General features: G+C 67.5%; 51 protein-coding genes and 1 other RNA gene (1 of these 52 only partly in view). 16 read left to right on the forward strand and 36 right to left on the reverse strand.

What is annotated here, in order from left to right; translation table 11 throughout:
• Positions 1-288 precede the first annotated feature (288 nt).
• Positions 289-912, forward strand: coding sequence for a DUF1566 domain-containing protein (locus PMI14_RS07950; RefSeq protein WP_007852475.1), 624 nt, complete (start codon positions 289-291; stop codon positions 910-912).
• Positions 913-974: 62 nt separating this feature from the next.
• Positions 975-1,673 (forward strand): two-component system response regulator KdpE, encoded by a 699-nt coding sequence (gene kdpE / locus PMI14_RS07955; RefSeq protein WP_007852476.1) that lies wholly within the window; start codon positions 975-977, stop codon positions 1,671-1,673.
• Between the two features lie 6 nt (positions 1,674-1,679).
• Here kdpE and PMI14_RS07960 read toward each other — a convergent pair whose 3' ends face one another.
• The 4 genes from PMI14_RS07960 to PMI14_RS07975 all read right to left on the reverse strand — a co-directional run bounded on the left by PMI14_RS07960 (position 1,680) and on the right by PMI14_RS07975 (position 5,114).
• Complete coding sequence (locus tag PMI14_RS07960; RefSeq protein ID WP_007852478.1) at positions 1,680-2,960, reverse strand: TRAP transporter large permease; 1,281 nt, start codon at positions 2,958-2,960, stop codon at positions 1,680-1,682.
• Positions 2,957-3,532: a TRAP transporter small permease gene (locus PMI14_RS07965; protein WP_007852480.1), complete on the reverse strand. Its 576-nt coding sequence runs from the start codon at positions 3,530-3,532 to the stop codon at positions 2,957-2,959. The genes PMI14_RS07960 and PMI14_RS07965 overlap by 4 nt, the downstream gene beginning before the upstream one ends.
• Positions 3,533-3,567: 35 nt before the next feature.
• On the reverse strand, positions 3,568-4,017 hold the full coding sequence (locus PMI14_RS07970; RefSeq protein ID WP_007852481.1) for a type II 3-dehydroquinate dehydratase: 450 nt from the start codon (positions 4,015-4,017) through the stop codon (positions 3,568-3,570).
• A gap of 140 nt (positions 4,018-4,157) precedes the next feature.
• Positions 4,158-5,114 (reverse strand): TRAP transporter substrate-binding protein, encoded by a 957-nt coding sequence (locus PMI14_RS07975; protein WP_085947275.1) that lies wholly within the window; start codon positions 5,112-5,114, stop codon positions 4,158-4,160.
• Positions 5,115-5,358: 244 nt separating this feature from the next.
• Here PMI14_RS07975 and PMI14_RS07980 point away from each other — a divergent pair, with 244 nt between their 5' ends.
• Entirely contained in the window at positions 5,359-6,141 is a 783-nt protein-coding gene (locus tag PMI14_RS07980) for an IclR family transcriptional regulator (RefSeq protein WP_007852485.1), read from the forward strand.
• Here the strand turns inward: PMI14_RS07980 and PMI14_RS07985 are convergent.
• From PMI14_RS07985 to PMI14_RS08075, 19 genes are all read right to left on the reverse strand, one after another.
• Positions 6,138-6,716, reverse strand: a complete 579-nt coding sequence (locus PMI14_RS07985) for a methylated-DNA--[protein]-cysteine S-methyltransferase (protein ID WP_007852488.1) — start codon at positions 6,714-6,716, stop codon at positions 6,138-6,140. The two genes, PMI14_RS07980 and PMI14_RS07985, sit on opposite strands and share 4 nt — an antisense overlap.
• On the reverse strand, positions 6,706-7,611 hold the full coding sequence (locus tag PMI14_RS07990; protein WP_007852491.1) for an SDR family oxidoreductase: 906 nt from the start codon (positions 7,609-7,611) through the stop codon (positions 6,706-6,708). Before PMI14_RS07990 ends, PMI14_RS07985 begins: the two co-directional genes overlap by 11 nt.
• Complete coding sequence (locus PMI14_RS07995; protein ID WP_007852493.1) at positions 7,608-8,552, reverse strand: glutathione S-transferase family protein; 945 nt, start codon at positions 8,550-8,552, stop codon at positions 7,608-7,610. Before PMI14_RS07995 ends, PMI14_RS07990 begins: the two co-directional genes overlap by 4 nt.
• A 40-nt stretch (positions 8,553-8,592) precedes the next feature.
• Positions 8,593-10,278 (reverse strand): isovaleryl-CoA dehydrogenase, encoded by a 1,686-nt coding sequence (locus tag PMI14_RS08000; RefSeq protein ID WP_007852496.1) that lies wholly within the window; start codon positions 10,276-10,278, stop codon positions 8,593-8,595.
• On the reverse strand, positions 10,275-10,733 hold the full coding sequence (locus PMI14_RS08005) for a GNAT family N-acetyltransferase (protein ID WP_007852500.1): 459 nt from the start codon (positions 10,731-10,733) through the stop codon (positions 10,275-10,277). The genes PMI14_RS08000 and PMI14_RS08005 overlap by 4 nt, the downstream gene beginning before the upstream one ends.
• A 16-nt stretch (positions 10,734-10,749) precedes the next feature.
• The gene (locus PMI14_RS08010) at positions 10,750-11,766 is read right to left on the reverse strand and encodes an NADP-dependent oxidoreductase (RefSeq protein ID WP_007852502.1); all 1,017 of its coding nucleotides are present in this window, start codon (positions 11,764-11,766) and stop codon (positions 10,750-10,752) included.
• A 61-nt stretch (positions 11,767-11,827) separates the two neighbouring features.
• Positions 11,828-12,256: a PaaI family thioesterase gene (locus PMI14_RS08015; protein WP_007852505.1), complete on the reverse strand. Its 429-nt coding sequence runs from the start codon at positions 12,254-12,256 to the stop codon at positions 11,828-11,830.
• Between the two features lie 101 nt (positions 12,257-12,357).
• A complete protein-coding gene (locus PMI14_RS08020; RefSeq protein WP_007852506.1) occupies positions 12,358-13,152 on the reverse strand; it encodes an SDR family oxidoreductase in 795 nt (264 codons plus the stop codon).
• A gap of 124 nt (positions 13,153-13,276) precedes the next feature.
• Entirely contained in the window at positions 13,277-13,480 is a 204-nt protein-coding gene (locus tag PMI14_RS08025) for a hypothetical protein (RefSeq protein ID WP_007852509.1), read from the reverse strand.
• Positions 13,480-15,342: an acyl-CoA dehydrogenase gene (locus PMI14_RS08030; RefSeq protein WP_007852512.1), complete on the reverse strand. Its 1,863-nt coding sequence runs from the start codon at positions 15,340-15,342 to the stop codon at positions 13,480-13,482. The genes PMI14_RS08025 and PMI14_RS08030 overlap by 1 nt, the downstream gene beginning before the upstream one ends.
• 97 nt (positions 15,343-15,439) lie before the next feature.
• A complete protein-coding gene (locus PMI14_RS08035; protein ID WP_007852513.1) occupies positions 15,440-15,916 on the reverse strand; it encodes a hypothetical protein in 477 nt (158 codons plus the stop codon).
• A 176-nt stretch (positions 15,917-16,092) separates the two neighbouring features.
• Positions 16,093-17,268, reverse strand: a complete 1,176-nt coding sequence (locus tag PMI14_RS08040; RefSeq protein WP_007852514.1) for an acetyl-CoA C-acyltransferase — start codon at positions 17,266-17,268, stop codon at positions 16,093-16,095.
• 93 nt (positions 17,269-17,361) lie between these two features.
• Positions 17,362-19,461: a 3-hydroxyacyl-CoA dehydrogenase NAD-binding domain-containing protein gene (locus tag PMI14_RS08045; RefSeq protein ID WP_007852515.1), complete on the reverse strand. Its 2,100-nt coding sequence runs from the start codon at positions 19,459-19,461 to the stop codon at positions 17,362-17,364.
• A gap of 186 nt (positions 19,462-19,647) precedes the next feature.
• Positions 19,648-20,343: an ABC transporter ATP-binding protein gene (locus PMI14_RS08050; RefSeq protein ID WP_007852516.1), complete on the reverse strand. Its 696-nt coding sequence runs from the start codon at positions 20,341-20,343 to the stop codon at positions 19,648-19,650.
• Positions 20,344-20,346: 3 nt separating this feature from the next.
• Positions 20,347-21,138 (reverse strand): ABC transporter ATP-binding protein, encoded by a 792-nt coding sequence (locus tag PMI14_RS08055; RefSeq protein ID WP_007852517.1) that lies wholly within the window; start codon positions 21,136-21,138, stop codon positions 20,347-20,349.
• 8 nt (positions 21,139-21,146) lie between these two features.
• The gene (locus PMI14_RS08060; protein ID WP_007852520.1) at positions 21,147-22,505 is read right to left on the reverse strand and encodes a branched-chain amino acid ABC transporter permease; all 1,359 of its coding nucleotides are present in this window, start codon (positions 22,503-22,505) and stop codon (positions 21,147-21,149) included.
• Between the two features lie 4 nt (positions 22,506-22,509).
• Positions 22,510-23,463 carry a branched-chain amino acid ABC transporter permease gene (locus PMI14_RS08065; RefSeq protein ID WP_007852522.1) on the reverse strand — a complete coding sequence of 318 codons (954 nt, stop codon included), beginning with the start codon at positions 23,461-23,463 and terminating at the stop codon, positions 22,510-22,512.
• Between the two features lie 184 nt (positions 23,464-23,647).
• Entirely contained in the window at positions 23,648-24,880 is a 1,233-nt protein-coding gene (locus tag PMI14_RS08070) for a branched-chain amino acid ABC transporter substrate-binding protein (protein ID WP_007852524.1), read from the reverse strand.
• A gap of 131 nt (positions 24,881-25,011) precedes the next feature.
• Complete coding sequence (locus PMI14_RS08075; RefSeq protein ID WP_007852526.1) at positions 25,012-26,655, reverse strand: 3-(methylthio)propionyl-CoA ligase; 1,644 nt, start codon at positions 26,653-26,655, stop codon at positions 25,012-25,014.
• Positions 26,656-26,871: 216 nt separating this feature from the next.
• Between PMI14_RS08075 and PMI14_RS08080 the strand changes: the two genes are divergently transcribed.
• Positions 26,872-27,558, forward strand: coding sequence for a Crp/Fnr family transcriptional regulator (locus tag PMI14_RS08080; RefSeq protein WP_007852527.1), 687 nt, complete (start codon positions 26,872-26,874; stop codon positions 27,556-27,558).
• Positions 27,559-27,592: 34 nt separating this feature from the next.
• Here the strand turns inward: PMI14_RS08080 and PMI14_RS08085 are convergent, their stop codons facing one another.
• A complete protein-coding gene (locus PMI14_RS08085; protein ID WP_007852529.1) occupies positions 27,593-29,299 on the reverse strand; it encodes a carboxylesterase/lipase family protein in 1,707 nt (568 codons plus the stop codon).
• Positions 29,300-29,493: 194 nt separating this feature from the next.
• Between PMI14_RS08085 and PMI14_RS08090 the strand changes: the two genes are divergently transcribed.
• Positions 29,494-30,513, forward strand: a complete 1,020-nt coding sequence (locus PMI14_RS08090) for an AraC family transcriptional regulator (protein ID WP_007852539.1) — start codon at positions 29,494-29,496, stop codon at positions 30,511-30,513.
• 29 nt (positions 30,514-30,542) lie between these two features.
• Here PMI14_RS08090 and PMI14_RS08095 read toward each other — a convergent pair whose 3' ends face one another.
• From PMI14_RS08095 to PMI14_RS33440, 7 genes are all read right to left on the reverse strand, one after another.
• Positions 30,543-31,010, reverse strand: coding sequence for a hypothetical protein (locus PMI14_RS08095; protein WP_007852541.1), 468 nt, complete (start codon positions 31,008-31,010; stop codon positions 30,543-30,545).
• 125 nt (positions 31,011-31,135) lie between these two features.
• On the reverse strand, positions 31,136-31,414 hold the full coding sequence (locus PMI14_RS08100) for a hypothetical protein (protein ID WP_007852544.1): 279 nt from the start codon (positions 31,412-31,414) through the stop codon (positions 31,136-31,138).
• 23 nt (positions 31,415-31,437) lie between these two features.
• On the reverse strand, positions 31,438-31,743 hold the full coding sequence (locus PMI14_RS08105) for a hypothetical protein (protein WP_007852546.1): 306 nt from the start codon (positions 31,741-31,743) through the stop codon (positions 31,438-31,440).
• Positions 31,744-31,932: 189 nt separating this feature from the next.
• Positions 31,933-32,658, reverse strand: coding sequence for a GGDEF domain-containing protein (locus tag PMI14_RS08110; protein ID WP_007852549.1), 726 nt, complete (start codon positions 32,656-32,658; stop codon positions 31,933-31,935).
• Between the two features lie 9 nt (positions 32,659-32,667).
• Positions 32,668-33,057 carry a DUF1987 domain-containing protein gene (locus PMI14_RS08115; RefSeq protein ID WP_007852551.1) on the reverse strand — a complete coding sequence of 130 codons (390 nt, stop codon included), beginning with the start codon at positions 33,055-33,057 and terminating at the stop codon, positions 32,668-32,670.
• A gap of 30 nt (positions 33,058-33,087) precedes the next feature.
• Positions 33,088-34,320 (reverse strand): SpoIIE family protein phosphatase, encoded by a 1,233-nt coding sequence (locus tag PMI14_RS08120; RefSeq protein ID WP_007852553.1) that lies wholly within the window; start codon positions 34,318-34,320, stop codon positions 33,088-33,090.
• A gap of 91 nt (positions 34,321-34,411) precedes the next feature.
• Positions 34,412-36,739 (reverse strand): EAL domain-containing protein, encoded by a 2,328-nt coding sequence (locus PMI14_RS33440; protein WP_007852554.1) that lies wholly within the window; start codon positions 36,737-36,739, stop codon positions 34,412-34,414.
• A 229-nt stretch (positions 36,740-36,968) separates the two neighbouring features.
• Between PMI14_RS33440 and PMI14_RS08130 the strand changes: the two genes are divergently transcribed.
• On the forward strand, positions 36,969-39,089 hold the full coding sequence (locus PMI14_RS08130; protein WP_007852557.1) for a TonB-dependent receptor: 2,121 nt from the start codon (positions 36,969-36,971) through the stop codon (positions 39,087-39,089).
• A gap of 40 nt (positions 39,090-39,129) precedes the next feature.
• On the opposite strand, the gene PMI14_RS34785 is transcribed toward PMI14_RS08130, so the two are convergent.
• Entirely contained in the window at positions 39,130-39,336 is a 207-nt protein-coding gene (locus PMI14_RS34785) for a hypothetical protein (protein WP_007852558.1), read from the reverse strand.
• 315 nt (positions 39,337-39,651) lie between these two features.
• Here PMI14_RS34785 and PMI14_RS08135 point away from each other — a divergent pair, with 315 nt between their 5' ends.
• The 5 genes from PMI14_RS08135 to PMI14_RS08155 are packed head-to-tail and all read left to right on the forward strand — an operon-like array spanning position 39,652 to position 45,136.
• Complete coding sequence (locus tag PMI14_RS08135) at positions 39,652-40,428, forward strand: DUF3348 family protein (protein ID WP_035202842.1); 777 nt, start codon at positions 39,652-39,654, stop codon at positions 40,426-40,428.
• Positions 40,425-43,361, forward strand: a complete 2,937-nt coding sequence (locus PMI14_RS08140) for a DUF802 domain-containing protein (protein ID WP_007852562.1) — start codon at positions 40,425-40,427, stop codon at positions 43,359-43,361. Before PMI14_RS08135 ends, PMI14_RS08140 begins: the two co-directional genes overlap by 4 nt.
• On the forward strand, positions 43,358-44,014 hold the full coding sequence (locus PMI14_RS08145) for an OmpA family protein (protein ID WP_007852565.1): 657 nt from the start codon (positions 43,358-43,360) through the stop codon (positions 44,012-44,014). Before PMI14_RS08140 ends, PMI14_RS08145 begins: the two co-directional genes overlap by 4 nt.
• Positions 44,011-44,616: a DUF2894 domain-containing protein gene (locus tag PMI14_RS08150; RefSeq protein ID WP_007852568.1), complete on the forward strand. Its 606-nt coding sequence runs from the start codon at positions 44,011-44,013 to the stop codon at positions 44,614-44,616. The genes PMI14_RS08145 and PMI14_RS08150 overlap by 4 nt, the downstream gene beginning before the upstream one ends.
• 31 nt (positions 44,617-44,647) lie before the next feature.
• Positions 44,648-45,136 carry a DUF2127 domain-containing protein gene (locus PMI14_RS08155; RefSeq protein ID WP_108016595.1) on the forward strand — a complete coding sequence of 163 codons (489 nt, stop codon included), beginning with the start codon at positions 44,648-44,650 and terminating at the stop codon, positions 45,134-45,136.
• A gap of 86 nt (positions 45,137-45,222) precedes the next feature.
• Here the strand turns inward: PMI14_RS08155 and ssrA are convergent.
• From ssrA to ompA, 4 genes are all read right to left on the reverse strand, one after another.
• Positions 45,223-45,609, reverse strand: a transfer-messenger RNA (tmRNA) gene (gene ssrA, locus PMI14_RS34120).
• Positions 45,610-45,621: 12 nt separating this feature from the next.
• Complete coding sequence (gph, locus tag PMI14_RS08160) at positions 45,622-46,311, reverse strand: phosphoglycolate phosphatase (protein ID WP_007852573.1); 690 nt, start codon at positions 46,309-46,311, stop codon at positions 45,622-45,624.
• A gap of 23 nt (positions 46,312-46,334) precedes the next feature.
• Complete coding sequence (gene ubiG, locus PMI14_RS08165) at positions 46,335-47,063, reverse strand: bifunctional 2-polyprenyl-6-hydroxyphenol methylase/3-demethylubiquinol 3-O-methyltransferase UbiG (RefSeq protein WP_007852579.1); 729 nt, start codon at positions 47,061-47,063, stop codon at positions 46,335-46,337.
• 208 nt (positions 47,064-47,271) lie between these two features.
• Positions 47,272-47,919 (reverse strand): outer membrane protein OmpA, encoded by a 648-nt coding sequence (ompA, locus tag PMI14_RS35845; RefSeq protein WP_035202845.1) that lies wholly within the window; start codon positions 47,917-47,919, stop codon positions 47,272-47,274.
• 222 nt (positions 47,920-48,141) lie between these two features.
• Between ompA and gyrA the strand changes: the two genes are divergently transcribed.
• The 5 genes from gyrA to PMI14_RS08195 form a co-directional block, all read left to right on the forward strand.
• Positions 48,142-50,805, forward strand: a complete 2,664-nt coding sequence (gyrA, locus tag PMI14_RS08175) for a DNA gyrase subunit A (RefSeq protein ID WP_007852581.1) — start codon at positions 48,142-48,144, stop codon at positions 50,803-50,805.
• 143 nt (positions 50,806-50,948) lie between these two features.
• A complete protein-coding gene (gene serC / locus PMI14_RS08180) occupies positions 50,949-52,058 on the forward strand; it encodes a 3-phosphoserine/phosphohydroxythreonine transaminase (protein ID WP_007852583.1) in 1,110 nt (369 codons plus the stop codon).
• 55 nt (positions 52,059-52,113) lie between these two features.
• Entirely contained in the window at positions 52,114-53,211 is a 1,098-nt protein-coding gene (gene pheA, locus PMI14_RS08185) for a prephenate dehydratase (protein ID WP_007852588.1), read from the forward strand.
• A 72-nt stretch (positions 53,212-53,283) separates the two neighbouring features.
• Positions 53,284-54,168, forward strand: coding sequence for a prephenate dehydrogenase (locus PMI14_RS08190; RefSeq protein ID WP_007852590.1), 885 nt, complete (start codon positions 53,284-53,286; stop codon positions 54,166-54,168).
• Positions 54,168-56,199, forward strand: the 5' portion of a protein-coding gene (locus PMI14_RS08195; protein WP_007852593.1) for a bifunctional 3-phosphoshikimate 1-carboxyvinyltransferase/cytidylate kinase. 20 nt of this gene lie beyond the right edge of the window; only the first 2,032 of its 2,052 coding nucleotides appear in the window; the start codon lies at positions 54,168-54,170; its stop codon lies beyond the right edge, outside the window. The genes PMI14_RS08190 and PMI14_RS08195 overlap by 1 nt, the downstream gene beginning before the upstream one ends.

Genomic DNA, 56,199 nt, shown 5'->3' on the forward strand with positions numbered 1-56,199 from the left:
GGGAGCCGGTCGCTGCGGCTGGCGTAGCCGCTGAACTGGGTGCTCAGGCGCGCGATCAGGCGCTCATCGCGCGTGGAATACAGCGCGATGTAGTCGTCGAACAGCTGGCGGATGAGGGTCTGGCGATCCGGTCGCATCGGTGCGGGCTCCCCGTCAGGGGCATCCTGGGTGAAAGAAAAAGAGGCTGTGCGCACTGCCGCGCGCGCCAGCGCAGGGCGCGACGCACTGTAGCACCCCGGCACGAGGCGGCGTGCATGCCGTGCGCACTTCATGCGAACATCGGCCTGTATGACGCACTTTGCCCACAGCCCCTCTCCGCGCCGCACGCTGCTGGCCCTCGCCTGCCTCGGCGGCCTCGCCGCCCCGGTGGCCGCCCTGGCGCAATCGGCGGCCGAGCCCGGGCCCAGTCTGGCGCTCTCGGCCGATGGCAGCCTGGTGGTGGACACGCGCGCCAAGCTGGCCTGGCCGCGCTGCGTGGAAGGCATGCAATGGAACGGCCGCAGTTGCACCGGCACACCGCTGGAACTGGACTACGTCCAGGCCCAGGCCCATGCCCAGGCGCGCTGGAAGGCCGAGGGGGTGCCCTGGCGGCTGCCGCGTGCCGCAGAACTGCGCCGCCTGGTCGACAAATCGGCCAGCACGCCCGGGCTCGACGCCCGGCTGTTCCCCGCCGCACCCTCGGGCTGGTACTGGGCCTCCAATACCAATGTGCAAGGGGGCCTGGCGGGCAACCAGTACAACTACGGCAACGTGGAGCGGGCCCAGCGCCAGGTGCAAGGCGGCGAGAGCCTGGACTCCACCCGCGTGAACCAGCGCTTTGCCGTGGACCTGCAAACCGGCGACATCCGCTCGGACGCAGCGAAGTTCAGCAAGCTGCACTTTCGCCTGGTGCGTACCTATACCGATCAATGAAGGCATGGGCCACCGGGCGCCGATGCCCTCAGGCTTCCCCTCCCCCTGAAAGACGCCCCTGCATGGCCAGCCCAGCCCCCATCGCCGTCGTGATCGAAGACGAGCCCCAGATTCGCCGCTTCGTGCGCGGCGCGCTCGAAGCCGAAGGCTGGCAGGTGCACGAGGCCGACACCCTGCAGCGTGGCCTGACCGAGGCCGGCACACGCAAGCCCGACCTGCTGGTGCTGGACCTGGGCCTGCCCGACGGCGAAGGCCTCACTCTGATCCGTGACGTGCGCCAGTGGTCCAGCGTGGCCATCATCGTGCTCTCGGCGCGCATCGACGAGGCCGACAAGATCGCCGCGCTGGACGCCGGCGCCGACGACTACCTGACCAAGCCCTTCGGCGTGGGCGAGCTCATGGCGCGCGTGCGCGCCAACCTGCGCCGCCCGCGCGCCACGGGCGCATCGCAGGAGGAAGAGACGTCCTTCCGCTTCGGCGAGGTCACCGTCGACCGCCAGGCCCGCCTGGTGCAGCGCGGCGGCCAGGAGGTCCACCTCACGCCCCTGGAGTACCGGCTGCTGTCGGTGCTGGTCGCCAATGCCGGGCGCGTGCTCACGCACCGCCAGCTGCTGCGCGAGGTCTGGGGCCCCTCGCACAGCGAGCAGAGCCACTACCTGCGCATCTACATGGGCCACCTGCGCCAGAAGCTGGAGGCCGACCCGGCCCAGCCGCGGCACCTGCTGACGGAAACCGCGGTGGGCTATCGGCTGATGCCATGAGCCTCCTCATCCGTGGAAGAACTTGGCCGGCCAGGTCACCAGCCACGGGAAGACCACCATGAGGAACATGATGGCGAACTCCGCGATCATGAAGGGCACGACGCCCTTGGTGACGTCGTCCATCGACATCTTGCCCACCCCGGCCACCACGTTGAGCACCGTGCCCACCGGCGGGGTGACCAGGCCGATGGAGTTGTTGATGATGAACATCACGCCGAAGTAGACCGGATCAATGCCTGCCGCATTCACCACCGGCATCAGCACGGGCGTGAGGATCAGGATGGTGGGCGTCATGTCCATGGCAGTGCCCACGGCCATCACCAGCACCATGATGGCCGCCATGAGCAGGATCTTGTTGTCCATGAAGGGCTGCAGCAACCCCACCACCTTGGACGGCAGGTCGGCCACGGTGATGAGCCAGGCGCTGACCATGGCCGCAGCGATCAGGAACATCACGATGGCGCTGGTCTTGGCGGCGGCGACGAAGATGCCGTAGAGGTCGCGCCAGCTGATCTCGCGGTAGATCACCGCCGAGACGAAGAGTGCGTATACCGCCGCCACGACAGCCGCCTCGGTGGGCGTGAACACCCCCATGCGCAGACCGACGAGGATGATCACCGGCAGCATCAGTGCCCACAGGGCCTTGCGCAGGGCCGTGAGGATCTCCGCGGCGGACTTGCGCGGTGGCGGCACGATCTTCTCGCGCCGCACCAGGAAGGCCCAGGTGAGCCACAGCGCGGCACCGATCAGGATGCCCGGCACGATGGCCGCGAGGAACAGCTTGGAGATCGACACGTTGGCCGCCACCCCGAAGATCACCAGCCCGATGCTGGGAGGGATCACCGGGCCGATGACGCCGGTGGCCGCGATCAGCCCGCCGGCACGCGACTTGTCGTGCCCGGCCTTGACCATCATGGGCAGCAGCAACGCGGTGAGCGCGGCCGCATCGGCCACGGCCGAACCCGACAGGGCCGACAGCAGGCAGCCGGCCATGATGGTCACATAGCCCAGCCCGCCCTTCACATGGCCCACCAGCGCCAGCGCGAAGTCCACGATGCGGCGCGACAGGCCGCCCACGTTCATGATTTCGCCGGCCAGCATGAAGAAGGGCACCGCCAGCAGCGGAAAGCTGTCGGCCCCGCCGATCAGGTTCTGCGCGAGGATCTGCGCGTCGAACAAGTCCAGGTGCCACATCAGCGCCACGCCGCTGGCCAGGAGCGAGAAGGCGATCGGGATGCCCATGGCCATGGCCAGCAGCAGCGATCCGACAAAGACGAAGATGGTCATCGCGCGCCCTCCTTGCCGCGGGGCGCTTCGGTGCCTGCCGCGCCCAGGATCTGCTGCAACTGCACCGCCTCTTCGGACTCCTGCACCATCACCAGGTCCTCGTCGGCGATCTGGCCGCTGAGCAGCTTGTACAGGTCGATGGCCAGGATCAGCGCCGCGCAGACGGCGAACACCAGGCCCGCGCTGTAGACGATGGCCATGGACGCGCCCGTGGTCGGCGCCGTCACGTCCCAGTTGATGCGCGCCTGCGCCAGACTGCCCTGGAACAGCAGCCAGACGATGTAGAGCATGACCCCGTGCCCGAGGGCCAGGCAGGCCTTCTTGCCGGCCGCCGGCAGGCGCTGCACCACCATGTCCACCCCCAGGTGGCCATGCTCACGCAGCGCGACGATGGCCCCGAGGAAGGTCATCCAGATGAAAAGCCAGCGCGACACTTCTTCCGACACGGTGATGCCGGAATTGAAGCCGTAGCGCAGCACCACGTTGCCGAACACCAGCACCACCATCAGCGCCAGCATGGCGGCAATCACCGCCTCCAGCACACGGCAGGCGCGGTCCATCCATCGATTCATGTTGTCTTTTCCTGTGATCGTCTGGATGGCTGGCGTCAGGCCGCCTGGGAGGCTTCGCGCAGGCTTTCCACCAGCGAGCGCAGCGCCGCCAGGTAGGAATGCGGGCCGAAGCCCTGCACCGTGGCCTTGACGGCCGGCGAGATGATGGAGTGCGCGCGCCAGGCCTCGCGCGCGGCGATGTTGGACATGTGCACCTCGATCACCGGGAAGGGCATGGCCTTGATCGCGTCGTGCAGCGGCACGCCATGCTGCGTGAGGCCGGCAGGGTTCACCAGCGCGCCCTGCGCAGCGTCGATGTGCTCGTGCAGGAAGTCGATCAGCGCGCCTTCGTGGTTGGACTGCAGGATGCCGAGTTCCACGCCGAGCTCGGCGGCGAGCTTCTGCAGGCGCTCGTTGATCTGCGCCAGCGTGGTGGTGCCGTAGATATGGGGTTCGCGGCGCCCGAACAGGTTCAGGTTGGGGCCGTGGAGGACGAGGATTTTCATGGGGTGTTCAGGGTTGGGAGCGGCTGACAAAGCTCAGCGAAGCGGTTCTGGCTAGGCGCTACACGTCTGATTGATTGCAGGCAGTGCGCATAGCACGACAAGACGCAGCAACGACGCCAGAAGAGTTTTGCCAGGCGCTCTTACTTGCGGATGCGGGCCAGTTCGTCGTTGTAGAGCTTCACGATGGCCGGGTCGTAGGTGGCCGCGAACTTCTCGATCACCGGCTTGGCGATCTGCTGCATGCGTGCCAGCTCGGCGGGCGCGATCTCGTTGTAGGCCATGCCCTTGGCCTGCAGGTCGCCCACCGAGCGCTGCGCTGCGGCGCGGCTCACCTGGCGCTGGTAGCCACGCGCCTCGTTGGCGGCATCGTTCATCATCTTCTGTTCGACGGGCGAAAGCTGGTCCCAGAACTTCTTGCTCACCAGCACGATGTTGGCGGCGTACACATGGTTGGTGGCGCTCACGTACTTCTGCACCTCGAACATCTTGTTCGACAGGATCACCGCATAGGGGTTCTCCTGGCCGTCCACGGCCTTGGCTTCCAGCGCGCCGTAGAGTTCGGCGAACGGCATGGGCACGGGGTTGGCCTTGAAGGCCTTGAAGGTCTCGAGGAACACCGGATTCGGGATCACGCGCAGCTTGAGGCCGTCGAAGTCATCGGCCTTGGTGATGGCGCGCTTGCTGTTGGTCACATTGCGAAAGCCCAGGTCCCAGTAGCCCAGGGCCACCAGGCCCTTCTCGGGCAGCCTGGCGATCAGTGCCTGGCCCAGCGGACCATCGAGCAGCGCATCGGCCTGGGCGAAGTTGGCCACGGCGAACGGAAAGTCCACGAGGCCGAATTCCTTGACGATGCCGGCCAGCGAGGTGGTGGCCGGTGCCGACATCTGCTGCACGCCGCCCTGCAGCGCCGACTGCTGCTGCATCTCGTTGCCCAGCTGCGAGGCAGGGAACTCCATCACCTTCATCTTGCCGCCGCTCTTGGCGGCCAGCAGCTCGCCAAAGCGCTTGACCCCGAAGCTCACCGGGTGGTCGGCGTTGTTCAGGTGGCCGAAGCGGATCACGCGCTCCTGCTGGGCGGCGGCGGGCAGCGAAGCCATCAGCAGGGACAGGCCAGCGGCGGCCAGGAGGCAAGCAGTTTTTCTCACGGGACATCTCCATCAAAAGTCGGACCAGGGACATGCATCCGGAACACCGGTTGCGCCTTGGGATGAATCGTAGTTAAAAAGTGGAAACTCTTTCCATAGTAGAAACCCTTTAACAAATTTTGGTACATTGCCGCCATGTGGCTGGCCCCGGTAGGGCCTGTCCGCAGGAAGACGACCACCGAAAGAGACCCACGCCATGAGCAGCATCCTCGAGCGCAGCTTCAAAGTCCTGGAGCACCTGGCCCCGCACCCCGAGGGCAAGGCCCTGTCGAGCCTGGCCTCCGAGCTCGATATGCCCCTGAGCGCCACGCACCGCCTGCTGGCCGAGCTGGTGCGTTGCGGCTACGTGCGCCAGGACCACAGCCAGGGCAACTACATGCTGACCATCAAGCTGGTGTCGCTGGGCCTGGGCTTCCTGAGCGCCACAGGCGTGGTGGACATTGCCCAGCCCCTGCTGGACCGGCTGGCCGCCGAATCCGGTGAGCTGGTGCGCCTGGCCGTGGTCGATGGGGACGAGCTGACCTTCGTGGCCAAGGCCCAGGGCGCCGTGCGCGGCCTGCGCTACGACCCGGACATGGGCCTGTCGGTCAACCTGTCGTGCAGCTCGGCCGGCCATGCCTGGCTGTCCACCATGAGCGACGAGGAGGCCCTGGCCCTGGTATCACGCCAGGGCTTCGGCAAGCCCGAGGACTACGGCCCCAATGCCCCGACCACCGTCAAGGAGCTGCTGGCCTACCTGCGCACGGCGCGCCAGCTGGGCTTCAGCACCATCGTCGAGGTCTTCGCGCCGGCCATGACGGCCATGGCCGCGCCCATCCGCCGGGGCAACGGCACGGTGCTGGGGGTGGTGACGATCGCGGGGCCCCTGGTGCGCTTGACCCCTGAGCGCATGCAGGCCCTGGGCCCTGCCCTGCTGAACACCACGCACGACCTGGCACTGGCCAGCGGGGGGTCTGCCTTGTTGAAGAAACGCGGTTAGGACCTGGGCGCGAACAGCGCCAAGGTGTCGTGGGCGAAGGCGCCCTCGATCTCCAGCATGCGCATCTTGGTGGCCGCGCCGCCGCCAGCGGAAAACCCTCCCGTCTTGCCACCTGCGGCCAGGATGCGATGGCACGGCACCACCGGCGCAAACGGGTTGTGCCCCAGTGCCTGGCCCACGGCGCGCGCGGCCCCCGGCTCGCCCAGGGCGGCGGCCATCTCGCCATAGGTCATGGTCTTGCCGGGCGGGATGCGCCGGGCCAGCTCATAGACACGGGCATTGAAGGGCGGCACACCCTCGGTGGCCAGCGGCACATCGAGCAGGTCGTCGTGCGCGCCCGCGAGCAGGGCCACCACGCGCGCCGCCCAGGCGGCCACCTCGGGCGGCATGGGCGATTCGGGCGTGCCTGGAAAGCGCCACTGCATGCGTGCGCGGGTGTGCGCCTCTCCCTCGTCCTCGGGCAGCTGCACGCCGACCAGCAGGGGGCCATCCCAGGCCAGGCCGCAATGCCCCACCGCCGTAGCAAACAGCGCAAAGCCATGGGCTGCCGATGGCCCGCGCTTTTCAGTCTGCACGCAGGGCGGCCTTGAGTTGGGCACCGATCTCGGGCTTGCTCGCAAAGGGGTCGGTGGGGTTGCGCATGAGCATGATGTCTTCCATGCGCGTCTGCACCGAGGCAATCGCCTGCGGGTGGCTGTAGATGTAGAACTGGCGCTGCGCGACGGCATCGAAGACCTTCTGGGCCACCTCGGCCGCCGTCACCTTGCCGCTGCCCACGGCCTTGTCGGTCATGGCCTGGCCGATGAGCTGGCTGCGCGTGGGCTTGCCGGCCTGCAGCTCGCCGGGGCGGTTGCGGTGGCTCTGGCTGATGCCCGTGGGCACGAAGAAGGGGCACAGCACGCTGGCGCTGACCTGGTCGGTCACCAGGGCCAGATCCTGGTAGAGGGTTTCGGACAGGCTCACCACCGCGTGCTTGCTCACGTTGTAGACGCCCATGTTGGGCGCATCGACCAGGCCGGCCATGCTGGCCGTGTTGACGATGTGGCCGCGCCAGGCCGGGTCCTTCTTCGCGGCGGCGAGCATCATGGGGGTGAACAGGCGCACGCCGTGGATCACGCCCCAGAGGTTCACGCCCAGCACCCACTCCCAGTCCTTGGCGGTGTTTTCCCACACCAGGCCGCCCGCGCCCACGCCGGCATTGTTGAACACCAGGTGCGGTGCGCCGAAGCGCTGCTCCACGTCCACCGCAAGCTGTTCCATCTGCCCGGCGTCGGACACATCCACCTTGCGCGCCAGCACCTGCGCCCCCGCAGCCTGCGCCTCGGCGGCAGCCGCGTCGAGCGCGTCCTGCTGCACATCCACCAGCACCAGGTTCATCCCCAGGCGCGCACCGATGCGCGCGCATTCGAGGCCGAAGCCCGAACCCGCGCCCGTGAGAACGGCTGTCTTGCCCTTGAAGTCGTCGATCATGTTGTTTTCTCGGCCTTTCGCAATGTGTAGCCAATACGGGGGAAGTGCACGTGCAGCAGGCCCGCGCGCGGGTCGGTGCGGCGCAGGGTGTAGCGGGTGCGGGTGGCGGCGATCAGCTCGCCCTCCGTGGGCTCGGTGCCGAAGCTCTCGGCGGCAATCGTCACCAGGCTGCCCAGGGCAATGCCATGGTCGTCCTGGAAGACGTCGTCGGCCAGGGGCAGCGGGTCCAGGCCGGCGGCCACGGTGATGGCGTCTTCGGAACTGAGCTTGTCCATGCGGCCATGGCCCAGGGCCGCCACGCGGTCCATCCATTCGAGCACGGCGGGCGTGGCGCTGAAGATGTCGGCCATCACCGGAACGCACTGGCGCGTGAACCACAGCGGGTGGTAGGCGGCGAAGTCGGCCAGGCAGGGCTCGGCGCCGAACAGGAAGTCATGCTCCTCGGCCATGTGCGCGATGCGGCGCAGGTAGGAGCGGTAGGCCGCCGTGGCATCGGCCGAACGCAGGCGGTGCATGCCGGCGCTCATCTCGCGGCGGTCCTCGCCAAAGGCCTGGGCGGCACCCGGCGGCAGGTTGGCGAACATGACCGCCGCACCCTTGGGCTGCAGGTTGTAGGCCATGGCGGCCCAGAACAGAGTGGTGTCGGCCCACTGCGCGAACACGCGCGCCACGCCCTTCAAGTGCGGCGGGTAGAGCACGGGCTCGGGCTGCACATGCTCGAGCACGTCGCAGATCAGGGCCGAGTCGCAGTAGATGTCGGCGCCGATCTGCAGGAACGGCGTCTTGCGGTAGCCGCCCGTGAGGGCCACCACATCGGGCTTGGGAGCGATGCTGGGGATGATCACCGACTTCCAGGCCAGTTGCTTGTAGCCCAGTGCCAGGCGGATCTTTTCCGAGAACGGGGACGAGGGGTAATGGTGCAGGATCAGGGAGGTGGTCATCAGGTGCTCTCCGGCAAGACTGTGTTGGTGGGGGTGCCGCTCATGCAGGCAGTGCGCGGTCCAGCAAGGCGTCGAAATCCACGCCCGCGCCCAGCGTGCCGAAACTGTAGCCCCAGTCGCCGCCCAGGCGCGAGTCGCAGAAGGCGCCGAACACGCTGGCCGGTGCGCTCTTGTACAGCAGCGCGGCCTGCACGGCCAGGGCCACGTCCTGCGCCAGGCGCCGGGCCTCGGCCTCGGTGGTCATGGCGTCCACGCGCAGCGGCAGTGCGCTGGCCATGCGGTCCAGCGCCGCATGGGCACCGCGTGCCGGGGCCAGTTCGTCGGCCAGTGCGGCCGCGGTGTCGGCGCGGCGCACGGCGCGCAGCAGGTCCAGCGCCATGATGTTGCCCGCGCCTTCCCAGATGGAGTTGAGCGGCATCTCGCGGTAGATGCGGGCCATGGTGCCCTCGCCGCCCTCCTCCACATAGCCGTTGCCGCCCAGGCATTCCATGGCCTCCTGCGCGAACGCGCTGCCGCGCTTGCAGATCCAGAACTTGGCCACGGGCGTGAGCAGGCGCGCCATCACGGCCTCATGGGGGCTGCCGTCCTTGTTGTCGAAGGCGCTGGCCAGGCGGATGGCCAGGGCCGTGGCGGCCTCGCTCTCCAGCGCCAGGTCGGCCAGCACGTTGCGCATCAGCGGCTGCTCGATGAGCTTCTTGCCGAAGGCCATGCGCTGGCGCGTGTGCTGCAGCGCCAGCGACAGCGCCTGGCGCATGAGGCCGCTGGTGCCCAGCGCGCAGTCCAGGCGCGTCATGGTGCCCATCTCGAGGATCTGGGCCACGCCGCGCCCCTCCTCGCCCACGCGCCAGGCCAGGGCGTCGACGAACTCGACTTCGGAGCTCGCGTTGGCGTGGTTGCCCAGCTTGTCCTTCAGGCGCTGGATGCGGATGGCGTTGAGGCTGCCGTTGTCACCTTCCGATGGCAGCACGCGCGGCAGGAAGAAACAGGTGAGCCCGCCCGGCGCCTGGGCCAGCACCAGGAAGGCATCGCACATGGGGGCCGAGAAGAACCATTTGTGGCCCGTGAGCCGGTAGCGCGCGCCCCAGGCGTCGCTGCCATCAGCCACGGCCTGGGTGGTGTTGGCGCGCACGTCCGAGCCGCCCTGCTTCTCGGTCATGCCCATGCCCATGGTGAGCGCAGACTTCTGCGAGAACAGCGCCAGGCGCGGGTCGTAGCGGGTGCTGGCCAGGCCGGCGCTCCAGTCGGCCCACACGGCGGGGTTGCCGCGCAGCGCTGGCGTCACGGCATAGCTCATGGAGACGGGGCACAGCACCGAGGGCTCGGTCTCGGTGAAGAGCATGAAGCCGGCCGCGCGCTCCAGGTGCGCATGGGTCGCCCTCGCGTCCGTGCGCGACCAGGGCGTGGCATGCAGGCCGTGGCGCAGCGCGGCGCCGATCAGGGCGTGGTAGCTCGGGTGGAACTCCACCGCATCGGTGCGGCGGCCCACGCGGTCGTGCGTGTGCAGCTCGGGCTTGTGGGTGTTGGCCAGGCGCGCATGCTCCTGCATGGCGGCCGAGCCCATCTCGGCGCCCAGGGCCGTGAGGCCGCTCCTGTCCAGGCCCGGCGCATGCAGGGCCACGGCGTCCTGCAGCGGCCGGTTGCTGGTGAACAGGTTCACATCCGAGAGCGGCGCGCTCTGGTTGAAGACCGTGTGCGTGGCCGATACCGTCGAAGACAGAGAGGTCATGGGGAACTCCACAGCATTTCGATATGGGGGATGTCGTCCTCGAGGTACTCGTCCGACACCACCACGAAACCAAGGCTGCCATAAAAGCGCTGCAGGTGCGCCTGGGCGCTGATGCGCACACCGCAGCCCGGCCACACCTGGCGGCAGCGCGCCAGCCCTTCTTGCATCAACAGGCGCCCCGTGCCATCGCCACGCGCCTCCTTGGCGGTGACCACGCGGCCGATGGAGGGCTCGGGGTAGTTCACGCCCGGGTCCACCACGCGCAGGCAGGCCTGCAGCGCACCGGCACCATCGTAGCCCAGCAGGTGCCAGGATTGCTTGTCGGCCCCGTCCGGGTCCTGGTAGGGCCCCTGCTCCAGGATGAAGACCTTGCAGCGCAGCGCCAGCGTGTCGTGCAGGGCATGCACGCCGAGGTCATCGAAGCGGGCCCAGGTCCAGTGCAGGTTCAACGCCATGTGCGGGTGCGCTCCTTCAGATGAGTTTGACCAGTTGCTTGCCGAAATTCTTGCCCTTGAGCAGGCCGAGGAAGGCCTCGGGCGCGGCGGCGATGCCTTCTGCAACGGTCTCGCGCGGGCGCAGCTTGCCGGTGCCCACCAGGGTGCCCAGTTCCTTCAGCGCCTCGGGCCAGACTTCCATGTGCTCGCTGACGATGAAGCCTTCGATCTTCATGCGGTTGATCAGCATCAGCGCGGGGTTGGCCATGGGCAGGGGCTGGCCATCGTAGCCGGCGATCATGCCGCACAAGGCCACGCGGCTGAAGGCGTTCATGCGCAGCATCACGGCGTCCATGATCCAGCCGCCCACGTTCTCGAAGTAGCCGTCGATGCCCTTCGGGCAGGCTTCCTTCAAGGCCTTGGACATGGCCTTCACGTCGCTGTGCTCCTTGTAGTCGATGCAGGCGTCGAAGCCCAGTTCCTCGACCGCATAGCGGCACTTGTCGGCACCGCCGGCAATGCCCACGGCGCGGCAGCCGCGCGCCTTGGCCAGTGCAGCAAAGGCGCTGCCCACGGCGCCCGTGGCGGCGCTCACCACCACGGTGTCGCCTTCCTTGGGGGCGATGATCTTCACCAGGCCGTACCAGGCCGTAACGCCGGGCATGCCCACCGCGCCCAGGTAGTGCGACAGCGGCACATGCGTGGTGTCCACCTTGCGCAATGCACCGGGCGTGTTGGCGTCGACCACGCTGTACTCCTGCCAGCCACCCATGCCCACGACCTTGTCGCCGACGGCGTACTTGGGGTTCTGGCTCTCGGCCACCTCGCCCACGGTGCCGCCGATCATGACCTCACCGAGGCCTTGCGATGCCGCATAGCTCTTGCTCTCGTTCATGCGGCCGCGCATGTACGGGTCCAGGCTCAGGAAATGGTGGCGCACCAGCACCTGGCCGTCCTGCAGCGCGGGCGTGTCGCTGGCGACGAGCTTGAAGTTGCCGGCCACGGCCTCGCCCTGTGGGCGGTTGTCGAGCACGATCTGTTGGTTGCGGGCCATGGGGAACTCCTGGGAAAACAAGGGGGGTTGGTGGAGCGGCCATCGGGCCGTCCGGAAAAGCTCAGTCGCTGGAGATCGACTTCAGCGGCTGGCCGGTGGCCGGGTCTACCGCCCGGCGCACGTATTTGAAGGTGCCTGTCGCATGGCTGCACAGGCGGCCCTCGGCGTCATAGACCGAGGCCTCGGTGAAGGCCATCGAGGCCGTGCGGTGCAGCAGGCGGCCCTTGGCCACCAGCGGGCCGCGCGCGGCCTGCATGAAGCTGGTCTTCATCTCGATGGTGACCACGCCGTGGTCCGGCGTCTCGCTGCGCGCCGCGGTGGCCATGGTCACATCCAGCAAGGTCATGGTGGCGCCGCCATGCGTGACCTCGAAGGAATTGAGGTGCTCGGGCGCCGCCTCGTAGTGCAGCTCCGACTCGCCCTGCTGCATGCGGTGCAGCGTGAAGCCCAGGTGGCTGACAAAAGGAATGGGAACACCGAAATTCAGCACAGGCAACTCCAGAATACAAAGGGAAAGACTGCAAGCATAGACCCTGCCGCCCCCCTGAATGGCAGGCCCGCGCGCCATGGGCGCGCAGGCCTTGAACGGCCTCAGCCGCCCGTGACGATGCTGACGCCGCCGTCCACCGCCAGCCACTGGCCGGTGATGTGCTTGCCGGCGTCCGACGCGTACAGCGCGCACAGGCCCTTCAGGTCCTCGTCGTCGCCCAGGCGGCCCAGCGGCGCGTGGGCGGCCAGGGCCTCCTCGCCCATGGCCTTCAGGGTGCCCACCGTCATCTTGCTCGGGAAGAAGCCCGGGCAGATGGCGTTCACGCGGATGTTGTACTGGCCCCATTCGGCGGCCAGCGCACGCGTGAAGTTGATCACCGCGCCCTTGGAGGTGTTGTAAGCAATGGTGTTCATGCCCTTGGGGTTGCCGCCCAGGCCGGCGATGGACGCCACGTTGATGATGCTGCCGCTGCGCCGGCCGATCATGCTGTGCTTGGCGATGTGCTGCGACAGGATGAAGTAGCCGCGCACGTTGAGGTTCATGACCTTGTCCCAGGCTTCCACGGGGTGGTCTTCGGCGGGCGCGCCCCAGGCGGCGCCGGCGTTGTTGAGCAGGATGTCGACATGGCCCAGGCGCGCCAGGGCTTCCTCGCCCAGGCGGCGGATGTCGGCCTCGTTGGCGCAATCGGCGGCGATCCACTGGGCGTCGATGCCGGCAGCCTTCAATTCGGCGGCGGCCTCTTCCAGGTCGGACGCCTTGCGCGAGCTCAGCAGCACCTTGGCGCCGGCCTCGCCCAGCGCCTGTGCCAGTTGCAGGCCCAGGCCGCGCGAACCGCCGGTCACCAGGGCGGTCTTGCCGGACAGGTCGAACAGTTGTTGGATGGTGCGGGTGGTCATGTCGTCGTCTCCTTGAGTTTGTCGTCGGTGGGTGCGCAGGGCATGGTTGCCATGCGCTCTGAAAAACGGGGCAGCGCAGGAATTGTGCGGCGCAACCAAGGTGCGCCGTGTCGCCTGTGCGATTTCAGGCGCTGGACTTCAGGCGCGAGCGCACGCCGATCAGCACCACGCCCACGGCCGCCAGCACGCCGCCGGCAGCCGACAGCGCCCAGCCCAGCGCCTCGTCGGCACGGGCCGTGGCAAGGCCCAGCACCAGCGTGAGCAGGCCGCCGTAGATCAGCGCCCAGATGAGCTGGTGCATGCGCTCCAGTGTCTGCGGTGCGGCCATCAGAAGGCGTCCTCGGGGAATACTGCGCAGGTCGCGTCGCGGGTGCTGACGACCTGCAGCCAGGCGCCGATCTTGGGCAGCTCGTAGTGGAAGAAAAAGCGCATGGCCCCCATTCTGCCCACACCCGCGGGCTGCGCCAGCGCCGGGTCGGCCTGCAACGTGGCCAGGGCCACGTCCAGCCAGACCCAGGCCAGCACCGTGTGGCCGAAGGCCTGCATGTAGGGCACGGCGTTGGCCAGTGCATCGGTGGGCTGGCCCGTGGACCAGGCGGCTTTGGTGGCGGCTCCCACCTGCTGCAGTGCGCTGCCCAGGGCATTGGCATGCGCGGCCAGCGCAGGCACCTGGATGGCGCGTTCGATGGTGGCGTTGATGCGCGCCGCCAGCAGTTGCAGGCCGCGGCCGTTTTCCATCAGCACCTTGCGGCCCAGCAGGTCCATGGCCTGGATGCCGTGCGTGCCTTCGTGGATCATGTTCAGGCGGTTGTCGCGCCAGTACTGCTCCACCGGGAAGTCGCGCGTGTAGCCATAGCCACCGTGGATCTGGATGGCCAGGCTGTTGGCCTCCAGGCACCACTCGCTGGGCCAGCTCTTGGCGATGGGAGTGAGCACTTCCAGCAGCAGGCGCGCCTCGTCGGCCGCGGCGGAATCGCCCGTGGCCTGCTCGTCCACCAGGCGCGCGCAGAACAGGTTGAGCGCGAGCGCGCCCTCGCCGTAGGACTTTTGCGCCAGCAGCATGCGCTTGACGTCGGCATGCTCGATGATGCGCACCTGCGGCTGCGCCACGTCCTTGACCACGGCGGCAGCGGCGGCATCCTTGTCCTTGGGGTTCTGCACCGGGCGGCCCTGCGGGCGGTTCTTCGCGTAGTCGAGGCTCGCGTAGTAGCCCGCCAGGCCGAGCACGGTGGCCGCCATGCCGATGCCGATGCGCGCCTCGTTCATCATGTGGAACATGCAGTGCAGGCCCTTGCCGGCCTGGCCTACCAGGTAGCCCACGGCACCGGCCTCGCCATCGACCGGGTACTTGCCCTCGCCGAAGTTGAGCAAGGTGTTGGTCGTGCCGCGCCAGCCGAGCTTGTGGTTCAGGCCCGCCAGCGCCACGTCGTTGCGCACGCCGGTCAGGTTGCCATCGGTGTCCACCAGCTTCTTGGGCACGATGAACAGCGAGATGCCGCGGGTGCCGGGCACCAGCTTGCCATCGGGCCCGGGGATCTTGGCCAGCACCAGGTGGATGATGTTCTCGGTGAGCTCGTGCTCGCCGGCCGAGATCCACATCTTGTTGCCCTTGAGGCGGTAGCGCGGCCCCAGCGGGTCGCTCTCGAAACCTGCGCCATCGGGCACGGCGCGCGTGGCCACGTCGCTCAGGCTGGAGCCGGCCTGTGGCTCCGACAGGCACATGGTGCCCGAGAAGCGGCCCGAGAATTCGTTGAGCGCGAACACGGTCTTCTGCGCCTCGGTGCCATGCACCATGAGCAGGTTGGCATTGCCCACCGTGAGCAGGCCCGAGCCCATGCTGATGGACGCCAGGCCGAAGAAACTGTTGGCCGCAGCCTCCACCGTGTAGGGCAGTTGCATGCCGCCGATGTCGTAGTCCTGCGCGGCGCTGAGCATGCCCGAGGCCGCATAGGCCTTCTGCGCATCGTGCGTGCACTGGGGCAGCGTGACCTTCTCGCCGTCGAAATGCGGTTCCTGCGTGTCGACCGTGCGGTTGAACGGCGCGTACTTCTCTCGCGCGATGCGCTCGCAGGTGTCGAGCACGGCGTCGAAGGTGTCGCGCGAATGGTCGGCAAAGCGCTCGCGCTCGGGCAGGGCCTGGGCCTCGAGCCACTGGTAGAGAAGGAATTCGACGGTGGGGCGGTAGCTCATGTGTGAAAACCCTGGAGAAAACGCGCGCACAGCGCAGGGATGGGCCACCGGACCGCACCGCCGCCGCGCGGGGCGGCGGTCACATGCCTGGCGGCGACTATTTCTTGTGGTTCAGGACGACTTCGGAAAAGCACCAGTAGTCCATGTCGTCATTGGGGTTCTGCTGGCAGTTGTTCTCGCCGATCTGCAGGCGCCGCGCACCGGCCGGCAGGCTGGCGAACTGGACCTTCAGGGTCTTGCGCTTGCCGGGACGGATCTGGTCCATGCCGTTCTCGCACGACATCAGGCCCGTGCTGCTTTCCTGCTTCAGCACCTTGCCGCTGTCCAGGTCCTTGAGCATGAATGCTTCCGGCTTGTGGCTGGGCTGGGCGCAGGCCTCGACGATGTCCCGCTTGCTGCTGTTGCGCAGCACGATGGTCACCGTGGTGCGCTCGGGCGTGATGGCCACCTCCTGCAGGATGGTGTCGGGGTCATCGGCCAGCGGCTGGTTGAGCCGGTAGCTCTGCGCATGGGCGACAGTGCCCACAGTGGATACGACCAGGATGGCCAGGGCTGCGCAAACCTTCGTGAACATGGATGGATCTCTCTTGATGGAATGGTGATTGTTGTAGGCCTGGGGCAGCGCACAGCCATGGCCACACGCCGCCTGCAGACCGGCCGCTGAAACGGCCGGTCTGCATTGTCCCCAAACCCGGTGTGAGCAAACGTAAGCGCCGTAACGCCTGCGCGCCCACCCTCACCAGGCATCCATCAGAGCACTTCGAAGATGCCCGCAGCGCCCATGCCGCCGCCGATGCACATGGTCACCGCCACGCGCTTGGCGCCGCGGCGCTTGCCTTCGATCAGGGCGTGGCCGGTCAGGCGCTGGCCCGACACACCGTAGGGGTGGCCCACGGCGATGGCACCACCGTTGACGTTCAGGCGGTCGGCCGGAATGCCCAGCTTGTCGCGGCAATACAGCACCTGCACGGCGAAGGCTTCGTTCAGCTCCCACAGGTCGATGTCGTTGACCGTAAGGCCCAGCTTCTTGAGCACCTTGGGCACGGCGAACACCGGGCCGATGCCCATTTCGTCGGGCTCGCAGCCGGCCACGGCGAAACCGAGGAAGCGGCCCAGGGGCTTCAAGCCCTTCTTGCTGGCGTACTCTTCGCTCACCACCACGCAGGCACCGGCACCGTCGGAGAACTGGCTGGCATTGCCGGCCGAGATCAGGCCGCCGGGCAGTGCCGAGCGCAGGCCGCTGATGGACTCGACGGTCGTGCCTTCGCGCGTGCCTTCGTCCTTGCTCAGGGTGACCTGCTTGGTGATCAGGCCCAGGTTCTTGTCGGCCACGCCGGCCATCACGGTGATGGGGGCGATCTCGGCATCGAACAGGCCCGCGGCCTGCGCTGCGCAGGCCTTTTGCTGGCTGGCGGCGCCGTACTCGTCCATGGCTTCACGGCCGATGTTGTAGCGCTTGGCCACCTGCTCGGCGGTCTGCAGCATGCTCCAGTAGATCTCGGGCTTGACCTTGTCCAGGGCCAGGTCGCGCAGCATGTGGATGTTCATTTCCTGCTGCACGCAGGAGATGCTTTCCACGCCGCCGGCCACGTACACGTCGGCTTCGCCGGCAATGATGCGCTGGGCCGCCAGGGCAATGGTCTGCAGGCCCGAGGAGCAGAAACGGTTGACCGTGACGCCCGATGCCGTGACCGGCAGGCCGGCGGCCAGCGCGATCTGGCGCGCGATGTTGGCGCCGGTGGCGCCTTCGGGGTTGGCACAGCCCATGATGACGTCTTCGACGTCGGCGCCGTCGATGCCGGCGCGCTCGATGGCGTGCTTGACGGCATGGCCGCCCAGCGTGGCGCCATGGGTCATGTTGAGGGCACCCTTCCAGCTCTTGGCGAGCGGGGTACGGGCGGTGGAAACGATCACTGCGGAGGTCATGGGAAAAATCCTTTCAGGGGTGGAACGCACCGGTGGCCGCCAGGGGCGTGCGCATCATCCGGTGCGGCTTCACTGCATCAATCGGTGGTTCGCTCAGGCGAACGCCTTGCCTTCGGCTGCCAGCTTGGCCAACAGCGGCGCGGGCTTCCAGAACTGGGCATCGTCGTTGGGGTTCTTGGCAAAGCGGTCCATGGCCTGCACCACGTTGAACAGGCCGACTTCGCTGGCGTAGTGCATGGGGCCGCCACGGTAGATGGGGAAGCCGTAGCCCGTGAGGTAGACCATGTCGATGTCGCCGGACTTGCTGGCGATGCCGTCTTCCAGGATGTGCGCGCCTTCGTTGACCAGGGCGAACACCAGGCGCTCCACGATTTCCTCGTCGGAGATCTTGCGCGGCGTGATGCCCAGCTCCTTGCGGTGGTCTTCGATCATCTTGTTGACCAGATCGCTCGGGATCGCGTCGCGCTTGCCGGCCTGGTAGTCGTACCAGCCTGCGCCGGTCTTCTGGCCGAAGCGGCCCAGCTCGCACAGCTTGTCGGCCGTGCGGCTGTACTTCATGTCGGCGCGCTCGACGGCACGGCGCTTGCGGATCGCCCAGCCGATGTCGTTGCCGGCCAGGTCACCCATGCGGAACGGGCCCATGGCAAAGCCGAACTTCTCGACCGCGCGGTCCACCTGCTGGGGCGTGGCGCCTTCGTCCAGCAGGAAGCCGGCCTGGCGGCTGTACTGCTCGATCATGCGGTTGCCGATGAAGCCATCGCACACGCCCGAGACGACCGAGGTCTTCTTGATCTTCTTGCCAATGGCCATCACGGTGGCCAGCACGTCCTTGGACGTCTTGGCACCGCGCACCACTTCCAGCAGCTTCATCACGTTGGCGGGGCTGAAGAAGTGCATGCCCACCACGTCTTCGGGGCGCTTGGTGAAGGCGGCGATCTTGTCCACGTCCAGCGTGGAGGTGTTGGAGGCCAGGATCGCGCCGGGCTTCATCACGGCGTCGAGCTGCTTGAACACGGCTTCCTTGACGCCCAGCTCCTCGAACACGGCCTCGATCACGAGGTCGGCGTCCTTGAGGTCGGCATAGTCGAGCGTGGTCGTCAGCAGGGCCATGCGCTGCGCGTACTTGTCTTCCTTGAGCTTGCCCTTCTTGACCTGGGCTTCGTAGTTCTTCTTGATCGTGGCCACGCCGCGGTCCAGGGCTTCCTGCTTGGCCTCCAGGATCTTGACGGGGATGCCCGCGTTCAGGAAGTTCATGGAGATGCCGCCGCCCATGGTGCCGGCACCGATCACGGCAACCGACTTGATTTCGCGCTTGGGCGTGTCGGACGGCACGTCAGGGATCTTGGAGGCGGCACGCTCGGCCATGAACAGGTGGCGCAGGGCGCGCGACTCGGGCGTCCACATCAGGTTGATGAAGATCTCGCGCTCGAACAGCATGCCGTCGGCAAACTTGCGCTTGGTGGCAGCCTCGACCGCGTCCACGCACTTGGCAGGCGCGGGGTAGTTCTTGGCCATGCCCTTGACCATGTTGCGCGCGAACTGGAAGTAGGCGTCGCCTTCGGGGTGCTTGCAGGGCAGGTTGCGCACCAGCGGCAGGGGGCGCACCTCGGCCACGCTCTGGGCAAAGGCCAGGGCTTCGGCGGCCAGCGCCTCGGGCGAGGCCACGAGCTTGTCGAACAGCTTCTGGCCGGGCACGGAGCCGATCAGCTCGCTCTTGACGGGTTCGCCGCTCACGATCAGGTTCAGGGCGGCTTCGACGCCGATCACGCGCGGCAGGCGCTGCGTGCCGCCGGCGCCGGGGATCAGGCCGAGCTTGACTTCAGGCAGCGCAATGCTGCAGCCAGGGGCCGCCACGCGGTAGTGGCAGCCCAGGGCCAGTTCCAGCCCGCCGCCCATGGCGACGGTGTGCATGGCGGCCACGACCGGCTTGGCCGAGTTCTCGATGGCGGCGATCACCGACAGCAGGTTGGGTTCCTGCAGAGACTTGTCGGTGCCGAACTCCTTGATGTCGGCGCCGCCGGAAAACGCACCGCCAGCGCCGGTGATGACGATGGACGTGACCGCTGGATCGGCATTGGCGCGGCCGAGGCCGTCCACGATGCCTTGGCGGGTTGCCAGGCCCAGTCCGTTGACGGGGGGATTGGCCAGGGTGATCACGGCAACGGAGCCGTGGACTTTGTATTCAGCGGTCATGCTGTTGTTCCTTGGAGAGTGAAAAAGAACGATCGTGCGTTTTTATTGTAGAGACTTCGCGCGGCCCTGGCGTGTCAATTTGTCCCGGTGGGGACATGGCTCCTGGCCGCCAACCCGTCTCTTCGGGCAAAAAAAGAGGCGCCATGAGCTATCAGGCGCCTCTCTGTCATGCGTTGGCCGGAGTCGTCAGACCTCCAGCCACTCCTTGCGGATGTAGTTGTCGGCACGCAGGCTGTCGGGCGTGCCCTGGAAGACGATGGAGCCGTGGCCCATCACCAGCGCGCGGTCCGAGATCTTCATGGCGATGGTCAGCTTCTGCTCGATCAGCAGCACCGAGATGCCGCGCGCCTTGATGGTCTGCAGATACTGGCCCACCAGTTCGACGATCTTCGGTGCCAGGCCTTCGGTGGGCTCGTCGATGATGATCAGGTCGGGGTCGCCCATCAGCGTGCGGCACAGCGTGAGCATCTGCTGCTCGCCGCCGGACATCACGCCCGCCTCGGTGTGCTGGCGCTCCTTGAGGCGTGGGAACATCTCGTACATGTCGTCGAACGACCAGCGGCTGCCCTTGCCGTTGCCCTTCTGGCCGAGCAGCAGGTTCTGGTGCACGGTGAGGTTGGGGAACACGTCGCGGCTCTCGGGCACATAGCCCAGGCCCAGGTGGGCGACCTCGTAGGCCTTCTTGCCGTTGAGGTCCTGGCCCTTGAAGTTGACCGTGCCCTCCCAGTCCACCAGGCCCATGATGGCCTTGGCGGTGGTGGATCGGCCCGAGCCGTTGCGCCCCAGCAGCGCCACGATCTCTCCGGGCTGCACTTCGAAGCTCACGCCATGCAGCACATGGCTCTTGCCGTAGTAGGCGTGGAGGTTGTCAATTTTCAGCATAAATCAGTGTCCCGCGCCCTGCTCGTCGGCCACGGCCGAACCCAGGTAGGCCTCCTGCACGCGCGCATTGGCGCGCACCTTGTCGGGGGTGTCGAAGGCGATCACCTCGCCATAGACCACCACGGCGATCTTGTCGGCCAGGCCGAACACCACGCCCATGTCGTGCTCCACGGTCAGCAGGGTGCGGCCCTCGGTCACCTCCTTGATGAGGTGGATGAAGCGCGTGGTCTCGCTCTTGCTCATGCCGGCCGTGGGCTCGTCGAGCAGGATCACGTTGGCGCCACCGGCGATGGTGATACCGATCTCCAGGGCGCGCTGCTCGGCGTAGGTCAGGTTCATGGCCAGCGTGTCGCGCTTCTTGTCGAGCTTGATCATCTCCATGAGTTCCTTGGCACGCTGGTTGGCATCGTGCAGGTTCGACAGGAAGCGCAGGAAGGTGTAGCGGTATCCCATGCTCCACAGCACGCCGCAGCGCAGGTTCTCGAACACGCTCAGCTTGGGGAAGATGTTCGTGATCTGGAAGCTGCGCGACAGCCCCATGCGGTTGATCTCGTACGGGGCCAGGCCGTTGATGCGCTGACCGTTGAGGATCACGTCGCCGCTGGTGGGGGCGAAGCGCCCGCTGATGAGGTTGAACAGGGTGGACTTGCCGGCGCCGTTGGGGCCGATGATGGCCACGCGTTCGCCGGGTGCCACCACGAGATTGGCACCGCGGATGATCTCGGTCTTGCCGAAGCTCTTGCGCAGGTCACGCAGTTCGAGCGCACAGCCTGCGGACGATGGATTGGCGGTCATGGTAGTGCTCACAGCGCCTCTCCCCGCTTGATGGCATGTTCGATCTCTTCCTGGATGGTGCTCCACTGGCGCAGGAACTGGCGCCGGCACATCTCGAACAGCGCCAGCCCGGTGAGGAACACGAAGCCCGCACCGAACCAGGCCGTGAGGCCCTTGGCATCGACCATGGCGCCCAGGAACTTGAGCTCGGACCCGAGGGCCGCGTTGAGCTGCAGGTGGTAGGTCATCTCCACCATGCAGGCGGCGCCCAGCACGGCCACCAGGCCGGTGCCGGCCAGACCCAGGTAGGACACCCAGAGCTGGCGCAGCTTGCCGTACTTGGCGACACGCAGGTTCATCATGATCAGGCTGGCGATGCCGCCGGGCGCATACATCACCATGAACAGGAACACCAGGCCCAGGTACAGCAGCCAGGCCTTGGAGATCTCGGACAGCAGCACCGAGGCCAGCACCAGCAGCACGGCGCCGATGATGGGCCCGAAGAAGAACGTGGCCCCCCCCAGGAAGGTGAACAGCAGGTAGCCGCCCGAACGCAGCACGTTCACGCTGTCGGCACCGGTCACGATCTCGAAGTTGATGGTGGCCAGGCCGCCGCCGATGCCCGCGAAGAAGCCCGCGATGATGAACGCGAAGTAGCGCACGCGCTGCGTGTTGTAGCCGATGAACTCCACGCGCTCGGGGTTGTCGCGCACCGCGTTGAGGATGCGCCCGAGCGGCGTGCCCGTGAAGGCGAACATGGCCGCCGTGCAGACGAAGCAGTAGGCCGCGATCAGGTAATACACCTGCATGCCGGAGCCGAAGTTCAGCCCGAAGAAGGGCTTGCCGTAGACGCGGTCGGTGGTGATGCCGCCCTCGCCGCCGAAGAACTCGGGGAACATCAGCGCCATCGAGGCCACGAGCTCACCGATGCCCAGCGTGATCATGGCGAAGGTGGTGCCCGACTTCTTGGTCGTCACGAAGCCGAGCAGGATCGCGAAGAACATGCCGGCCAGCCCTCCGACCAGCGGGATGAGCACCAGCGGGATCGGCATCTCGCCCTTGCCCGCCATGTTCATGGCATGGATGGCGATGAACGAGCCCAGGCCGGTGTACACCGCATGCCCGAAGCTGAGCATGCCGCCCTGCCCCAGCAGGATGTTGTAGGACAGGCAGATGATGATCAGGTAGCCGATCTGCGAGAGCATGGTCAGCGCCAGGCTGCTGCGGAACACGTGCGGCGCCACGATCAGCATCGCGGCGAACAGCGACCAGATGACGAAGCGGCCCACGTTCCAGGGCTTGAAGCGGTAGTGCGCAGCCCCCTGCGAGGCAGCGGGTGGGTTGGCGTGCGGTGCGGCGCCGGAGACGGTAGTGGTGGATGAGGTCATGGCATCAGTCCTCGCGGGTGCCCAGAAGGCCCTTGGGACGGAAGATCAGGATGAGCACCAGGAACAGGTACGGAAGAATGGGCGCCACCTGGGAGATGGTGAGCTTGAGCAGGGGGTAGCCGAAGGTCTGGTCGGTCACGGCCACACCGAGCGGGCGCAGCACGTGGATCATCGAGTAGTCGAGCGCCACGGCGAAGGTCTGCACCACGCCGATGAGCAGCGAGGCCAGGAAGGCCCCGGCCAGCGAGCCCATGCCTCCGACCACCACCACCACGAAGATGATGGAGCCGACCGACGCCGCCATGGCGGGCTCGGTCACGTAGGTGTTGCCGCCAATCACGCCGGCCAGGCCGGCCAGGGCCGCACCGCCGCCGAACACCAGCATGAACACGCGCGGCACGTTGTGGCCCAGGGCCTCGACCATCTCGGGGTACTTGAGCGCCGCCTGGATCACCAGGCCGATGCGGGTGCGCGTGAGCAGCAGCCACACCGACAGCAGCATCAGGATGGCGATCAGCATCACGAACGAGCGCGACTTGGGGAACTGCGTGCCGTACAGGCTGAACAGGGGGCCCTGCAGTTGCTCGGGCAGGCCATAGGGCACCGTGGCACGGCCCCAGATCAGCTGCACCACTTCGAGGATCAGGTAGGACAGGCCGAAGGTCACGAGCAGCTCGGGCACATGGCCGAACTTGTGCACGCGGCGCAGGCAGTAGCGCTCGAACGCGGCGCCCAGCGCAAACACGATCAGCGGCGAAACCACCAGCGCCGGCCAGAAGCCGATGACGCCAGAAATGCTGTAGGCAAAGTAGGCCCCCAGCATGTAGAAGCTGGTGTGCGCAAAATTGAGCACACCCATCATGCTGAAAATCAGCGTGAGTCCCGAGCTCAGCATGAACAGCAGCAGCCCGTAGCTCACGCCGTTGAGCAGGGAGATCACGAAAAACTCAAGATTCATCGCAAATTTTCACAACAAGGGTAAAAAAAAGGCCCGAGCCAGGTCGGGCCTCCAGAAACAATGAAGAGCGGATCACAAAACCCAGCGAAGCGGTTCTGGCTAGGCGCTGCGTCGCAGGCAGTACGGTCAGTACGACAAGACGCGGCAACGACGCCAGAAGAGTTTTGTTAGCCGCTCAGAGGCCTTAGGGGCGCTTCATCTGGCACGAGGTGGGCGTGCTGGCCACGAAGGGCTCGTAGTACTTCACCGGCGTGAAGGTGTAGCCGGTGCTCTCCGAATCGAGCGGGAACTTGCCGCCGGCCTTCTCCCACTTGGAGATGAACAGGCCCTGCTGCAGCTGGTGGTCGGTCTTGCGCATCTCGACCTCGCCATTGAAGCTCTTGAACTTCATGCCTTCCAGGGCGGCGGCCACCTTCACGGGGTCGGTGGACTTGGTCTTCACGAAGGCCTCGGTGAGCATCGAGAAGGCGTGGTACACGGAGCCGGTGTACATGTCGTCGTTGAACTTCTTCTTGTAGTCCACCACGATCTTGTTGAGTTCGCCCGGCAGGTTGATGTGCGCATAGGCCACCATGTACACGCGGCCTGCAGCGGCGGCACCCATGGCCGTGGGGCTGCCGGTGACCGAGCCGTAGTAGGTGTAGAAGTTGACGTTGTTCAGGCCGGCGTCGTTGGCGGCCTTGATCAGCAGCGCCAGGTCGGAGCCCCAGTTGCCGGTGATCACGCTGTCGGCGCCCGACTGCTTGATCTTGGCGATGTAGGGCGAGAAGTCACGCACCTGGGCCAGGGGGTGCAGGTCGTCGCCGACGAACTGCACGTCAGGGCGCTTGCGGGCCATGATTTCCTTGGCGAACTTGGAGACCTGGTGGCCGTGCGAGTAATTCTGGTTGATCAGGTAGACCTTCTTGACCTCGGGAATGTCCTTCATGAAGGTGGTCAGCGCTTCCATCTTCATGGAGGTGTCCGCATCCAGGCGGAAGTGCCAGTAGCTGCACTTGCTGTTGGTCAGGTCCGGGTCCACGGCAGCGTAGTTCAGGAACACGACTTCCTTGCCGGGGTTGCGCGCGTTGTGCTTTTCCAGCGCGTCGATGATGGCCAGGGCCGGGCCCGAGCCGTTGCCCTGCACCACGTAGCGCGCGCCCTGGTCCATGGCCGAGCGCAGGGCGCTGGTGGTCTCCTGCGGGCTGAGCTTGTTGTCGATGCCGATGATCTCGAACTTCACTCCGGCAGCGTTCTTCTTGTTGAACTCTTCGGAGACGAACTGGAAGCTCTTGAGCTGGTTGGTTCCCACGGCCGCCATCAGGCCCGAAAGCGGGTCGAGCCAGGCGATCTTGACGGTCTCACCTTTTTGAGCGAACGCCGCGCCAGCGCTCGCCAACAGGACGGTGGCTGCTACAGCCTTCATAGCGAATTTCATGGTTCTGTCTCCTTGTAAATCGACACGACGCAGCGTACCGCGTTGCAACACGACGCCCCTCAGGGATTGCCCCTACCGGCGTCGCACACGTGACTGGCGCAGTGCTCCCCCGAGCACCGCACCAATCTGGATCACAGGCCCGGAAGCCTGTAGTCCTTCAGTTGCTCACGCAACTTTGTCTTGAGCATCTTGCCGGTGGCACCGAGGGGAATCGCCTCCACGAACACCACGTCATCGGGAATCTGCCACTTGGCGGTCTTGCCTTCGAAGAAGGCCAGCAACTCCTCGCGCGTGACCTCGGTGCCCGGGCGCTTGACCACGGCCACGATGGGGCGTTCGTCCCACTTGGGGTGCGGCATGCCCACGCACGCGGCCATGGCAATGGCCGGGTGGGCCATGGCGATGTTCTCGATGTCGATGGAGCTGATCCACTCGCCGCCGGACTTGATCACATCCTTGCTGCGGTCGGTGATCTGCATGAAGCCGTCGGCATCGATGGTCGCCACGTCGCCCGTGGGGAACCAGCCGCGCCCGTGCTTGTCCTTGACCAGCGGGTGGCCGCCCTCGCCCTTGAAGTAGCTGTCCACGATCCACGGGCCCTTGACCAGCAGGTCGCCATAGGTCTTGCCGTCCCAGGGCAGTTCCTCGCCATCGCCACCGACGATCTTCATGTCCACGCCATAGATCGCGCGGCCCTGCTTGAGCAGCACCTTCATCTGCTCTTCCTTGGGCAGCTCGAGGTGCTTGTTCTTGAGCGTGCACAGCGTGCCCAGCGGGCTCATTTCGGTCATGCCCCAGGCGTGCAGCACTTCGACGCCGTAGTCTTCCTTGAAGGCATGGATCATGGCCGGTGGGCAGGCCGAGCCGCCGATCACCGTGCGCCGGAGCGTGGAGAACTTCAGGCCCGCAGGCTTCATGTGGCCGAGCATCATCTGCCAGACGGTGGGCACGCCGGCGGCGTAGGTCACCTTCTCGGCTTCGATCAGTTCGTAGATCGACTTGCCATCCATGGCCGGGCCGGGGAACACCAGCTTGCAGCCGGTGAGCGCGGCCGAGTACGGAATGCCCCAGGCATTGACGTGGAACATGGGCACCACGGGCAGCACGGAATCGCGCGCCGAGAGGCACATCACGTCGGGCAGCGCCGCGGCATAGGCATGCAGCGTGGTCGAGCGGTGGCTGTACAGCGCTGCCTTGGGGTTGCCCGTGGTGCCGCTGGTGTAGCACATGCTCGACGCCGAGTTCTCGTCGAACTCGGGCCAGGCGTAGTCGGGCGAGTGCGCACCGATCCAGGCCTCGTAGCTCGTGAGGCCGGGGATGCCGGAGTCCGCGGGCAGTTTGTCGGCGTCGCACAGCGCCACCCATTTCTTCACCGTGGGGCACTTGGCGTGCACGGCCTGCACCAGGGGCAGGAAGGTCAGGTCGAAGCACAGCACCTGGTCTTCGGCGTGGTTGGCGATCCAGGCGATCTGCTCGGGGTGCAGGCGCGGGTTGATGGTGTGCAGCACGCGGCCCGAGCCGGAGACGCCGAAGTACATCTCCATGTGGCGGTAGCCATTCCAGGCCAGCGTGGCCACGCGGTCGCTGAACTCCAGGCCCAGGCCGTCCAGGGCATTGGCCAGGCGGCGTGCACGCTGGGCCAGGTCCTTGTAGGTGTAGCGGTGGATGTCGCCCTCCACGCGCCGCGAGACGATTTCGGCGTCGCCATGGTGGCGTTCGGCGAACTCGATCAGCGACGAGATCAACAGGGGTTGGCTCTGCATCAGGCCCAGCATGTGTGCTCCTTGGATTTTGTGGTGAAAGTGGCAATCATCGTAACGCGCGCAGGCCTGCTGCGGGGTCTCCGAAGCGCCCCTTTCGGCTGCGTGCCACGCGGCTTTGCTGGCTGCGCAGTGTGCAGCGCGGGGCCTGCCGCGCCAACACCTGTCGCCCACCCGACAAAGGCCAAGGGATTACCCTGAACGGCGGGGGCTGCAGCGACAATCCGCGGCATGCTCTGCACCGCCCCGCACGCCCAGCGCTTCATCACCGCCCAGCCCTGGTTTGCCGGGCTGCCGGCCGCCACGCAGGAGCGCGTGCGCGCCGGGGTGTTCGAGGAAAGCGGCGACAAGGGCGATGTCATGAAGCCCGCCGGCAGCGCGGTGCAGGGCTGGCATGCCGTGCTCTCGGGCCTGGTGATGCTGCAGAGCCCGGCCAGCCGCGGCCGCTCGTCGGCCTTCATCGGCGTGCCCGACGGCGAGTGGTTCGGCGAAGGCTCGGCCATGAAGCCCGAGCCGCGCAGATACCACGTGGTGGCATTGCGCCCTACCCGGCTCATGTGCCTGCCGCTGCCCGTGTTCGCCGAACTGCGCGAGACCAGCCTGGCGTTCAACCAGTTCCTGGTGCTGCACCTGAACATGCGGCTCGGCCAGGCCATGACCATCATCGAGGCCGGGCGCACGCAGTCCACCGAGCACCGCGTGGCGCTGTACCTGAGCCGCCTGTTCTGGCGCAGCACGCGCCGGCTCAACCTCACGCAGGACGAGCTGGGCCAGCTCGTGGGCCTGTCGCGCCAGACGGTCAACCGCGTGCTGCGCACGCTAGAAGGCATGGGCATCGTGTCGCTGGATTTCGGCAAGGTGGCCATCGTGGACGACGATGCGCTCAGCGCATACCTCGCCGCCACCGCAGCAGCATGAACGGACATGGGAAGCAGCATCAGGCCTTGTACCCTTACTGAACGCTCAGGCGCGTGGCCTTCAGGTCGGCATCGAAGATGAACTTGCGCGGCCAGGGCTGCCATTCCTGGCCCAGGCCGGCATGGTTGGGGTTGCCGGTGTGCACGAAGGCACGCACGCTGTCCATCATCACGCCCGAGAGCGCCAGCCGGCCCGGCTGGTTGGCCGTGCTGTTGGCCGCCTTGGCCAGCAGCGAGGGGCCGAAGTTGCCGAACACGAAGGGCAGGTCGAAACCATGGGCCGCACCGTACACGTCGTTCCAGGGCGCCGGCTGCTGGGCCCAGTTGAACTGGTAGCTCCAGACGTTGGACTGCTGGGTGCGCAGGGTGTTGAGCAGGCTGTCGCGGCTGGGCTCGATGAACACGCTGCCCAGGAGCTTCATGCGCGCGTTGTAGCCCGTGCCGGGTGCCGTGACCGGCAGGTAGGACGGATCGAAGATGTCCGCCGTGGTGAGCGTGGTGGCCGCGTCGGGATTGAAGGCCTGCGTCATCGCGAAGCGCTCGGCATCGCTGATCTTCATGCCCGGCTTGCCGCCCAGCAGCGCCAGGAAGGGCGCGAACAGCTTGGCTTCGTCGGCGGTGTAGCCCGAGAGCACCGGCACCTTGTGGTAGCGGCCGGCGGCCATCTCGGCGATCGGATCGGCGGGCAGCACCACGTTGTCGGGAATCGGGCCGGAGCCCGTGAGCCCCGCGCGCAGCACCGTCTGCAGCACCACGCGGCCATCCTTGCCGCGCAGGTAGCTGGCAGTCTGCGCAGGCGTCCAGCCGGCAACCACGGCCGCAGCGCCCATCGTGTCGGAAGCCAGGCCATCGGCCTGCACCAGGGCGGCGAGCAAGGCCGATGACTGGGCTGCGTACTTGGAAGCGGGGTTGAGCGTGGGGATGGAGCCGGCAGGCAGTTGCGTGGCCAGCGAGGTACCGCCACTGATCGGCAGGGCCTTGTGGAACAGGCCCGCGGCCTGGGGCGATGTGAGCAGCGCCAGCACGTTGCCGGCACCGGCCGACTGGCCCATCAGCGTGACGTTGCCCGCATTGCCACCGAAGTTGCCGATGTTGCGCTGGATGAAGGACAGCGCCTGCACGTTGTCGAGCAGCGCGTAGTTGCCGGTGTAGGCCTGCGTGCCGGTGTGCAGCTGCGGCATCTGGAAGAAGCCCAGCACGTCGAGCCGGTAGTTGGCCGTGACCACCACGGCATTGGCCGAGCGCGCCAGCGCCGCGCCGTCGTAGACCGGGTCGGCCGTGTAGCCCGAGATGGCGCTGCCGCCATGCAGGAACAACAGCACCGGCAGGTTGTCCTGCGTGGTCGCGGGGCGCCAGATGTTCAGCGTCAGGCAGTCCTCGTTGCCCACGGGCGTACCCAGGGTCTGGCCAATGCTGTCGTCGAAGCGGTTGTTGGCCCCGGGGCCGTACAGGCGGCCCATCTGCAGGCAGGCATTGCCAAAGCGCGTGGCATCGCGCTCGCCGCTCCAGGCCACGGGCGCCACCGGGGGCTGCCAGCGCAGCTCGCCCACGGGGGGCCGGGCGAAGGGGATGCCCTTCCACGCATAGGTGCCCGTGCCGGCGCTGGCATCCACGCCGCGCACCGTGCCGTACGCGGTCTCGCGCACCTCGGGCGGGGTGCTGGAACCACCGCCGCAGCCGGCGACCGCCAGCACGGAAAGAACTGCTCCCAGGCATTGGGCACGCCAGCGCACATCGACCATGTCTTGTCTCCTTCGGGGTTTTCTGGAATGGGTCGGGCCTCTGGCTCGGGTACAACCGGGAACAGGGCACAACCTCGACCGTGATTGTGGAAAGCAGCTGGCCATTCGTTACTATCGCAACCTTGCCAAAACACTGACTTCAGCGCACCACCGCGCGTAAACCCTGATCCCCTTCAGCCCCTGATTTCCACCCGATGAATCCCCGTACCAGTTCCGCCGCCTGGGTGCGCGGCACCACCGACATGATGGCCGCCGAGGGCCTGCCCGTGGCCGAGCTGTGCGCCGAGGCCGGCATCGACCTGGCGGCACTGCAGCAGCCGCATGCGCGCGTGGATGTGGACCGGATCAGCCAGCTGTGGGACCTGGCCGTGGCACGCTCCGGCAAGGTGGACCTGGGGCTGTGCCCGCAGCTCACCGCACGCTACGGCAACGTGGACGTGGTGGGCTATGCGCTGGCATCGGGGCCGAACCTGTTGGTGGGCTTTCAGCACCTCACGCGCCACATGGCCGTGATCTCCGACTGCACCGCATTCGCGCTGGAGCGCGAAGCGCGCGGCTACTGGTTCTCGATCGCGCACATCGGCGGCACGCGCCCGGTGCCGCGCCAGCGGGTCGAGTACGCGCTGCTCACCCTGTTCACGCTGTGCGGGTGGCTTACGCGCCGCGAGCTCACCCCCCTGGCCGTGGAACTGAGCACACCAGCGCCATCGCCCGGCAGCGAGGCCCGCTACGAGAAGGCTTTCGGCCTGCTGCCGCGCTTCGGCCAGCCGGCCAGCCGCATCCTGCTGGCCGAGGCCGACATGCTGGCCGACATCCCCACCCACAACCCGAGCCTGTGGGCCATGCACGAGCGGCTGGTGGAGACCGAGCTCGACCACCTGGGCCATTCGCTGGCGAGCACGCGCGTGCGCGCCGAGGTGGCGCGCATCCTGCACAAAGGGGAGCCGCGCCGCGACGACATCGCTGCGCGCCTGAACATGACCGACCGCACCCTGCAGCGCCGGCTGCAGGCCGAATCGGCCACCTACCAGCAGTTGCTCGACGACACGCGCCGCGAACTGGCGCGCCAGTACCTGGCCGACCCGCGCCGCAACCTCACCGAGGTGGCCGACCTGCTGGGCTTTGCCGACCAGAGCAACATGTTCCGCGCCTGCAAGCGCTGGTTCGGCATGCCGCCCGGGCAGTACCGGGCGCAGCTGCAGCATGGCGCCTGACAGCGCCCACCGGAGAGCGCTGCCAACGCTCAGGCGTCTTCGGGAATCAGCCCCTTGCTGTTGAACGCGATCTGGCCGTACATCAGCTCATAGACCAATTGCTTGATCTCGATCTGGTTGAACGGGTCGCCGTCCTTGAAGCTCACCTCCCACTCCCGCGTCCCCTCGTCGTTGAGCACCACGGAATCCGGACGCAGGCGCACGGCAAAAATGGGCAGCCGGGTGCCGGTGAGAGGATTGAGCGTGAGAAACATGACCCGGCCCCACACTGACTCGGCGCCATCGCTGCAGATCAGCAGGTAGGGCGACGACTCACCGGAGGGTGTGGTGATCACCACGTCCTGTCCCACATCGGCCACGAAGAAACCCACGTCCGGCAGGCCGCTGGCCTGCTTGAGCGAGGCAAGGAACCCCGTGTACGCCTGCCGGATTTCATGGCAGTCGCGCGCCCTGCGCAAGGCCGTCTGGCTGTTGGCGGGCATTTTTTCGGTGAACATGGGTCATCTCCAATAGGTCTGGAGACAGTGGCAGGTGCAGCCCGGAAGGTCAACACAATAACGACCATTGCGCATGGATCGCCTCACGCCACAGCCGAGCCCCCACCAAAGCCGAACCCCGAAGCTCAGCCCTTGTTTCCCGGCACCATCTGGATGGTGGCCAGCCCCACCTGCCGGCGCGGCACCAGCCAGTGCACCCACAGGCCGCGCAGCCAGGCCAGGGTGAAGGCCAGCGCGAGCACCAGCACACCCCAGTGCTGGGCCTGCCAGGCAATGTAGAACGCGAATGGCTGTGCCATCAGCCCGGCCAGGCAGGCCAGGCGGCGCGCCGGCTCATGGGCGGACTGGGACAGCCATGCGGCAACAGCGCCGCACAGTGCGATGGCGATCTGGTCGAGTGTCATGCCGGCATGCTCCGCGCAGCCGCTCAGGCCAGACGCACTTCGAAGTAGGCGCCATCGACCTCGCCCAGGCCCTGGTAGCCAGCCTCGCGGGCGGCGTTGGCGGCCTTGGTCCACTGGCCGGCCAGCGCCAGGTCCTCGGCGCTCACGTCGCTGCCGTCGGACTCCTGCAACTGCATCACGGCGCGCAGCGCGTCGGCCACCACGTCGGCGCCACCCAGCTTGCGCTCCAGCACCCGCAGGTACCGGCCCTCGGCCGCCATGCGCTCCCTGGGGGGCAGTTCAGGATAGTCGCGCAGGGCTACGGTACAGGTCGTTTCGATGGCTTCCATGCAAGGCTCCTTGTAGATACTGTAAAAATATACAGTATTTTCAAGAAAACCGCATGCGTCGTCGCTGTCGTGTGGCAAGCGCGCACTACCCACCCCCCGCCCGTTCAAGCAATTCTTGGCGCTGGGCGCCATCGCGCAGCAATGCGAGAGAGGGATGAAGGCGCGAAGCGCCTGCGGGGGTGCTTTACTTCAGGCCTCGACCATGGCCGCGCGGGCCACCTGGTTGCGCCCGGCCCGCTTGGCCTGGTACAGGGCCTCGTCGGCACTGCCATAGGCGGCATCGAAGCTGCTGCCCCGCTCCTGCCAGCTCACGCCGAAGCTGGCGGTCACGCGGCTGTGGTCCGGCAGCTGGAAATCATGGGCCGCAATGGCCCGGCGCATGCCCTCGGCCGCATGGGCCGCCGATTCGAGCGAGAGGCCGGGAAGCAGCGCAGTGAACTCCTCCCCGCCCACGCGCCCGATCTGGGCGATGGAAGGCGCCACGCCCTTGAGGCAGTCCACCACGCCGCAGATCACCGTGTCGCCGACCGGGTGGCCGAACGAATCGTTGACGCGTTTGAAGTGGTCGATGTCCAGGACGATCAGCGCCAGGCTGTCGCTGGCCAGGTAGCGGTTGGAGCGCTCGATGATGGCCGCGCGGTTGAGCACGCCCGTGAGCGGGTCGTGCGTGGCGCGGTACTCCAGCTGGCCGGTGAGGTCCTGCAGGCGCTGGTTGAGCTGGTTCATCTCCAGCTCGGCGCGGTCGCTGCGCCGCACCATGCGGCGCGTTTCGCGCAGCAGGCGCTCGTAGGAGGTCAGGAGTTCGCCCAGGGCGTGGCGGTGCGCGCTCGGCGGGCTGGCCGCGTCATCGAAGGCCAGGCGCGCCGCCTGCAAGGCGCGGCTTTCGGCATCGAACAGGTCAGGTGCGTCGGACATCGAAACCCGTCACGCCGATTTCACTGCGTGGTTGACGAACTGGATGGCCGTGAAGTCGTCCTTGAGCTCCTGGCCGAATTCGAAGATGGTGTCGTCCTCTTCGTCGTGGAACCAGTTGAGCACCACCTCGTTGCCCGCCTCGGCGGCATCGCTGAGCAGGCCGACCAGGTTGAACAGCATCTTCGTGCTGGAGCTGTTGAAGTACGCCAGGGCGATGCTGACGCTGATCTTCTTGTCGCTGCAGGCACCCAGGTAGGCCTCCAGCTGGCGCAGGATGTCGCCGTAGAACGCCGCAGCGTTCTCGGGGTACGACTCGCCACGCAGGCCGAGCGTGTTCTCGTCGAACTTGAAGTCCACTTCCGGCGAGCTGGGGGTGGGGGGAATGTAGAGGTTGTCCATCCGGGATTTCAGGGTGTGGGGCCAGGGGTTCTAGGCCCGAAAACAGAAGAAGGTCAGGTCGTCGCGGCGCTGGTGGCTGCCCTGCCAGGCCTGCAGCGCCTGCTGCATGGCGGCGTTCAGTTGCGCGGGGGTCTGCTCGCGCTGGGCCACGATCACCTCCTGGATGCGGCGCTTGCCGAAGGTGATGGCCTTGGGGCCGCCGACCTGGTCGATCAGGCCATCGGTGGTCACGAACACCAGGCTGCCGGGTGCCAGTGCCACGGTGCGTGTGGTCCAGGTGTAGTCGAACGCGCTGTCCACGTAGCCCACGCCCTTGCGCTCGCCGGCCACCACCTGCACGGCGTCGACACCGGGCTCCAGCACGAAGAGCGAGAGGTTGGCGCCGGCAAAGCGCAGCTCGCGCGTGGCGGGCTCGTACCAGAAGCAGGCGGCATCCATGCCGTCGTCCGACCCGGGGGTATCGTCCTGGCCGTCCATCTGGCCGAGCATCTGCTTGATGGAGCGGTTGACGCTGGACAGCAGCTGTGCCGGATCGCGCGGACCGAACTGCTCGATGGCCTTGCCCAGGGTGCTCGATGCGATCAGCGTCATGAAGGCGCCGGGCACGCCATGGCCGGTGCAGTCGGCCACGGTGGCGAACCAGCCGTCGGGCATGGCGGTGAACTGGTAGAAGTCGCCGCCCACCACGTCGCGCGGCTCCCAGACCAGGTCGGCATCGGCCTGTGCCTGCACCAGGGCATCGCGCGAAGCCCGCAGCATGGAGCGCTGGATCACGCTGGCGTACTCGATGCTGTGCATCACCTGGCGGTTGCGCGCGGCCTGCAGTTCGGCCACCACGCGCATCAGCTGCAGGCCGTGGCCGACGCCGACGAAAGATCCGTCGCGCGCAACGATGAAGCCGTCCGACAGCGCCTTCTCGCCATATTCCACGGTCTTGAAGGTCAGCTCCTCGATGCCCATGGCGGCATCGACGATCAGCGGCGCCTTGTCCATGAAGGCGATGCAGTTCTTGCGCCCGTAGATTTCCCAGCGGTAGGGCTTGCTCATCTCGGACATGAAGATGTCGCGGTTGATCAGCCCGATGGGGCGGCCCTTCTCGACGACCGGCAGGCTGATCAGGTCCTTGTGCTCGGAGAAGATCTCCATGACCTTTTCATTGGTCTCCTCGACCGCCATCCAGGGCACCTCGACACACATGTCCCCGGCGCTGGGCTGGCGAAATCGCGGACGGCAGTCTTGCAGATAGGCGGGGAGTTCGGACATGAGGAGGGCCGTCGCGGCAGGAAATGTCACCAGAGCTTACAAGTCACATATTGCGGTTGCGTGACAAATGGCCCCGCCAGGGACTGCCATGTCATTCACTGGGCGCCAGGCCCGGCACCAGGCGCCCATGCCCTGCCTGCCATCGCCCGGCCAGGGCCGGGGCGGGCGCCGCCTGCGCCGCCGTGCGCGGATCGCGGCGCACCAGTTGCTGCAGGTACTGCGTGAACGGCAGGGGCTTGGCAATGCCGAATCCCTGCACATAGTCCACGCCATAGGCGGCCAGCAGCGAGCGCTGGGCCGGCGTCTCGACGAATTCGGCGATGGTCGTGAGCCCCATCGTCCGCGCCACGTCGCAGATGGCCAGCACGACGCGCTGGTCGACCCGCGAGGACAGCACGTCGCGCACGAAGCTGCCATCGATCTTCACGAAATCGAGCGGCAGCGACTTGAGGTAGTCGAAGGTCGCCAGGCCGGTGCCGAAATCATCGAGCGAGGTGCGCGCCCCCATGGCGCGCAGGCTGGCCAGCAGGTCCACGGCGCGGCTGCGCTGCACGATGCCGGCGGTCTCCGTGACCTCGAAGCAGAACATCGCGGGGTCGAGCCCGCTGGCAGCCAGGCACTGGTCGATGTGGGCGAGCAGCCGCGGGTCCGACACCGACGAGCCCGACAGGTTGATCGCCACCTTGCCCAGGTCGCGGCGGGAGATGCCATGGGCCACGAGGGCCGCAAACACCTGCGTGATGACCCACCGGTCCACCTGCGGCATGAGGCCGTAGCGCTCGGCCAGCGGCAGGAATTCCCCCGGCAGGTGCGGCGATCCGCCGCCCGAGGACCAGCGCAGCAGCACCTCCACGCCCAGGTCGCCGTCGTGGTCGCCATGCGCCGACCGGATGGGCTGGCAGGCCAGCCACAGGCCGCTGGTCTCCGGGCTGCCGGCGGGCAGGCGCAGGGCGTCCTTGAGCGCCTCGATCTGGGACAGCTGGCCCCGGCGGATGCGCATCAGGTGGCCTGGCGCCAGGTCCATGCCCTGCGCATGCCGGTCGCTCAGCGCGGGGTCGCCATCCACCTCGCACAGCAGCATCAGCGCTGCCAGCACGTCGTCGCCCAGGGCCTGCCCCTCGTCCAGCGGCAGCAGCCCGAACGCTGCCTGGATGCGCACGCTGTGCTCGACAAAGACATAGCGGCGCCCGTCCAGCGCGGTGCGCAGCTGCAGCAGCCGTGCATGCACGTCGCCGGCCGCCACCGGCACGGCCACCACGAAGAACCCATCGCGCGGCCGGGCATAGAGACAGCCGCGGCCCAACTGGTTGCGCAGGTAGATGGACACGTCCTGCTCGATCTCGCGCGTGGGGCCCAGGCCGATCAGATCCACCACATGCTCCAGGTTGTGCAGGCTCATGCCGATCAGGTGGACGGGGCCCGGCCCTGCCGCCTTGAGGGCCTTGAGCAGGCCGCGCTCGTTGAGAAAACCCGTCAGGCCATCGTTGCTGGCGGCCTCGTGCAGGCTGCGCTCCATCTGCCGGCGATGCTCCATCGTGGCCGAGGCGAAGAAGCTGAGCGCCGCCAGGCAGACCATGAGCACGGCCTGGTCGAGCACCATCAGGTAAGGGCTGTGGCCTGCCGGCAAGGGGGGCGTGAAGGCCAGCAGGGTCAGCGCCGAGAGCGCCGTGGCCAGGTGCACGAACAGCGGGCTGCCGCGGTAGGCGGCCCAGGCCACCAGCAGGAAGACGACGTAACGCACGGATGGACCGATGCCCGCCCCCACCACCGAAGAGCCCCATTGCGCCATGGCCATGACAAGCACCAGGCCTGCCAGGCAGAAGGTCTGCCACCGCGCCCACTGCAAGGGGCCGGCCCGCCAGCCGCCATCGAGCGCGTGGGCCGCCATCTCGGTGAGCCGCGTGAACAGCAGGATGCCGAACACCTCGGACATGCCCATGACACCCGCCACGCGCAGGACGCCGCCCGGCGGCCCGCCCGGAGCGAGCAGGAACTGCCAGCTGCCCAGCGCCGTGAGGACCGCCGCACCCGGCAGCACGGTCAGGGCATGGAAGCGGATGGCCGTGGCAACCGGGTTGCGCCCCGCCTCATGGCGCCGGTCCCGCTGCATCAGCCACCACACCAGGCCGACGGCAGCCACCAAGGCCACCACGCCGATCAGCGACTGCAGCACGGGGATGCTGTGCAGGGCATGCCACAGAGCCACGGCCGCGCCCAGGAACCACAGCATGCGCAGCCCATAGGCCAGCACCAGCCCGATGGCGATGCCGTCGGCCGGCCAGACGAGGCTCATGTCCAGGCTGCCGAAGGCATAGGCCTGCGAGGCCTGGGCCACCACCATCCACAGCAATGCGCCCGCCAGACCGCGTCGGTGGTCGAAAGGCAGCGGGCCGGTTGCGGGAACAGGTGTCGAGGGCATAGGGGTTGCAGGATAAGGCAACCCGCGAGTTGCCCGGCGGCGGGCGCAGCAGGGACGCCGTGGCGCCCCGAGCCTCACCTTCGCATGGCAATGTGACAGGAATGAGGCATGCTGTGGCTTTCCGCCCGCAGACCGGCCAGGGCAAGGCCGATCCAGGGGCATTCGCTGACAGGCCGCGCCGGCGTCCTGCGCTACGCTGGCCACGCCCTTGCCACTCCCACCTTCGCCCATGCTCCCTGCCCTTGCCCCGCACCGCCATCCGCCCGGCTACCGCGCTCCGGCCCTGTCCACGGTGCTTGCGGCGCTGGCCGCCCTGGCAGCAGCACCCGCCATGGCGCAGCCCCGAGAAGGGGGCACGCTGGCCCCTGTCGAGGTGCAGGGCAACGCCGAGGCCCAGCGACGCTTCGACAGCGCGGCCAGCCACACCAGCGTGCCGGTGGACGGTTTCACGGCCGCAACGCCGCTGGTCCACCTGTCCGAACTGCTGGTCGGCCAGGCCGGCGTGGTGGCACTGGACCGGCAGAACCATGCGCAGGACCTGCAGATCGCGGTGCGCGGCTTCGGCGCGCGCTCCACCTTCGGCGTGCGCGGGGTGCGCATCCTGGTGGACGGCATCCCCGCCACCATGCCCGATGGCCAGGGCCAGGCGGCCACGGCGCAGCTGCAGTCGGCCGCCCAGGTCGAGGTGCTGCGCGGCCCGCTGGCGCAGCTCTATGGCAATGCCGCCGGCGGCGTGCTGCAGGTGAGCACCCGCGACCCGCGCGCGGGCGGCGGGGCCCAGGCCTCGGTGGCTGCAGGCTCATTCGGCCAGCGGCTGGCCGGTGCCTCGTTCGACTTCGGCGACCGCGCGCTCTCAGGCCTGCTGGACGTCTCGCGCTTCGAGACCGATGGCTGGCGCGACCACAGCGCCGCACGGCGCACCCACCTCAACGGCAAGCTCGTGGCCCGCCCCGATGCGGACACGAAGATCACCGCCCTGCTCAACCTCTACCACCAGCCCGACGCACAGGACCCGCTGGGCCTGACGCGCGCGCAGTTCCACGCCAACCCGCGCCAGGCACCCGAGGTGGCCGACATCTTCGGCACACGCAAGTCGGTGGCGCAGAACCAGTGGGGCCTGGTGCTGGAGCGGCAACTGGGCGCCGCCGACAGCGTGCGCGCCCGCGCCTACGGCGGCAGGCGCTCGCTCACCCAGTACCTGTCGTTCAGCGGTGCGGCCGAAAACAGCGCCGGCGGCGTGGTCGACCTGGACCGCGACTACCACGGCCTGGGCCTGGCCTGGACGCACAGCGCGAAGATGCCCTCGGGCCTGCCGCTCACCTGGACCCTGGGCGTGGATGCCGACCGGCTCTCCGAGCAGCGCCAGGGCTTCGTCAACCAGAACGGCGAGGCCGGCGCACTGCGCCGCAACGAGCGCGACCGTGCCGGCAACACCGACGTCTTCGCCCAGGTGGACGCCTGGCTCGCGCCCACCTGGCGCGCCGTGGCAGGCGTGCGCGCCAGCCGTGTGGACATGCGCGTGAGCGACCACTTCATCACCCCCACCAACCCCGACGACAGCGGTGCGCGCCGCTGGCGCCAGACCAGCCCGGTGCTGGGCCTGGTGTGGAGCGCCGGCGACCAGCTCAACCTGTATGCCAACGTGGGCCGCGGCTTCGAGACCCCGACCCTGGCCGAGATGGCCTACAGCCGGGACAACACCGGGCCCAACTTCGGTCTGGTGGCCTCGCGCAGCCGCCAGATGGAGATCGGTGCCAAGTGGCAGGGGGCCGTGCACCAGGTGCAGGCTGCCTGGTTCGACGCGCGCAGCCGCAGCGAGATCGTGCCCGCCGCCACGGTGAACGGCCGCACGGTCTTCCAGAACGCCGACAACGTGCGCCGCCGCGGGCTGGAGCTGGCCTGGAGCGCGCAGGCCGGCGCCTGGAAGCCGCGCGCAGCCTACACCTGGCTCGACGCCTTCTTCGGGGATGCCTACGCGGGTGCCGGGGGCGCCCGGGTGGCCGCAGGCAACCGCCTGCCCGGCACGGCGCGCCACGTGGCGCAGCTGGCGCTGGACCATGCGCCGAGCGCCGCATGGCAACTGGGCGCCACGCTCGATGTGTCCGGCAAGGTGTTTGCCAACGACGTGAACAGCGAAGCGGCCCCCGGCTTTGCCGTGGTGGGCCTGCGCGCCGGGTACACATTCGGCGACGCCACTGCCAGCACGCGCTGGCAGGCCTGGGCCCGTCTCGACAACCTGCTGGACCGGCGCTACGCGGGCTCGCTGATCGTGAACGACGGCAACGGCCGCTTCTTCGAGCCTGCCGCGGGCCGGCGCATCATGGTCGGACTCAGGGCCCAGTTCCTCTGAGTGCCTCTGACCGGCGCGGCCACCCAGCCCTCTTCCGGCGCTAGACCGCTGGAGAAAAAACAGCGGGCGCGTCCTGCATGCCCTGGCGCCAGGTCTTCACGTCGGCAAACTCGCGTGTGCAGCCCGTGCACAGGAGCCGCTCGGTGGCGCGCAGCACGCCCTGGGTGTCGCGTGCCACTACGCGGCGGTAGCTGGTCGCTCCGCAGAAGCCACAGGAATTCGCGGGGGAGTATTTTTGGGATTGCATTACTGATTGCTTATACAGCAGTGGCCTGCCACACCCCTTGGCAAGGGCAATGGCCTTCTTCGGCGACGCGATGCTTGCGCGACGTTTGACAAAAAATAGCGACAGAAGATGCCATCTTGCTGCGGCTTTTCGATGTATTGCCTCCAGGACCGCTTTTCCGGCCCGCATTTCATGTAACAGCTGCAACGCCGGGGCCCCGCTTTTCGGGATCCTGGCCCATATGAACGAAAATACGCGGTTTTGCCCACGGGGACCCGTTTCCCGGATGCCTGCCTCCCATGAGGGCTGCAGGCGAAGTGAATGGCTACCCCCGGGATGTATCTGCACCAACGAATCGATAGCTCACGCCTCGTCGTCCTGCTCGCGCAATGGACGCGGGCAGAGCGTGCCCCGGCACAGCAGGACGTGGCGGAACAGCTGGGCCAGTGGCTGAGTGTGGTGGATGCAGTCGAGCTCAATGGCTCGCTACGGTCGATCGAGGCCCATATGGCCCCGTCCGCCGCGGGAGACGAGTCGGCCATCGATGCGCAGGCCCTGGAGGACCTGCTACACAAGACCAAGGCCGACCTGACGCGACTGGCAACAGCCCCTGCCCGGTCGGCCCGGCCGCTGCGCGAGCGTGCCGACAACACCCCCGTCGAGCAGCCCGACCCGCAGGTCCAGGCCGATTTCGCAGCCCATGGGCCGCGCTATGCGGAGCAGCAAAAGCAGCTGGACGCCCGCCTGGGCGCCCTGCGCACCCAGGTGCGCGCCGCCCTGCTCAAAGGCCCAGCGCCCCTGCGGCAACTGGCGGCGCTGGACGGGGTGATGGAGCAGATGCTGGGCGTGCGCGAGCAGCGCCTGTGGGCATCGCTGCCCGGCCACCTGGAGCGGCGCTTCGTGCAGTTGCGCAAGGCGCACCAGGCCCGGGTGCAGGCCTCGGGCCAGGCCGACGACCCGCTGCGCTGGCGCCAGGCCGGCGGCTGGCTTGCCGGTTTCGAGCAGGACCTGCAGGCCCTGCTGCTGGCCGAGATGCAGGTGCGCATGCAACCGATCATGGGGCTGCTGGAGGCAGCCCGCAACGAGAACAGAAGAACAGGTAATCAGGAATGAACAAGAGTGTGATGGCCGGCGTGTTTGCAGCCGGCCTGGCGGTCGCCGGTTGGGTGGCCTGGGGTTTCGTGGGCACCAGCCCACTGGCGCTGGCCATGACGGCCGTGATCGCGGCGGTCTACCTGCTGGGCGCCTACGAGCTGCAGCAGTTCCGCTCGGCCACCGGCGCCCTGGCCCGCGCGCTGGCCGATGTCCCGGTCGAGCCGCAGGCGGACCTCGCCGCTTGGCTGGAGCGCCTGCCCCCGGCCCTGCGCCACCCCGTGCGCCAGCGCATCGAGGGCGAGCGCGTGGCGCTGCCCGGCCCGGCCCTGGCACCCTACCTGGTGGGCCTGCTGGTCATGCTGGGCATGCTGGGCACCTTCCTCGGGATGGTGGTCACCTTCCAGGGCGCGGTGTTCGCGCTGGAAGCCTCGTCCAACCTCGACGCCATCCGCGCGGCGCTGGCCGCGCCCATCAAGGGTTTGGGCCTGGCGTTCGGCACCTCGGTGGCCGGCGTGGCCACCTCGGCCATGCTGGGCCTGATGTCCGCCCTGGCCCGGCGCGAGCGCCTGCAGGTGCTGCGCCTGCTCGACACCCGCATCGCCACCCTGCTGCGCCCCTTCTCGGCGGCGCACAAGCGCGATGGGATGTTTGCCGCCCTGCAGACCCAGGCCCAGGCCATGCCGCTGATTGCCGAGCGCCTGCAGAACCTGATGGAAGGCCTGGAGCGCCGCCACGGGCAGCTCAACGAGCAACTGGTCAGCCACCAGCAGGGCTTTCACCGCGAAGCCGCGACCGCCTACACCGCGCTGGCCAGCACCGTGGGCGCATCGCTGCAGGACAGCCTGGCCGCCAGCGCCCGCCAGGCCGGGGACAGCATCCGCCCGGTGGTCGAACAGGCCATGGCCGCTCTGGCGCAGGAGGCCGAGCGCTCGCACCTGCGCCTGCGCGAGGCCACCGATGCGCAGCTGCAGGCCCTGTCCGCCCAATGGGAGGGCACGGCCCGCCAGGTGGCCGCCACCTGGACCGACGCACTGCACAGCCAGCGCGAGACCCAGGGCCACCTGGTCACACAGCTCGACGGCGCGCTGCAGACCGTGGCGCAAGGCTTCGAGCAGCGCACGGGTGCGCTGCTGGGCTCGCTCAGGGAAACCGTGGACCACTCCCACGCCGCCCAGGCCGCGGCCGACCAGCAACGGCTGGAAGGCTGGAACCGCTCCATGGAGGGCACGGCCAGCGCCCTCACCGCCGAATGGCAGCGCGCAGGCGAGCGGACCGCAGCACAGCAACGCGAGGTGGGCCTGGCACTGGCCGGTGCTGCCGCACAACTCGACCAGACGCTGCAAGCCGCCAGCCAGGCTTTCGACCAGCGCGCGGGCAGCCTGCTCGCCTCGCTGCAGGACACGGTCGCCCAGTCCCATGCGTCCCAGGCCCAGGCCGACCAGCAGCGGCTTGAAGGCTGGAACCGCTCCATGGAAGGCATGGCCGGCACGCTGGCTGACGAATGGCAACGCGCCGGCGCCCAGACGGCAGAGCAGCAACGTGCCGCAGGCCAGGCCCTGGAAGGCGCCGCCACGCAGCTCGAGCGCGCACTGCAGGCCGCCACGCAGTCCTTCGAGCAGCGCGCCAGCGCCCTGCTGGCATCGCTGCAGGACACCGTGGCGCAGTCGCATGCGGCACAGGTACAGACCGACCAGCAGCGCCTCGAAGGCTGGAACCGCTCCATGGAAGGCATGGCCGGCACTCTGGTTGCCGAATGGCAGCGCGCAGGCACGCATACGGTGGAGCAGCAGCGCGCCGTGGGCCAGGCCCTGGAGGGCGCCGCCACGCAACTCGACCGCGCACTGCAGGCGGCCACGCAGTCCTTCGAGCAACGCGCCAGCGCCCTGCTGGCCTCGCTGCAGGACACCGTGGCGCAATCGCACACGGCCCAGGTGCAGGCCGACCAGCAGCGCCTGGAGACCTGGAGCCGCTCCATGGAGGGCATGGCCGGCGCCGTCACGGCCGAGCTGCAGCGCGCAGGCGCCCAGGCCGCCGAACAGCAGCAAGGCCTGTACCGCACGCTGGAAGGCACGGCGACCCAACTCACCGAACGCATGTCCGGTCAGGTGGAGCAGACCCTGGGCAGCAGCGCCCGCCTGATGGAGCAGTCCGATGCGCTGCTGCGCACGCGCGTCGAGGCCGAAGCCCGCTGGGAAGAGGCCCAGGGCGAGCGCATGGACAGCCTCACCGCCGTGTGGCGCACCGAGCTCGCAGCCCTGCGCGATGACGAGGCCGCGCGCGGCCAGGCAGCCGTGGAGCGGCTCGATGCGCTGCAGGCCGCCGTGGCCGGACACCTGGCCACGCTGGGCTCGGCGCTCGAGGCGCCCCTCACGCGCCTGCTGCAGACGGCATCCGACGTGCCGCAGGCCGCGGCCGAGGTGATCACCCAGCTGCGCCAGGAGATGACTCGCTTGGGCGAGCGCGACAACCTCGCGCTGGAAGAACGCACGGCCATGATGGAGCAGCTCGCCACGCTGCTGCATTCCGTCAATGAGGCCGCCGTGCAGCAGCGCGCCGCCATCGAATCGCTGGTCGGTTCGGCCGCCCAGGTGCTCGAGCAGGCGGGCCAGCAGTTCAGTGAGGCCCTGGGCACGCAAGCCGGCAAGGTGGACGAGGTGGCCGTGCACGTGGCGGCCAGCGCCGTGGAACTGGCCAGCCTGGGTGAGTCGTTCAGCCACGGCGTGGGCTTGTTCACCGCCAGCAACGACAAGCTGCTGCAGGGCCTGCAGGGCATCGAAAGCGCCATCGGCCAGTCCCTGGGCCGCAGCGACGAGCAACTGGCCTACTACGTGGCCCAGGCGCGCGAGGTGATCGACCTGAGCATCTCCTCGCAGCAGGGCATCGTCGAAGACCTGCGCCGCCTGCACGGGCAGGCTGCGGCCACCGCATCGGCCCAGGGAGTGGCCGCATGACGGGGATGGGTTTTGACGACACCCTGGACGACGCCACCGAGCAGACTGCCCCGGTCTGGGCCGTGTTCGGCGACCTGATGGCCGGCCTGCTGGGCGCCTTCGTGCTGATCCTGGTGGGCGTGCTGGTGGTGCAGATCGACCTGGTGAGCAGCCTCAAGCAGGAGGTGGAAAAACGCCAGGCGGAAGAGCAGCGCCGCATGGCGCTGGAAAAGGCCCTGGCCATCCCCCTGGCCAGCGGCCGCGTGACGGTGAGCAACGGCCGCATCGGCATCAGCGGCAGCGTGCTGTTCGCCACGGGATCGGCCGAGCTGCGGCCCGAGGGGCGCCAGTTGCTGACCACCCTGGTGCAGCCCCTGCTGGTGTACCTGCGCGAGCGCGACGAGATGCTGATGGTCAGCGGCTTCACCGACAACACCTTGCTGCGCAGCGGCGGCAGCCAGCGCTTTGCCGACAACCTGGAACTATCGGCCCAGCGCGCGCTGACCGTGACCCGTGCACTGGCCGAAGAAGGCATGCCTTCGTCCCAGGTGTTTGCCGCAGCCTTCGGCGCCGAGCAGCCCGTGGCCGACAACGCCGACGAAAAGGGCCGCGCGCAGAACCGCCGCGTGGAAATGGCCCCGGTGCCCAGGGCATCCAAGCCCAAACCGCCATGAGCGAGCCCACGCTGGAGTCCTTGAAGGCGGATGGCAGCGACGGCCATGATCCCGCGCGTTTCCAGTACCTGGAGGCTCTGGCGCGGCGCATGCAGGCACAACCGCTCGCCGTGCAGGCCTTGCTGCAGCAGCGGCTGCAGGCCGCCGTGGTCGACTACGCCGCGCGGGCCGGTGCTGCCACCCCATCGCCAGCACCGCCCTTGCGCGCCACCTGTGCAACGGACTCGCCTCTGGCCCTGCTCAACCGCAATCTGGCTGCACGCGCGCAGGCCGAGGCCGACCACGTGCGTACCAGCGAAAGCACCAGCACATCGGAAATGAAGAGCGTGCGCCAGTTCAGCGAGGTCTGGTCCAAGATCTCCGCCGACCAGCAGGTCACGCAGGCACTGCACAAGGCGCCCGAAAACGCAGGCCCCCTCAACTCGCACAAGCTCATGCTGCGCTCGCTGGGCCTCATGCGCGGGCTCTCGCCAGACTACATGCGCAGGTTCATGGCGCAGATGGATTCACTGCTTTGGCTGGAGCAGACGAATGCCGATCTGGCGCGCCCGGCGCCCAGGGCGCCACGCCCGAACCGCACCAGGCGGCAGATCGAGCGATAGGCAAGCACCCACTGCGGCTACCATGCCAGGCATGCACCCGCCAACGCCTGGGGACGTCCCGCCACCTCATCGCCAGGCACTGCGCGCCATTGCCGCCTTCGAGGCCCTCAAGGGATTTGCAGCCCTGGCGGCCAGCCTGGGCTTCGTGGGGCTGCTGCCCCACGACCTGCACCACATCGTGGCCTCGTTGATCGGGCATATCGGCCTCGCGCCAGGCGACCGCTATCCGGCCATGGTTCTCACCGACATCGATCACCTGATGGGCACCAATCTCAAGCCCTTGCTGCTTGCCGCCGCAGCCTATGTGCTGGTGCGCTTCGCCGAGGCCTACGGACTGTGGCAGGACCGGTGGTGGGGCGAATGGCTGGGCGCGCTGTCCGGAGCGCTGTACATCCCGTTCGAGCTATGGCACTTCGCGCACCGGCCGAGCGTGGCATCGGCTGCTGTGGCGCTGGCCAACATGGCCATCGTGGGATTCCTCGGGCAGCAGCTGTGGCGGCGCCGGCGTCAAAGTCCATGAATGCGCACCACGGTGCGCAATCCTGCAGGCATTGGCCAAGAAAAAAGGCGCTCATCCGGTCAGGATGAGCGCCTTTGGTCGTTAGGTGGTGGAGCTGGCGGGAATTGAACCCGCGTCCGCAAGCCTTCACCAGGCAGATCTACATGTTTAGCGGTCTGATTTGGATCTCGCCGCCTGTGTCGCGCAGTCGCACGCTACACCGGCCGCCAGCACCCTTGAATCTCGCCCCAACCCAAGGTACCCGGATTGGAGCCAGCCCATGTAATTATCCTTGCAGCCGGGAGGCGCTGATTGCTCAGAACCCCCTTGCCCAGCCCATCGGCCAACTGTTGCAAGGCTCACTGGCAATTAAGCAGCGAGTGCGAAACGTTCGTCGTTTGCAGTTAGTTTGTTAAATCGAGATTTACGAGCGTGAATCAAGCTCGACATGCACCACACTGACTCCGAACCCACGTCGAAACCAGGACAGCCCCAGACTTCCTATTTTAGGCCTGTCCCAGCAGTTGCAAGAGCTCAAAGGGAGATTTAATTGCAGCGTGCGCTCCCCAGGCATGCGGGGCCTGGGCCGAGCCCAGGTAGCCGTAGGTGGCGGCCACGGTGCCCATGCCGGCGGCCAGGCCGGCCACGATATCGCGCTCGTCGTCACCCACGTAGATGCACTGGCTGGCGTCGATTTTCAAGCGCGCAGCCGCCTCCAGCAGCGGCGCCGGGTGCGGCTTGGCATGCGGCGTGGTGTCGCCGCTGACCACAGCGCCCGCGCTGGCGAACAGCGGCATGGCGCGCGTGAGCGGGTCGGTGAAGCGCATGGCCTTGTTGGTCACCACACCCCAGGCCAGGCCCCGGGCCTGCAGCGCCTCGACCAGTGCCGGCACGCCCTCGAACACCTCGGTGAGCACCGTCATGCGCGCTTCGTAGTTGGCAAAGAACTCCTCGCGCAAGGCGGCGAACTCCGCGTCCTCGGGCTTGAGGCCGAAGGCCTCGCCCAGCATGCCGCGCGCACCGGCGCCGGCCATGGGGCGGTAGCGCGCCAAAGGCAGGGACTCCATACCCCGGTCGGTGCGCATCTTGTCGGCGGCAGCGGCCAGATCAGGAGCGCTGTCGATCAGGGTCCCGTCCAGGTCGAACAGGACGGCGCGGATGTTGTGGAATACAGGATTCAGGGCGGGTGTCGTCACGGAAACGGATCTCTCAGGTCAAATCAGGCCGCGCGCTGCGTTGCGAACATGTAGTTCACGCTGGTGTCGTTGCTCAGCCAATAGCGCTTGGTCAGCGGGTTGTATTCCAGCCCCCGGGTCTGCAGCACATCGAGACCCGCGCTGCGGCAGTGCGATGCCAGCTCGCTCGGGCGGATCATCTTGGCGTATTCGTGCGTGCCGCGCGGCAGCATGTTGAGCACGTACTCCGCCCCCACGATGGCCAGCATGAAGGCCTTGGCATTGCGGTGGATGGTGGAGAAGAACACCCAGCCGCCGGGCTTGACGAGTTCGGAGCAGGCCTTGACGACGGAGGCCGGGTCGGGTACGTGCTCGAGCATCTCCATGCAGGTCACCACATCGAAGCTGGCGGGCTGCTCGGCTGCAAGCGCCTCCACGCTGATCTCGCGGTACTGCACCCCTTTGGTGCCGGCCTCGAGCGCATGCAACTGCGCCACGCGCAGCGCCTTGGTGGCCAGGTCGATGCCGGTCACGTCGGCCCCCTTGCGCGCCATGGAATCGGCCAGGATGCCACCGCCGCAGCCCACGTCGAGCACCCGCTTGCCGCCCAGGCCGCTCAGGGCGTGGATCCAGTCCAGCCGCAGCGGGTTGATCTGGTGCAGCGGGCGGAACTCGCTGTCCCGATCCCACCAGCGGTGGGCCAGCGCGGAAAACTTGGCCAGCTCGGCCGGGTCGGCGTTGACAGGGGGGATGGTGGTCGTTTCTTCGCTCATGGTGTGCATTGTCAACGATGCTGCATGCCCATCAGAAAGCCGCACCCCTGGCAGTCCGTCCCAGGGAATGCTTTTGCTGCCATATATATAGGGGCATGCACGGGTTGCACGCGGGGCACGGCAATTTGTAACAGTACAGAATCCGGAAAGGTCTGGACGAAAAAAAGCCCCGTTGCCGGGGCTTTCTCGGTGCGAACCAATCGAGAGATTAGTTAGCGCGGGTGCCAACCACTTCGATTTCCACGCGGCGGTTCTTGGCGCGGCCTTCAGCGGTCTTGTTGTCAGCCACTGGTTGCTTTTCGCCCTTGCCTTCGGTGTACACGCGGTTCTTTTCGATGCCCTTGGACACCAGGTAAGCCTTGACGGCTTCGGAACGGCGGACCGACAGCTTCTGGTTGTAAGCATCGGAACCCACGGAGTCGGTGTGACCCACGGCGATGATGACTTCCAGGTTGATGCCCTTGACCTTGGAGACCAGGTCGTCCAGCTTGGCCTTGCCTTCTGCCTTCAGCACCGACTTGTCGAAGTCGAAGAATGCGTCGGCAGCGTAGGTCACCTTGCTGGCCATCACTGGCTGCTGAGGTGGAGGAGGAGTGGTAGTGGTGGGAGGCGTCGTTGGAGCCGTAGGCGTTGGAGCAACAGCAGTGGGAGCGGCTGGAGCCACGATAGCGCCATCGCAGCCTGGAGCGGCAGTAGCCGGCGTCCAGTTGGCATTGCGCCAGCAGTATTCGTTGGTGCCGTTCTTCCAGACCAGTTGGCCAGAAGCATCTCTCCAGTTGTCAACGGTTTGGGCGCCAGCGGCGGTTGCGAGCGCTGCAGAGGCAAACAACATCGCCACTTTGTTCAGTTTCTTCATGGTTCTCCTCTTGGGGAAAAAGCCGCAGCCGCGCTGCGAATCAGGACGCTTGAGGTGACCATCACCCAAAGCGTTCAAACGATTGTGCCATACGTAACAGGGCAAAAGCGCCCGCACCGCATTGGGGCCCGTAGGACAAAACCGTAATTGCGGCGATATGTTGCGAGAGCGCGACACGCTTTCCCCTCTAAAATGATTCTCCTTCGCCGTCACCGCCGCCCTATGACCCAGTTTGCCAAAGAAACCCTGCCCATCAGCCTCGAAGAGGAGATGCGGCGCAGTTACCTCGACTACGCGATGAGCGTGATCGTGGGCCGGGCGCTGCCCGACGCGCGCGATGGCTTGAAGCCCGTGCACCGGCGCGTGCTGTTCGCCATGCACGAGCTCAACAACGACTGGAACCGGCCCTACAAGAAGTCCGCGCGTATCGTCGGCGACGTGATCGGCAAGTACCACCCGCATGGCGATTCGGCGGTGTACGACACCATCGTACGCATGGCGCAGGACTTCTCCTTGCGCCACATGCTGGTGGACGGCCAGGGCAATTTCGGATCGGTGGATGGTGACAACGCGGCCGCAATGCGGTACACGGAAATCCGCCTGGCGAAGATCGCGCACGAAATGCTCGGCGACATCGACAAGGAAACCGTCGACTTCGGCCCCAACTACGACGGCAGCGAAAAAGAGCCACTGGTCCTGCCCAGCAAGCTGCCCAACCTGCTGGTCAACGGCTCGGCCGGCATCGCGGTGGGCATGGCCACCAACATCCCGCCGCACAACCTCAACGAAGTGGTCGATGGCTGCCTGCACATGCTGCGCAACCCCGATGCCACGGTCGACGAGCTGATGGAGATCATCCCCGCGCCCGACTTCCCCACGGCCGGCATCATCTACGGCATCAATGGCGTGAAGGACGGCTACCGCACGGGCCGCGGCAAGGTTGTGATGCGCGCCAAGTGCCACTTCGAGGACATCGACCGCGGCCAGCGCCAGGCCATCATCGTCGACGAGCTGCCCTACCAGGTCAACAAGAAGACGCTGCAGGAGCGCATGGCCGAGCTGGTGCACGAAAAGAAGATCGAGGGCATCAGCCACATCCAGGACGAGTCCGACAAGTCGGGCATGCGCCTGGTGATCGAGCTCAAGCGCGGTGAAGTGCCCGAGGTGGTGCTCAACAACCTGTACAAGCAGACGCAGTTGCAGGACACCTTCGGCATGAACATGGTGGCGCTGATCGACGGCCAGCCCCGCCTGTGCAACCTGCGCGACCTGATCAGCGTCTTTCTGCAGCACCGCCGCGAAGTGGTCACGCGCCGCACGGTGTTCGAGCTGCGCAAGGCACGCGACCGCGGCCACGTGCTCGAAGGCCTGGCCGTGGCCCTGGCCAACATCGACGACTTCATCGCCATCATCCGCAACGCCCCCACCCCGCCGGTGGCCAAGGCCGAGCTGATGGCCCGCCCCTGGGACAGCAAGCTGGTGCGCGAGATGCTCACCCGCACGCGCGCCGATGGCGGCGTGGTCAGCGCCGACGACTACCGCCCCGACGGCCTGGAAAAGGAATTCGGCATGGGCCAGGACGGCCTGTACCGCCTGTCGGAAACGCAGGCCCAGGAAATCCTGCAGATGCGCCTGCAACGCCTCACGGGCCTGGAGCAGGACAAGATCGTCGCCGAGTACAAGGAAGTCATGTCGGTCATCGAAGACCTGCTGGACATCCTGGCCAAGCCCGAGCGCGTCTCCACCATCATTGGCGAAGAACTCACCTCCATCAAGACCGAGTTCGGCCAGAGCAAGCTGGGCGCACGCCGCAGCATCGTCGAGTACAGCGCGCAGGATCTGTCCACCGAGGACCTGATCACCCCCACCGACATGGTGGTGACGCTCAGCCACACCGGCTACATCAAGAGCCAGCCGCTGTCCGAATACCGCTCGCAAAAGCGCGGCGGACGCGGCAAGCAGGCCACGGCGACCAAGGAAGACGACTGGATCGACCAGCTCTTCATCGCCAACACGCACGACTACATCCTGTGCTTCTCCAACCGCGGCCGGCTGTACTGGCTCAAGGTCTGGGAAGTGCCGGCAGGCTCGCGCGGCTCGCGCGGTCGCCCCATCGTCAACATGTTCCCGCTGCAGGAGGGCGAGAAGATCAACGTGGTGCTGGCGCTCACCGGCGACATGCGCACCTTCCCGGCCGACCGCTACGTGTTCATGGCAACCAGCATGGGCACCGTGAAGAAGACCGCGCTCGACGAGTTCAGCAACCCGCGCAAGGGCGGCATCATCGCCGTCAACCTCGATGACGGCGACTATCTGATCGGCGCCGCCCTGACCGACGGCCAGCACGACGTGATGCTGTTCAGCGATGGCGGCAAGGCCGTGCGCTTCGACGAGAACGACGTGCGCCCCCTGGGCCGCCAGGCCCGCGGCGTGCGCGGCATGACGCTGGAAGACGGCCAGAGCGTGATCGCCATGCTGGTGGCCGAGGACGAGACACAAAGCGTGCTCACCGCCACCGAGAACGGCTACGGCAAGCGCACCAGCATCGTCGAGTACACGCGCCACGGCCGCGGCACCAAGGGCATGATCGCCATCCAGCAGAGCGAGCGCAACGGCAAGGTCGTGGCCGCCACGCTGGTGCATGCCGATGACGAGATCATGCTCATCACCGACAAGGGCGTGCTGGTGCGCACCCGCGTTTCCGAGATCCGCGAGCTGGGCCGCGCCACGCAGGGCGTGACGCTGATCGCGCTGGACGAAGGCTCCAAGCTCAGCGGCCTGCAGCGCATCGTCGAGAACGATGCCAACGTGGTCGAGGGCGAAGGCGGCGCATCGGATCCCGGCAGCGATGCCGCACCGGACACCGACAGCCCCTCCGAGTCCTGACGGACTGCATGTGCGCGGCAGCACCCCGGGGCACACCGGGTGCTGCACGCCATGCGCCTTCGGGCAGCATGAAGCAATGCGGGCCAGCGCAGCGCAAGCCGCCAGCCCACCGAGACAGCCATCCATTTTCCGTTTTGCCTGACATGAACCGCCCCTACAACTTCTCCGCCGGTCCCGCCGCCATTCCCGCCGAAGTGCTGCAACAGGCCGCTTCCGAAATGCTGGACTGGCACGGCAGCGGCATGGGCGTGATGGAGATGAGCCACCGGGGCAAGGAATTCCTGTCCATCTACCAGCAGGCCGAGGCCGACCTGCGCACGCTGCTGGCCGTGCCCGCGAACTTCAAGATCCTGTTCATGCAGGGCGGCGGCCTGGCCGAGAACGCCATCGTGCCGCTGAACCTCTCGCGCGCCGCTGCGGTGGACTTCGTGGTCACCGGCAGCTGGAGCCAGAAGTCGCAAAAGGAGGCCCGCAAGTACGCCTCCGAGGTCAACATCGCCGCCAGCAGCCAGGACAGCGACTTCACCACCCTGCCCGCCCCTGCCACCTGGAACCTGAGCCGCGGCGCGAGCTACCTGCACATCTGCAGCAACGAGACCATCAACGGCACCGAATTCCACGAGCTGCCCGACCTCAAGGCGCTGGGCACGGATGCGCCGCTGGTCATCGACTTCTCGTCGCACGTGGCCTCGCGCAGCGTGGACTGGTCGCGCGTGGGCCTGGCCTTCGGCGGCGCGCAGAAGAACCTGGGCCCCGCCGGCCTGACGCTGGTGGTGGTGCGCGAAGACCTGCTGGGCCACGCCCTGCCCGCCTGCCCGAGCGCCTTCGACTACAAGACCGTGGCCGACAACGAATCCATGTACAACACCCCGCCCACCTGGGGCATCTACGTGGCAGGCCTGACCTTCCAGTGGCTGCTGCGCCAGCGCGAGGGCGAGCTCACCGGCGTGGCCGCGATGGAGCAGCGCAACATCGCCAAGGCACAGCTGCTCTACAACACCATCGACGCCTCGCAGCTGTACGTGAACAAGGTGGCGGCCAACTGCCGCTCGCGCATGAACATCCCCTTCTTCCTGCGCGACGAGTCGCGCAACGATGCCTTCCTGGCCGGCGCCCGCGAGCGCGGCCTGCTGCAGCTCAAGGGCCACAAGTCCGTGGGCGGCATGCGCGCCAGCATCTACAACGCCATGCCATTGGCCGGTGTACAGGCGCTGGTGGACTACATGCGAGAATTTGAACAAAAGCGCGCCTGAGTCCCCCTTCCCAGCCCCCCTCCCGCCGGACGCCCGCCAGAAAAGTTGCCCTTTCATGACCCAACCGCAAGCCTCCCCTGATCTCGCCAGCCTGCGCGTGCAGATCGACTCCATCGACCAGCAACTGCTCACGCTGCTCAACCAGAGGGCCCTCGTGGCCGAACAGGTCGGCGAGGTCAAGAAGCGCGAGGGCACGCCGTTCTTCCGGCCCGACCGCGTGGCCCAGGTCATCGACAAGATCCAGACCGCCAACCCCGGCCCGCTCAAGGATCCGCATGTGGCCGCCATCTGGCGCGAGATCATGTCGGCCTGCCTGGCGCTCGAATCGCCCCAGCGCGTGGCCGTGCTCGGCCCCGAGGGCACCTTCTGCGAGCAGGCAGCCATCGAGTTCTTCGGCGGCGCGGCCGACCTGATGTACTGCGCCAACTTCGACGAGGTGTTCCACGCCACGGCCGCCGGCAGCGCCCAGTACGGCGTGGTGGGCGTGGAGAACTCCACCGAGGGCGTGGTCACGCGCTCGCTCGACCTGTTCCTGCACACCCCCACCCATGTGGTGGGCGAGGTCAGCCTGCTGGTACGTCACAACCTGCTGCGCACCAGCAACTCGCTCGACGGCATCGAGGCCGTGCTGGCCCACCCCCAGGCCCTGGCCCAGTGCCAGGCCTGGCTGTCCAAACACCTGCCGCACGCCGAGCGCCGCCCGGTGTCGAGCAATGCCGAAGGCGCCCGCCTGGCCACCACCAACCCCGCCTGGGCCGCGCTGTCGAGCGAACGCGCCGCCACCCAGTTCGGCCTGCACATCGTCTCGCACGCCATCCAGGACGATGCCTACAACCGCACGCGCTTTGCCATCATCTGCCTGCCGCACACGCTGCAGACGCCGCCGCCTTCGGGCAAGGACTGCACCAGCCTGGTGGTCTCGGTGCCCAACCGCCCCGGCGCCGTGCACGACCTGCTGGTGCCGCTCAAGGCCCACGGCGTGTCCATGACGCGCTTCGAATCGCGCCCTGCACGCACCGGCCAGTGGGAGTACTATTTCTACATCGACCTGGACGGCCACCCCGCCCAGCCCCATGTGGCGCGCGCCCTCGAAGAGCTGCGCAGCCTGTGCGCCTTCTACAAGGTGCTGGGCACCTACCCGGTTGCGCCATGAGCCTTTGCATGCCCATGCGCCCCCCTGAAAGCCCGGCGATCGCTCCCCGTCGCCCCATGCCGGAATCGCACCATGTTTGAACAATTGGGACTCATCGGCTGCGGCCTCATGGGCGGCTCCTTCGCCCTGGCGATGAAGAAGGCCGGCCTGGTCAAGCGCGTGGTGGGCTACAGCAAGTCGCCCTCCACCACCGACCGCGCCCGCCAGATGGGCGTGATCGACGTCGAAGCCCCCTCGGCCCTGCTGGCCGTGGCTGGCGCCGACATCGTGCTGGTGGCCGTGCCCGTGGCCGCCACCGAGGCCACGCTCAAGGCCATCCGCCACCTGGTCACGCCCAACATGCTGATCATGGACGTGGGCTCCACCAAGGCCGATGTGGTGCAGGCCGCGCGCCGCGCACTGCGCGACCAGGTGGGCTCCTTCGTGCCGGCCCACCCCATCACCGGCCGCGAGGTCTCGGGCGTGGAGCATGCCGATGCCGAGCTGTACTCCGGCCGCCAGGTCATCCTGACCCCGATCGAGCGCACCCTGACCACCCAGCTCAGCCAGGCCGAGACCGTATGGACCGCCCTGGGCTGCCGGGTGAGCAGCATGTCGCCCGAATCGCACGACGCGGCCTTTGCCGCCGTGAGCCACCTGCCCCACCTGCTGGCCTTTGCGATGATGAACAGCATCACCGGTCAAGCCAATGGCGACGACTTCCTGTCGCTGGCCGGCCCCGGTTTCCGCGACTTCACGCGCATCGCCGCCAGCGACCCCAAGGTCTGGCGCGACATCCTGCTGTCCAACCGCGAAGAGCTGCTGGCCCAGTCGCGCCTGTTCCAGCAAACGCTGCAGAACATCGAGCAGGCCATGCAGAAGAGCGATGCGCAGGCACTGGAAGACATGATCACCCTGGCCAGCGAGACCCGCGCGCACTGGCGCATGGGTGCGCAGCGCACGAGCAAGGGGCGTTGATGTTCAGCACCCCCTGGCTCGACCTGCCGGCCCTGGACGCCGCAGGCGGCGAAGTCCACCTGCCCGGCTCCAAGAGCATCTCCAACCGCGTGCTGCTGCTGGCGGCCCTGAGTGCCGGCACCACCACCGTGCACGACCTGCTGGCCTCGGACGACACCCGCGTCATGCTCGACGCCCTGCGCCAGATCGGCTGCACGGTGGACGAGGACGGCAGCACCACCGTGCGCATCACCGGCCTGGGCGGCGGCACACCGCGCTCGCCCGCCAAACTCTTCATGGGCAATGCCGGCACGGCCATGCGCCCGCTCACGGCCGCGCTGTCGCTGCTGGGCGGCGAGTTCGAGCTGTCGGGCGTGCCGCGCATGCACGAGCGCCCCATCGGCGACCTGGTGGATGCACTGCGCCAGCTCGGCTGCCAGGTCGAGTACCAGGGCAATGATGGCTACCCGCCTCTGCGCATTGCGCACGGCCAGGGCGTACCGCCCCTGGCGCTGGCCGCGCCCATCCGCGTGCGCGGCGATGTCTCCAGCCAGTTCCTCACGGCCCTGCTCATGGCGCTGCCCCTGGCCGCGCGCGGGCAGGCCATCGAGATCGAGGTCGTGGGCGAGCTGATCTCCAAGCCCTACATCGCCATCACCCTGCAGTTGCTGGCGCGCTTCGGCATCGCGGTCACGCACCAGGACTGGCAGCGCTTCACCATCCCCGCGGGTTGCCAGTACCGCTCGCCGGGCGAGATCCATGTCGAGGCCGATGCCTCCTCGGCCAGCTATTTCATCGCCCTGGGCGCGATTGCTGCAGGCCGCGAAGGCCTGCCCGAAGGCATCCGCATCCACGGTGTGGGGCTCGATTCCATCCAGGGCGACATCCGCTTCGTCGAGGCTGCGCGCGCCATGGGCGCTCAGGTCACGGGCGGCGCCAACTGGCTGCACATCCGCCGCGGCGAGCCCGGCCAGGGCTGGCCACTCAAGGCCATCGACCTCGATTGCAACCACATTCCTGACGCGGCCATGACCCTGGCCGTGATGGCGCTGTACGCCGAGGGCACCACCACGCTGACCAACATCGCCAGCTGGCGCGTGAAGGAGACCGACCGCATCGCCGCCATGGCCACCGAGCTGCGCAAGCTTGGCGCCACGGTGGAGGAAGGCGCCGACTTCATCCGCGTGACCCCGCCCGCGCAGCTGTCGGACTGGAAAGCCGCCAGCATCCACACCTACGACGACCACCGCGTGGCAATGTGCTTCTCGCTGGCCGCGTTCAACCCGGCCGGGCTGCCGGTGCGCATCGAAGACCCCAAGTGCGTGGCCAAGACCTTCCCGGACTACTTCGAGGCATTGTTCTCGGTGGCGCACGCCAGCACCGAGCGCATTCCGGTGATCTGCATCGACGGCCCCACGGCCTCGGGCAAGGGCACCGTGGCAGCGGCCGTGGCCCGTCGCCTGGGCTACCGCTTCCTCGACTCGGGCGCCATGTACCGCATCACGGCGCTGGCCGCCCTGCGCCAGGACCTGGCCATCGACGCCACCCACGAATCCCGCATTGCCGACATGGCCAAGACCCTGCCCGTGCACTTCGAGGGCGGGCGCGTGTTGCTGGGCAACGACGACGTGACCGACGCCATCCGCACCGAAGAGGCAGGCATGAACGCCTCGCGCGTGTCCTCCCTGCCCGCCGTGCGCGAGGCCCTGGTGGACCTGCAGCACAGCTTTCGGCGCCTGCCGGGCCTGGTGGCCGACGGGCGCGACATGGGCACGGTGATCTTCCCCGGGGCTCCGCTCAAGGTGTACCTGACGGCCAGCGCCGCCTGCCGTGCGGAGCGCCGGTATAAGCAGTTGATTTCAAAGGGATTTTCAGCTAACATAGCCGACCTTCGCGCAGACCTTGAGGCGCGCGATGCGCGGGACAGCTCCCGCAGCGTCGCTCCCTTGAAGCCCGCGCAGGACGCCCTGGTGCTGGACAACTCCGAATTGACGATTGATGAAGCCGTCGATCAGGTGCTTGCCTGGTGGCAGGAACGCCAGCCCTTTGCAG

The sequence above is a fragment of the Acidovorax sp. CF316 genome, assembly GCF_000276605.1.
Taxonomy (GTDB): Bacteria; Pseudomonadota; Gammaproteobacteria; order Burkholderiales; family Burkholderiaceae_C; genus Acidovorax.

What these genes read in the sequence shown, in the direction of transcription:
- PMI14_RS07950 (WP_007852475.1), top strand. Translation starts at nt 289, where the DNA reads ATGACGCACTTTGCCCACAGCCCCTCTCCGCGCCGCACGCTGCTGGCC.
- kdpE (WP_007852476.1), top strand. Translation starts at nt 975, where the DNA reads ATGGCCAGCCCAGCCCCCATCGCCGTCGTGATCGAAGACGAGCCCCAG.
- PMI14_RS07960 (WP_007852478.1), bottom strand. Translation starts at nt 2,960, where the DNA reads ATGACCATCTTCGTCTTTGTCGGATCGCTGCTGCTGGCCATGGCCATG.
- PMI14_RS07965 (WP_007852480.1), bottom strand. Translation starts at nt 3,532, where the DNA reads ATGAATCGATGGATGGACCGCGCCTGCCGTGTGCTGGAGGCGGTGATT.
- PMI14_RS07970 (WP_007852481.1), bottom strand. Translation starts at nt 4,017, where the DNA reads ATGAAAATCCTCGTCCTCCACGGCCCCAACCTGAACCTGTTCGGGCGC.
- PMI14_RS07975 (WP_085947275.1), bottom strand. Translation starts at nt 5,114, where the DNA reads ATGGCTTCGCTGCCCGCCGCCGCCCAGCAGGAGCGCGTGATCCGCTTC.
- PMI14_RS07980 (WP_007852485.1), top strand. Translation starts at nt 5,359, where the DNA reads ATGAGCAGCATCCTCGAGCGCAGCTTCAAAGTCCTGGAGCACCTGGCC.
- PMI14_RS07990 (WP_007852491.1), bottom strand. Translation starts at nt 7,611, where the DNA reads ATGATCGACGACTTCAAGGGCAAGACAGCCGTTCTCACGGGCGCGGGT.
- PMI14_RS07995 (WP_007852493.1), bottom strand. Translation starts at nt 8,552, where the DNA reads ATGACCACCTCCCTGATCCTGCACCATTACCCCTCGTCCCCGTTCTCG.
- PMI14_RS08000 (WP_007852496.1), bottom strand. Translation starts at nt 10,278, where the DNA reads ATGACCTCTCTGTCTTCGACGGTATCGGCCACGCACACGGTCTTCAAC.
- PMI14_RS08005 (WP_007852500.1), bottom strand. Translation starts at nt 10,733, where the DNA reads ATGGCGTTGAACCTGCACTGGACCTGGGCCCGCTTCGATGACCTCGGC.
- PMI14_RS08010 (WP_007852502.1), bottom strand. Translation starts at nt 11,766, where the DNA reads ATGGCCCGCAACCAACAGATCGTGCTCGACAACCGCCCACAGGGCGAG.
- PMI14_RS08020 (WP_007852506.1), bottom strand. Translation starts at nt 13,152, where the DNA reads ATGACCACCCGCACCATCCAACAACTGTTCGACCTGTCCGGCAAGACC.
- PMI14_RS08025 (WP_007852509.1), bottom strand. Translation starts at nt 13,480, where the DNA reads ATGGCCGCACCGCAGACACTGGAGCGCATGCACCAGCTCATCTGGGCG.
- PMI14_RS08030 (WP_007852512.1), bottom strand. Translation starts at nt 15,342, where the DNA reads ATGAGCTACCGCCCCACCGTCGAATTCCTTCTCTACCAGTGGCTCGAG.
- PMI14_RS08035 (WP_007852513.1), bottom strand. Translation starts at nt 15,916, where the DNA reads ATGTTCACGAAGGTTTGCGCAGCCCTGGCCATCCTGGTCGTATCCACT.
- PMI14_RS08040 (WP_007852514.1), bottom strand. Translation starts at nt 17,268, where the DNA reads ATGACCTCCGCAGTGATCGTTTCCACCGCCCGTACCCCGCTCGCCAAG.
- PMI14_RS08045 (WP_007852515.1), bottom strand. Translation starts at nt 19,461, where the DNA reads ATGACCGCTGAATACAAAGTCCACGGCTCCGTTGCCGTGATCACCCTG.
- PMI14_RS08050 (WP_007852516.1), bottom strand. Translation starts at nt 20,343, where the DNA reads ATGCTGAAAATTGACAACCTCCACGCCTACTACGGCAAGAGCCATGTG.
- PMI14_RS08055 (WP_007852517.1), bottom strand. Translation starts at nt 21,138, where the DNA reads ATGACCGCCAATCCATCGTCCGCAGGCTGTGCGCTCGAACTGCGTGAC.
- PMI14_RS08060 (WP_007852520.1), bottom strand. Translation starts at nt 22,505, where the DNA reads ATGACCTCATCCACCACTACCGTCTCCGGCGCCGCACCGCACGCCAAC.
- PMI14_RS08065 (WP_007852522.1), bottom strand. Translation starts at nt 23,463, where the DNA reads ATGAATCTTGAGTTTTTCGTGATCTCCCTGCTCAACGGCGTGAGCTAC.
- PMI14_RS08070 (WP_007852524.1), bottom strand. Translation starts at nt 24,880, where the DNA reads ATGAAATTCGCTATGAAGGCTGTAGCAGCCACCGTCCTGTTGGCGAGC.
- PMI14_RS08075 (WP_007852526.1), bottom strand. Translation starts at nt 26,655, where the DNA reads ATGCTGGGCCTGATGCAGAGCCAACCCCTGTTGATCTCGTCGCTGATC.
- PMI14_RS08080 (WP_007852527.1), top strand. Translation starts at nt 26,872, where the DNA reads ATGCTCTGCACCGCCCCGCACGCCCAGCGCTTCATCACCGCCCAGCCC.
- PMI14_RS08085 (WP_007852529.1), bottom strand. Translation starts at nt 29,299, where the DNA reads ATGGTCGATGTGCGCTGGCGTGCCCAATGCCTGGGAGCAGTTCTTTCC.
- PMI14_RS08090 (WP_007852539.1), top strand. Translation starts at nt 29,494, where the DNA reads ATGAATCCCCGTACCAGTTCCGCCGCCTGGGTGCGCGGCACCACCGAC.
- PMI14_RS08095 (WP_007852541.1), bottom strand. Translation starts at nt 31,010, where the DNA reads ATGTTCACCGAAAAAATGCCCGCCAACAGCCAGACGGCCTTGCGCAGG.
- PMI14_RS08100 (WP_007852544.1), bottom strand. Translation starts at nt 31,414, where the DNA reads ATGACACTCGACCAGATCGCCATCGCACTGTGCGGCGCTGTTGCCGCA.
- PMI14_RS08105 (WP_007852546.1), bottom strand. Translation starts at nt 31,743, where the DNA reads ATGGAAGCCATCGAAACGACCTGTACCGTAGCCCTGCGCGACTATCCT.
- PMI14_RS08110 (WP_007852549.1), bottom strand. Translation starts at nt 32,658, where the DNA reads ATGTCCGACGCACCTGACCTGTTCGATGCCGAAAGCCGCGCCTTGCAG.
- PMI14_RS08115 (WP_007852551.1), bottom strand. Translation starts at nt 33,057, where the DNA reads ATGGACAACCTCTACATTCCCCCCACCCCCAGCTCGCCGGAAGTGGAC.
- PMI14_RS08120 (WP_007852553.1), bottom strand. Translation starts at nt 34,320, where the DNA reads ATGTCCGAACTCCCCGCCTATCTGCAAGACTGCCGTCCGCGATTTCGC.
- PMI14_RS33440 (WP_007852554.1), bottom strand. Translation starts at nt 36,739, where the DNA reads ATGCCCTCGACACCTGTTCCCGCAACCGGCCCGCTGCCTTTCGACCAC.
- PMI14_RS08130 (WP_007852557.1), top strand. Translation starts at nt 36,969, where the DNA reads ATGCTCCCTGCCCTTGCCCCGCACCGCCATCCGCCCGGCTACCGCGCT.
- PMI14_RS34785 (WP_007852558.1), bottom strand. Translation starts at nt 39,336, where the DNA reads ATGCAATCCCAAAAATACTCCCCCGCGAATTCCTGTGGCTTCTGCGGA.
- PMI14_RS08135 (WP_035202842.1), top strand. Translation starts at nt 39,652, where the DNA reads ATGTATCTGCACCAACGAATCGATAGCTCACGCCTCGTCGTCCTGCTC.
- PMI14_RS08140 (WP_007852562.1), top strand. Translation starts at nt 40,425, where the DNA reads ATGAACAAGAGTGTGATGGCCGGCGTGTTTGCAGCCGGCCTGGCGGTC.
- PMI14_RS08145 (WP_007852565.1), top strand. Translation starts at nt 43,358, where the DNA reads ATGACGGGGATGGGTTTTGACGACACCCTGGACGACGCCACCGAGCAG.
- PMI14_RS08150 (WP_007852568.1), top strand. Translation starts at nt 44,011, where the DNA reads ATGAGCGAGCCCACGCTGGAGTCCTTGAAGGCGGATGGCAGCGACGGC.
- PMI14_RS08155 (WP_108016595.1), top strand. Translation starts at nt 44,648, where the DNA reads ATGCACCCGCCAACGCCTGGGGACGTCCCGCCACCTCATCGCCAGGCA.
- ubiG (WP_007852579.1), bottom strand. Translation starts at nt 47,063, where the DNA reads ATGAGCGAAGAAACGACCACCATCCCCCCTGTCAACGCCGACCCGGCC.
- ompA (WP_035202845.1), bottom strand. Translation starts at nt 47,919, where the DNA reads ATGAAGAAACTGAACAAAGTGGCGATGTTGTTTGCCTCTGCAGCGCTC.
- gyrA (WP_007852581.1), top strand. Translation starts at nt 48,142, where the DNA reads ATGACCCAGTTTGCCAAAGAAACCCTGCCCATCAGCCTCGAAGAGGAG.
- serC (WP_007852583.1), top strand. Translation starts at nt 50,949, where the DNA reads ATGAACCGCCCCTACAACTTCTCCGCCGGTCCCGCCGCCATTCCCGCC.
- pheA (WP_007852588.1), top strand. Translation starts at nt 52,114, where the DNA reads ATGACCCAACCGCAAGCCTCCCCTGATCTCGCCAGCCTGCGCGTGCAG.
- PMI14_RS08190 (WP_007852590.1), top strand. Translation starts at nt 53,284, where the DNA reads ATGTTTGAACAATTGGGACTCATCGGCTGCGGCCTCATGGGCGGCTCC.